This is a genomic window from Nocardioides marmoribigeumensis, from assembly GCF_031458325.1.
Lineage (GTDB): Bacteria > Actinomycetota > Actinomycetes > Propionibacteriales > Nocardioidaceae > Marmoricola_A > Marmoricola_A marmoribigeumensis.
Genome location: NZ_JAVDYG010000001.1, coordinates 843,629 through 901,299 on the forward strand (window position 1 = coordinate 843,629; position 57,671 = coordinate 901,299).

The following is a 57,671-nucleotide window of genomic DNA, read 5'->3' on the forward strand; positions in this document are numbered from 1 at the left end:
CGGCTCCTCGAGCTCGGGGTGGATCGGGGTGACGTCCTGCTTGCCGTTCTTGCGCAGGGCGTAGTTGATGTGGCTGTTCACGCCCATCGGGCCAGGGCGGTAGAGCGCCAGCACCGCGGAGATGTCCTCGAAGTTGTCGGGGCGCATCTGGCGCAGCAGCGAGCGCATCGGGCCGCCGTCGAGCTGGAACACGCCCAGGGTGTCGCCGCGCCCGAGCAGCTCGTAGGAGGCGGGGTCGTCGAGCGTGAGGTCCTCGAGCACCAGCTTCTCGCCGCGGTTGAGCTCGACGTTGCGCACGGCGTCGTCGAGGACGGTGAGGTTGCGCAGGCCCAGGAAGTCCATCTTGATCAGGCCGAGCGACTCGCACGTCGGGTAGTCGAACTGCGTGATGATCGCGCCGTCCTGCTCCCGCTTCATGATCGGGATGACGTCCTGCAGAGGCGCGCTCGACATGATGATGCCCGCGGCGTGCACGCCCCACTGGCGCTTGAGGCCCTCGATGCCGATGGCGGTGTCGACGACGTTCTTGACGTCGGGCTCGGCCTCGTAGAGGGCGCGGAACTCGCCGCCCTCGCCGTACCGGGGGTGCTGGGGGTCGAACAGCTGCTTGAGCGGGACGTCCTTGCCCATCACCGCCGGGGGCATCGCCTTGGTGATGCGGTCACCCATCGAGAACGGGAAGCCGAGGATGCGCGAGGAGTCCTTGACCGCCTGCTTGGCCTTGATCGTGCCGTAGGTGACGATCATCGAGACGCGGTCGGAGCCGTACTTGCGTGAGACGTAGTCGATCACCTCGGCGCGGCGACGGTCGTCGAAGTCGATGTCGAAGTCGGGCATCGAGACGCGGTCGGGGTTGAGGAACCGCTCGAAGATCAGGCCGTGCCGGAGCGGGTCGAGATCGGTGATGCGCAGCGCGTAGGCGCACATCGAGCCCGCGCCGGAGCCTCGGCCCGGGCCCACGCGGATGCCGTTGTCCTTGGCCCAGTTGATGAAGTCGGCGACGACGAGGAAGTAGCCCGGGAAGCCCATCTGCAGGATGACGCCGACCTCGAAGTCGGCCTGCTTCTGGACCTCCTCGGGGATGCCGTCGGGGTAGCGGAAGCGCAGCCCGGTCTGCACCTCCTCGCGGAACCAGGTGTCCTCGGTGTAGCCCTCGGGGACGTCGAACCGCGGCATGTAGTTGGCCTTGGTGTCGAACTCGACCTCGCACCGCTGGGCGATGAGGAGGGTGTTGTCGCAGGCCTCGGGCAGGTCGCGCCAGATCTGCCGCATCTCCTGCGGCGACTTGACGTAGTAGCCGTCGCCCTGGAAGGCGAACCGCTTGCCGCCCTTCTCGTAGGGCGGCTCGCTCATCACGCTGCCCGAGCTCACGCAGAGCAGGTGCTCGTGGGCGGGCGCGTCGCCGGGGTTGACGTAGTGGGAGTCGTTGGTCGCGATCGGCGGGATGCCGAGCTCCTTGGAGAGCGTGAGCAGGTCGTCGCGGACCCGGGTCTCGATGGACAGGCCGTGGTCCATCAGCTCGAGGAAGTAGTTGTCGCGCCCGAAGATGTCCTGGAACTCCCCGGCCGCGCGTCGTGCCTGGTCGTACTGCCCCAGGCGGAGGCGGGTCTGGACCTCGCCGGAGGGGCAGCCGGTGGTCGCGATGAGCCCCTTGGCGTGCTCGTTGAGCAGCTCGCGGTCGGCGCGGGGCTTGTAGAAGTAGCCCTCGAGCGACGAGCGCGAGGACAGCCGGAACAGGTTGTGCATGCCCTGCGTGGTCTCGGCCAGCAGGGTCATGTGGGTGTAGGCGCCGGAGCCGGAGACGTCGTCGCCCGCGCTGTCGCGGCTGCCGTCGCCCCAGCGGACCCGCTTGCGCTCGAAGCGGCTGGTGTCGGGGGTGACGTAGGCCTCGAGCCCGATGATCGGCTTGACGCCGTGCTTCTTGGCCTTGGACCAGAACTCGAAGGCGCCGAAGACGTTGCCGTGGTCGGTCATCGCGATCGCGTCCATGCCGAGCTCGGCGGTGCGCGCGAACATGTCGTCGAGCCGTGCCGCGCCGTCGAGCATGGAGTACTCGGTGTGGACGTGGAGGTGGGCGAAGCCCTCTCCTGGTCCTGACGACCCTGACGACATGGAGCCGACCATCTCCTCTCCCTCGCAACGAGGACAGCACGCAACGACCAGGCCGAGTGGGCTCGCCTGAGGACGTCTTGGGGAAGAGCGCTCAGCCTACGCGACGAAGGCTGCCCGACGGCACCGACACTTCCGTCAGGACGACCACCGCGGGTCGGTCCCGCGGGCCGGCCGCATGAGGCGGTCGAGGAAGGCCACGAGCACCGCCTCCCGCAGCCGCGGAGGGGCGGCGTCGAGCAGGGCGTTGACCTCGGCCATCCGCTCCGGGAGCGCGAGGTCGCCTCCCCCGCCGGCGAGGCCGGCGGCCGCCAGGAGCCCGTCGAAGTCCTCCTCGGAGAGGGTGGCGGGCTCGAGGGCCGCGACGAACGCCGCCACCTCGGGGTCGACCGCGACCGGTCCCGCCTCCCGCGCCCGGCGTACGGCGGCCGCGAGCGCCGCGAGCAGGTCCGGGACCCCCGGCGCGGTCGCCGCGCACAGGGTGAGGTGCAGGGTCGGCGGGCGCCCGGCGAAGCCCATCTGGGGCTGGACGTACCACCCGTGGCCGGCGAGCTCGTCGGCCAGTGTGAACACGTCGCACGACCCGTCGGTCTCCAGCGCCACCAGGGTCGAGTCGGGGGCCGCCACGACCCGCAGCCCGTCGATCCCCCCGACCCCGGCCACGAGCGCGTCGACGCCCTCGAGCGTTTGCCGCACCAGGTCGTCGTACCCCTGCGGCCCGATGGCGCGCACGACGGTCCAGGCCGCGGCGAGCGGGCCTCCGGAGCGCGTGGACTGCATCGTGGAGTTGAGCATGGTGTAGCCGGGCCAGTCGGCGGAGGCGAAGTACTGCGGGCGCCGCAGCGCCGGCGTGCGGTGCAGGAGCAGCGAGGCGCCCTTGGGCGTGTAGGCGTACTTGTGCAGGTCGACCGAGATGCTCGTGACCCCGTCGACGGCGAAGGTCCAGGGGGCGACCGGTCGCCCGAGCCGCGCGGCGAACGGCAGCACCCAGCCCCCGATGCAGGCGTCGACGTGGCAGCGGATCCCGCGCGCGGCGGCGAGCGCGGCGATCTCGGTGACCGGGTCCACCACCCCGTGGGCGTACGACGGTGCGGAGCAGACCACGAGGACCGTGCGGTCCGGCGCCTCGTCGACCGCGGCGGCCGTGGCGACGGGGTCGGCGCGGAAGTCCTCGCGGACCGGGGCCACGACGAGCTCGACCCCGAAGTAGTGGGCCGCCTTGCGGAACGCGGCGTGCACCGTGTCCGGGACGACGACCCGTGGGCGCTCGACGGACGGGTGGGCGTCGCGGGCGGCCTGCACCGCGAGCAGGCAGGACTCGGTCCCGCCGGAGGTGACCGTGCCCACGACCGTGGGCGGCGCGTCGAGGAGGTCCGCGGCGATGCCGACCAGGTCGTTCTCCATGCGTCTCAGGGAGGGGAAGGCGGTGGGGTCCAGGCCGTTGCTGTCGCAGTAGGCCCCGAGCGCCTGCCGGGCCAGCTCGTCGACGTCGGCGAGGCCGGAGTCGTAGACGTAGGCCAGCGTGCGGCCGCCCTTGGTCGGCACGTCGCCGGCACCCAGCTCCGCGAGCTGGGCGAGCAGGTCATCGGGCACGGGGTTCCTCCGAGGTCGCGGCGGCCACCTCGGCCGCGGTGAGGCGGTAGCCGCGCAGCCACCACAGGGACAGCAGCACCAGCGCGGCGGGGACGAGCGAGAAACCGAGGGTGATCGCGGTGACCGCGGAGGCGGGCTGGGTGACCCCACCGCCCTCGGAGGAGACGTAGCCCCCGGCCGCGAGCACCAGCGCGAAGAGGCCGGGACCCAGGGCGAGGCCGAGGGTCTCCCCCGCGGTCCAGACCCCGGTGTAGACGCCCGCGCGGTTCTCCCCCGTGCGGTGGGCGTCCACGGCCGCGGCGTCGGGGAGCATCGCGAGCGGGAAGACCTGCGCGCCGGCGTACCCCACCCCCACGAGCGCGGTGGCGAGGTAGACCACGGCGGGAGGCACGACCTGGGCCGTCACGAGCAGCAGCGCGCCGGCGGCCAGGCACAGCGAGGCGGCGGCGTAGCCGCGGCGCTTGCCGGCCCGCTCCCCCACCCGCGCCCAGACGGGGGTCAGCAGCAGCGCAGGCCCCACGAAGCAGACGAACAGCACCGTGGAGGCGCCCGCGCTGCCCAGCACCTCACGGGCGACGTAGTCGACCCCGGCGAGCATGGCGCCCACGGCCAGCGCCTGGACGACGAAGGTGGTGAGCAGGGCCCGGAAGTCGCGGGCGGCGGCCACCACGCGCACCTGGTCGGCCAGCGTGCCCGCCCCCGCCTCCACCGTGCCGACCGGCGCGTGCCGCGTGCCGGCGTACGACGCGACGACGCCGACCGCGATGACCACGGCCATGACCAGGCCCATCAGGCGGTAGCCGTCGCGCCCGCCGGCAGCGTCGCGGATCAGCGGCGCGGAGGCCCCGGTGAGCAGGATCGTCAGGGCCAGCAGGGCGACGCGCCAGGTCATCAGGCGGGTGCGCTCGTCGTAGTCGTCGGTGAGCTCGGCGGGCATCGCGACGAACGGCACCTGGAAGAAGGCGTACGCCGTCGCGCAGGCCAGGAACGCGACCAGCACCCAGGCGGTGTCGGCGGCCCGCGAGCCGAGGTCCGGCCCCGCGAAGAGGAGCGCGAAGCAGGCCGCGAGCCCCAGCCCGCCGCGCAGCAGCCACGGGCGGCGGGGGCCCCGCGGGTCGACGGTGCGGTCGGAGATGCGGCCCGCGAGCGGGTTGAGCACCACGTCCCACGCCTTGGGGAGCAGGACCACGAGACCCGCCGCCAGGGCACCGATCCCGAGGGTGTCGGTGAGGAACGGCAGGAGCATCAGGCCGGGGACCGTGCCGAAGGCGCCGGTCGCCACGGACCCGGCGCCATAACCGAGACGGACCGGTCGGGGCAGGTTCCCGACCGGTCCGTCCGCGGTGCTCACGCGGTCAATCTAGGGGTCCTCAGCGGACCACGGTGCTCCGACCCAGCGACAGGCCGAGACCGACCACGAGCAGCCACAGGGGGCCGAGCAGCGCGGGCACACCCGGGACGCCCATGCCGGCCACCATGAGGGTGGTCTGCAGGACCGGCAGCACCGAGACGACCCCGATCCAGCGCGACACCGTGCGCTCGCGGAACGCCATCCACGCGACGGCACCGGCCGAGACCACGACGCCGAGCCAGCCGATGTAGGCCCCGAAGTCGTTGAGCAGGTAGTAGACGTAGAGCCCCTGGTCGTCGTACATCCCGTGCTCGGGGCCGCCAGGCATGTAGTCGCCGAGCGCGCCCTTCCAGCCGTAGCCGTAGGTCAGCCCGGCGGCCGAGGCGAGCAGGCCGAGCGGCACCAGGTGGGCGGCGGTCGAGCCGGGCACCCGGTGCTCGACGTGGCGGCGCCAGTGCGCGGCGGTCACGAGCAGCAGGACGACAGCGAGGTAGCCCACGACCATCGAGGCGCGGTAGACCGTCGGGTCGAGGCTCTCGAAGAGCTGCGGAGCGAGCGAGACGTCGTCACCGACCGCGCTGCGGCCGTCGAGCACGAGCGTGGCAACGACGCCGCACAGGCCGGCAGCGGCGGCGGTGAGCGGCCACGCGCGACGGCCGGCCCCGGACGGCGCGTCCAGGCGGGTGGTGGTCCGGGTCTGCGTCATGGCGGTTCTCCTCGAGGTGGGTCCCGGCGCGTCCGGGGCGGTACGCCGAGCCTCGTGCGCCCGGCGACCCGCCGACGAGGGACACCGACCCCCTCCTTCCGGGACGTCGCGTCGGGCAGAGTTCTCGCCATGACCACCACGGAGGTGACGCCGCCGGACGAGATCGGGGCCCCGGCGTCGAGGTTCGCCACCTTCGCCGCCGTGGCGGCCGCGGTGTCCGTGGCGTGCTGCCTGGGCGCGTTCCCGCTCTCGGTCTACCTCGACGGCAACGACGTGGCACTGGGCTTCGCCGCCCCGGACCTCGTGCTCGGCATGACCTGGCCGGTCGCGGGCGCGCTGATCCTGCGCGTCCAGCCGCACAACAGCGTGGGCCGGCTGATGCTCGTCACGGCCGTCATCGGGCCCTACCACGTCGCCTCGGCAGTCGCCGCCCACACCGGCGGCGAGGGCGTGGTGGGCGCTGCCTGCGCGTGGTTCGCCGTGTGGGGCTTCGCCCCGCCGTACTTCTACACCGTGCCGGTGATCCCGCACCTCTTCCCGGACGGCCGGCCGCTGGGTCGACGCTGGGGCCACCTGGTCCGGTTCCTGCTGGTCCTGGCGACCCTGGCGGTCGTCGGGCGGATGTTCGCCGACGTCCCTCCCGACCTCGCGCCGGAGGTCGCCAACCCCCTCGGCATCCCGGGCGCCGACTGGCTGCGAGGCCTCGTCGTCGCGTGCGTCATGCCGCTGTTCTTCGTCGGGATCCCGACCGGCGTCCTGGTGATCGCGCTGCGCATGCGCCGGGCGCAGGACCGGGAGCGCACGCAGCTGCTGTGGCTGCTCCTCGGCGGCCTGGTCCTGCTCGTGGGGGTGGCCGTGGGCTTCATGCCCGGTGCCGCCGGCGAATGGGCGTTCTCGGCCTCCCTGGCCGGCGTGCCCACGGCGATGGCGATCGGGATCCTGCGTCACCAGCTCTTCGACATCGAGGTGACGCTGAGCCGCACGCTCGTCCTCGCGATCATCACCGCGATGGTCGTGGGCGTCTACGTCGTCCTGGTCTACGTCGCCGACGCGGTCGCGCCCGGCTCGAGCTGGGGCGTGCTCGTCGTCGCCCTGGCGGCCCTGGCCGCGGCGGCCGCTCGCGAGCGCGTCCAGCGGGTCGTGGACCGGCGCCTGTTCGGTCACCGGCACAACGCCTACGCCGTCGTCGCCGACGTCGGCAAGCGGGTCGCCGGGGCCTCCCAGCCCGTCGACGCCCTGCAGCGGCTCGTCGACGGGCTGCGGGAGTCGCTGCGGCTGCCCTACGCGGCGTACGTCAGCGACGACCTCACGCTCACCTCCGGTACGCCGGTCCACGGCAGCCAGGTGGTCAGGGTCGAGGCGCTCGGCGACCGGGTCGGCGAGCTGCACGTCGGGCTGCGCCGGCCGCACGAGCGGTGGACCCCGCAGCAGGAGAACGCCGTGGCCGAGATCGCCTCGCGTGCCGGCACGCTGGCCTACGCCGCACGCCTGGTCGGCGACGTGGCCCTGAGCCGTGGCCGCATCGTGGCCGCTCGCGAGGAGGAGCGGCGCCGGCTGCGCAAGGACCTGCACGACGGGGTCGCACCCGCCCTGGCGGGGACCGCGCTCCAGCTGGACTCGCTGGCGCGGCGGCTGCGGTCGCTCGACGCCTCGCTCGCCGAGCGCGCCGAGGCGCTGCGCGACGGGCTGCGTGCCGGGGTGGGCGAGCTGCGCGCCGTGGTGCACGGGCTGCGGCCGCCCGTGCTCGACCAGCTCGGACTCGCCGGTGCGGTCAGGCAGCTCGTGGCCGGGCACGACCAGCCCGCGACGCAGGTGACCGTCGCGCCCTTCGACCCGCCGACCGCTGCGGTCGAGGTGGCGGCGTACGCCATCGCCTCCGAGGCGTTCACCAACGCGCTGCGCCACAGCGTGGCGAGCCGGGTCGAGGTCGGGCTCGGGCAGGATGGGCGCCGACTGGTGGTCCGGGTCAGCGACAACGGGGTGGGGATGCCCGCCCGGGTGAAGGAGGGGGTCGGGGTGCGGAGCATGCGCGAGCGCGCGGCGGAGGTCGGCGGGACGTTGCGGGTCACCAGGACGCCGGGAGGCGGCACCACGGTCCGCGCCGAGCTCCCCCTGGACCCCGCATGAGCGTCAGCGTGCTGGTGGCCGACGACCACCCGATGTTCCGCGCCGGCATGGTGACCGTGCTGCAGGACCTCGACGACATCGAGGTGGTCGGGCAGGCCGCCAACGGCCGGGAGGCGGTCGAGCTGGTCGCGAGGATGGCCCCCGACGTGGTGCTGATGGACCTGCGCATGCCCGAGGTCGGCGGTCTCGAGGCGACCGCGCGGATCAAGGTCGAGCACCCCGACACCGCCGTGATCGTGCTGACGATGGACTCCGACGACGACTCGATCTTCGCCGCGCTGCGGGCCGGGGCCCGGGGCTACCTGCTCAAGGAGTCCGACGGTCTCGACATCGAGCGGGCGATCAACGGCGTGGCACGCGGCGAGGCGGTCTTCGGGGCCGGCATCGCCGAGCGCGTGCTCACCCTGTTCAGCCAGGGGCGCTCGTCGGCGGTCAGCCCGTTCCCCGAGCTGACCCCCCGCGAGCTGGAGATGCTCGAGCTCATCGCCGGTGGCCTCGACAACCCGACGATCGCGCGACGGCTGTTCCTCAGCGAGAAGACCGTGCGCAACCGGGTCAGCGCGATCCTCACCAAGCTGCACGCCCGCTCCCGCGCGGAGATGGTCGCCCTCGCCCGCGACGCCGGGCTCGGCGGTCCCGCGTCCTGAGGGTCCCGCCTGAAGGTCCCGCCCGGGGTTCCCGGGCAGTCGGGACGCCGACCCCTGCTGCCGGGGTCACCGGGCGGGCGAGAGTCAGGTCATCGGGCAACACCGCCCACTGACCAAGGAGTCGCCATGACCGCCACGCTCGACACCGCCGCCGCCACCACCGCCACCACCACCACCGCGCCCGCCGCCGAGTCCGGTCCGGGGGTCCGCCGCGCCGTGCAGCTCGCCCTCCCCGCCGTCGCCGGCGTCCTCCTCGCCGCTGCCACCCTCACCGACCCGGGCGCGGCCAACGAGGGCCGCGAGATGATCAAGGTCTACGCCGCCGAGGTCGACCAGCTGCAGTGGCACGCCACGCTGCTGCACCTCGCCTACGGCGTGTGGGGCGTCGTCCCGCTCGCCCTGGTCCCCCTGGTCCGCGGTCGCGGCCGCGGCCTGATGAACCTCGCCGCCGTGCTCGGCTTCCTGGTGATGGTGAGCATGCCGGCACTCATGATGAGCGACCTGTTCTTCGCCGCCATCACCAACGAGAGCGGGCTCGACGCCGCGTCGAGGATCTACGACGGCATGGGTGGCGAGCAGTGGGCGGTCAAGGCCTACCTGCTGCCCGGGCTGGTCTCGATGCTCCTCGTGCTCCCGGTGACCTTCGCCGCCCTGGCCCGCGCCCGTCGTACCCCCTGGTGGGCGGTCGTCCCGGCCCTCCTGGTGCTGCCGACCTTCGCCGTCTTCGGCGCCGCCGGCGTCGGGGTCGTGGTGCCGGCCGGGCTCCTGGCGGGCCTCTCGGTGGTCCTGGCCCGCGCCCCGCGGTGAGCCGCTGGGTGCAGTTTCACTAGGTACCTAGTGACTTTGTCACTCCCCGAGCGAAACTTCGCTCGGGGAGTGCCAGTTTTCCCGCACCCCAGTCGTACGACGGCCAGCCGGCCCGGGCGCGACCGCTCAGGCCCGGCGCTCGGCAGCGTCGAGGCTGGCCGTGATGACCGCCTCGAGGATCCGGGTCCACCCCTCGGTGCCGAGGGCCGGCGCCGTGGCCACGAGCCGCTCGACGATCTCGGCCTCGCGCGCCGGGTCGCGGCCCTCGTGGCCGGGCACCTCCTTGTGCTCCTGGATGCGCGCGGTCAGGGCCGCCCGCCGGGCGAGCACGCGGGCCAGGTCGTCGTCGGTCTCGTCGACCTGGGTCCGGAGGTAGGCCATCGGATCGGTCCCCTCCCAGGCCATCCGGAGGTCGGGGGCGCGCTCGTCGTTGCCGGACCCGTCGGTGCGCTCCAGCTCGACCAGCCCCCAGCGGCGGTAGAACCGTCGGGCCGGCTCGTTGCTCTCGAAGACCCACAGGGCGAAGCCGCCCGGCCGCAGCGTCTTGACCAGGTCGAGCAGGTTGCTGCCGATGCCCTGCCCGGCGAAGTCGGGGAGCACGTAGAGGTGGTCCAGCCACGCCCCGTCGACGAGCGCGTAGCCCACGACCCGGCCCTCGACCTCGGCCACCCACGTCTCGCCGGCCGCCATCCGCCCGCGCAGGTAGGGCGCGGCGTCGCGGTCGGGGTGGACCATCGGGGGCATCGCCGGGACCGCGGCCTTGCGCGAGGTCAGGTGCACCTCGACGACGGCGTCGAGGTCGTCGGGACCGGCCGGGCGCAGCAGCACCCCGGTCAGGTCGGGACCGTCAGTCGAGCCCACGGATCACGTCCAGGGCGTGGGCGAGGTCGTCGGGGTAGGGCGACTCGTACTCGACGTACTCTCCCGAGTCGGGGTGGTCGAAGCCGAGCCGCACGGCGTGCAGCCACTGCCGCCTCAGCCCGACCCGCTCGGCCAGGACCGGGTCGCCGCCGTAGAGCGGGTCGCCCACGCACGGGTGGTGCAGCGCCTGCATGTGCACACGGATCTGGTGCGTGCGACCGGTCTCCAGGTGCAGCTCCAGCAGGCTGGCGAACCGGTGGGCCTCGAGCGTCTCGTAGTGGGTGACGCTGTGCCGGCCACCGGAGATCACGGCGTACTTGTGGTCGAACTTGGGGTGCCGCGCGATCGGGGCCTCGATCGTGCCGCGGAACGGGTCGGGGTGGCCCTGCACCAGCGCGTGGTAGGTCTTGTCGACCGTGCGGTGCCGGAAGGCGTTCTTGAGGATGGAGTACGCCGACTCGGACTTGGCGATCACCATCACCCCCGACGTGCCGACGTCGAGCCGCTGCACGATCCCCTGCCGCTCGCTCGCCCCGCTCGTGGAGATGCGGAACCCGGCTGCGGCGAGGTGGCCGACGACGGTCGGGCCCGACCAGCCCGGGCTGGGGTGCACCGCGACGCCGACCGGCTTGTCGATGACCACGAGGGCGTCGTCGTCGTGGATGATCCCGATGCCCTCCACGATCTCGGGCTTGACCGCGACCGGTGCGAGGGCCGGGATCGTGGCCTCGAGCATCGACCCGGCGTGCACCCGCTCGGACTTGGCGACCTCCTGGCCGTCGACGTGGACGAGCCCCTGCCCCACGAGCTCGGCGGCCCGGCTGCGGGAGACGCCGAACATCCGCGCGAGGGCGGTGTCGACCCGCTCGCCCGCGAGACCCTCGGGGACCAGGACGGTGCGGTGGTCGCTCACGAGCCCGCACCCTCCCCGGTCTCCTCGGAGCCGTCGGTCTGGGGCCGTCGCCCGCGCAGCGGGACCCCGCGCCACGAGTGCCAGATGATCAGGGCCGCCGCGAGGTTGATGCAGATGTCCGCGACGTTGAACACCGGCCAGTGCGGCAGCTGGAGGAAGTCCACGACATGACCCCGCAACGGCGCGGGGTCGCGCAGCATGCGGTCGGTCAGGTTGCCCGACACCCCACCGAGCAGCAGGCCGAGCGCGACTGCCCAGCCGCGCGTGCCGACCCGGCGTGCCAGGACCAGGACGACCACCACGGCAGCGGCAGCCAGCAGGGTGAGCGCGACGGTGGACGACGTGCCGGTGCTGAACGCGGCGCCCGGGTTGCGCACCAACGTCAGCCGGAGCACGGGACCGATCAGCTCGACCGGCTCACGACCGTCCAGGTGACGCATCGCGAAGGTCTTGGTGACGACGTCGACGGAGTACGCCGCGAGGGCCACGAGCGCGAGGAGCAGGCGCAGGCGACGGCGGGACGGGGTGGTGACGGGGACTCCAGGGTCGCGGGCCTCGGGGCCGCTGTGACCACTCGGGGTCAGCGGCGTTCCTCTCGCTGCTTGCATGTCATGCACAGTGTCGCACGGGGAAAAGCCTGCAGCCGCATCTTGCCGATGGGCTGGCCGCACGACTCGCACACGCCGTAGGTGCCGTCGTCGATGCGTGCCATCGCCCGCTGGGTCTGCAGGAGCATCCCGCGCGCGTTGTTGGCCAGGCTCATCTCGTGGTCGCGCTCGAACGTCGCGGACCCCACGTCAGCCTGGTCGTTGCCAGCGCCGTCCCCGCCGTCGCGCATGAGCTCGTCGAGCTCGTGCTCCACGAGGTCGAGCTCGCCGCGGAGGCGGTCGACGTCGGTGGTCAGCTCGGCGCGGACCTCGTCGAGCTCGCCCTGGGTCCAGGGGTCCTCGTCGTCCTTGACCAGCAGAGCGGCGGCCGCAGCCTTCTTGGTCGGGGCCTTCGTGGCGGGCGCCTTGGTCGTCGACGTCTTCCTCGCGGTCGCCTTGGCAGGCGCCTTCGCGGTCTTCTTGGCCGCCGACCGGGTGGCCTCGGCCGAGGTCGCCTCGACGGGCGCCGTCTTCTTGGCGGGCGTCTTCTTGGCGGGCGTCTTCTTGGCGGGCGCCTTCTCGGCAGCGGCCTTCGCAGGCGCCTTCGCCGCTGGAGCCTTCGTCGCGGGGGCAGCCTTCTTCGTCGCGGCCTTGGCCGGCGCCTTCTTGGCGACCGACTTGGCCGGAGCCTTCTTCGCGGCCGACTTCGTGGCGGCGGCCTTGGCCGGCGCCTTCGTCGCGGCCGCCTTGGTGGCAGCCGCCTTCGCGGGCGCGGCCTTGGCCGGGGCCCTCTTCGCCGCCGACTTCGCCGGAGCCTTCGCCGCCGACTTCGCCGGCGCAGCATTGGCAGGCGCCTTCTTCGCAGGCGCCTTCTTCGCAGGGGCGGCCTTCGCAGGCGCCTTGGCCGCAGCCTTCGCAGGGGCCTTCGCAGGGGCCTTCGCCGGCGCCTTCGCCGCAGCCTTCGCAGGGGCCTTCGCCGGCGCCTTCGCCGCAGCCTTCGCAGGGGCCTTCGCAGGCGCCTTCTTCGCCGCCGCAGGTGCGGACGTCGACGTCGTGGCCGCGGAGGCCTTGGACTTGGTGGCGGCGCTGGACTTGCGGCCGACGCCCGTGACGCGTCGCGCGGCCGCAGCCGTCTTGGAGACGGTCTTGCTGGCCAGCTTGCCGGCGGTGGATCGAGCCATGCCGGGGACTCCTCGTCGTCGGGGCCGTCCGACGCCGGGGCGTTCGAACACCGAACCGAAACGCGCGCCCCTCCGGCGCGCGCGTGGCGAGGATATGCCGCCTGACCTGGCGTGACAACCAGCCACGCCCGGGCCGATCCACGCCCGGAGGGGTGTGTTCGGCACACGGGGCGAAACCTCGTGGAGCCGTTCGTGGGTGCTCTGGCAGACTTGGGGACGACCGCGAGGCGTGGACGGGACGAGTAGCTCCGAGCACAGCCGGCAGCGACCCGGGGACGGTGAGAGCCCGGGGGTGTTGTCCGGAGCGAAGATCACCCCCGAGCCGCCGGAAGAGCGCTGGACCCGGACCGACCACTCCGGACCCAGCAGGTAGACCCGGCTGCGGCGCGCCACGAGTGGGTGCAGCCCTCAAGGGCGGCACCAAGGAGGGTGGTACCGCGGGACCCGGTGGCGGGCCTCGTCCCTTCGTCCGGACCCGGCACGGGCCCGGTCCGACGAAGCGACCCGAGGAAGACCCGCGATGAGCACCTACCGTCCCGTCCCGCCCCAGGTGGACCTCCCCGCGATGGAGCGCGAGGTCCTCGATCTCTGGGCCGCCGAGGACACCTTCGCCGCCTCGATGGAGCAGCGCGAGGGCGCACCCCGCTGGACGTTCTACGAGGGGCCCCCGACGGCCAACGGCAAGCCCGGCACCCACCACGTCGAGGCGCGGGTCTTCAAGGACCTCTTCCCGCGCTACAAGACGATGCGCGGGATGCGGGTGGAGCGGAAGGCCGGCTGGGACTGCCACGGCCTGCCCGTCGAGCTCGCGGTCGAGAAGGAGCTCGGCTTCAGCGGCAAGGGCGACATCGAGGCCTACGGCATCGCCGAGTTCAACGACAGGTGCCGCGAGTCCGTCCTGCGCAACGTCGACCAGTTCGAGACGATGACCCGGCGGATGGGCTACTGGGTCGACCTGCACGACCCCTACCGCACGATGAGCCCCGACTACGTCCAGTCGGTCTGGTGGGCGCTCAAGCAGATCCACACCTCCGGGTTGCTGGTCGAGGACTACCGCGTCTCGCCGTACTGCCCCCGCTGCGGCACCGGCCTGTCCGACCACGAGCTCGCCCAGGGCTACGAGACGGTCGTCGACCCCAGCGTCTACGTGCGGTTCCCGCTCACCAGTGGCCCGTACGCCGGCCGCGCGCAGCTGCTCGTGTGGACCACGACCCCGTGGACGCTGGTCTCCAACACCGCGGTGGCGGTCAACCCGGACGTCACCTACGTCCTGGTGAGCAACGGCGAGGAGACGCTGGTCGTCGCCGAGCCGCTGGTGGACAAGGCGCTCGGTGAGGGCTGGACGGTCGGTGAGTCCGTGCAGGGCAAGGACATGGAGCGCTGGGAGTACGCCCGGCCGTTCGACCTGGTCGAGTTCCCCCCGACCGCCGACGGCGGACGCTCGCACTTCGTGGTGCTCGGCGACTACGTCACCACCGAGGACGGCACCGGCCTGGTCCACCAGTCCCCCGCGTTCGGCGAGGACGACCTCGCGGTCTGCCGTCGCTACGGCCTGCCGCTGGTCAACCCGGTCAAGGCCGACGGCCACTTCGAGGACGACGTGCCGCTGGTGGGCGGGCAGTTCTTCAAGCACGCCGACACCGCCCTCGTCGCCGACCTCGAGGCGCGCGGGCTGCTGTTCCGCCACGTCGCCTACGAGCACAGCTACCCGCACTGCTGGCGCTGCCACACCGCGCTGCTCTACTACGCCCAGCCGTCGTGGTACGTCCGCACGACCGCGCGCAAGGACGAGCTGCTGCGCGAGAACGAGGCCACCGCCTGGCACCCCGAGACGATCAAGTGGGGCCGCTACGGCGACTGGCTGCACAACAACATCGACTGGGCCCTGTCGCGTCGCCGCTACTGGGGCACCCCCCTGCCGATCTGGCGCTGCGAGAAGGACCACCAGGTCTGCGTCGGCTCGCTCGCCGAGCTGTCCGAGCTCACCGGCTCCGACCAGTCCGGGCTGGACCCGCACAAGCCGTTCGTCGACGACGTCACCTTCGACTGCCCGGTCTCGACAGGCTCGACCACCGGCGACGGCTCCGCCGTCACCACCGGGGACGGCTCCGCCGTCTGTGGGCGCGAGGCGCGGCGCGTGCCCGATGTGATCGACGCGTGGTTCGACTCCGGCTCGATGCCGTTCGCGCAGTGGGGCTACCCCCACGTCGAGGGGTCGGTCGAGAGGTTCGAGCAGGCCTTCCCCGCCGACTTCATCTGCGAGGCGATCGACCAGACCCGTGGCTGGTTCTACACGCTGATGGCGGTCAACACCCTCGTCTTCGACCGGTCGTCGTACAAGAACGTCGTCTGCCTGGGCCACATCCTGGCCGAGGACGGCCGCAAGATGTCCAAGCACCTGGGCAACATCCTCGAGCCGATCCCGCTGATGGAGGAGCACGGCGCCGACGCGGTCCGCTGGTTCATGGCCGCCTCCGGGTCGCCGTGGATGGCGCGGCGCGTGGGCCACGCGACGATCCAGGAGACCGTCCGCAAGGTGCTGCTGACCTACTGGAACGTCGTGTCCTTCCAGGCGCTCTACGCCCGCACCGCCGGGTGGGAGCCGGGCACGCCCGCGCCGTCGTACGCCGACCGCCCCGCGCTGGACCGCTGGGCGCTCAGCGAGGCGCACCGCACCGCCCAGGGCGTCACCGCGGCGATGGAGGGCTTCGACACCCAGCGGGTCGGGCAGCTGCTCGCGGCGTACGTCGACGACCTGTCCAACTGGTACGTCCGCCGCTCCCGCCGCCGGTTCTGGGACGGCGACCCGTCCGCCTTGGCGACCCTGCACGAGTGCCTGCGCGTCGTCACGCTGCTGATGGCGCCGCTGACCCCGTTCATCACCGAGCGGGTGTGGCAGGACCTGTTCCGCAGCACCGCGGACGACGCCCCGGCGTCGGTGCACCTCGCCTCGTGGCCCGAGGCCGACGCCTTCCTCGTCGACGACGAGCTGGCGCGGCAGGTCTCCCTCGTACGCCGGCTGGTCGAGCTCGGCCGCGCCGCGCGAGCAGACGCCAAGGTGCGCACGCGCCAGCCGCTGGGCCGCGCGCTGGTGCCCTCCTCGTCGTACGACCTGCTGGACGAGGCGCTGCGCGCCGAGGTGGCCGAGGAGCTCAACGTGCTCACGCTGGAGCCGCTGGCCTCAGCGGGCGACCTGGTCGACCACAGCGCCAAGGGCAACTTCCGCGCGCTGGGCAAGCGGTTCGCCAAGCAGACGCCCCACGTGGCCAACGCGATCGCGGCCGCCGACGCCGAGGCGCTGGCGCGCTCGCTGCGCGACTCGGGCCGGGCGACGGTCAGCGTCGACGGCGAGGACGTGGAGGTGCTGGCCGACGAGGTGATCGTGACCGAGCGGCCCCGCGAGGGCTGGTCGGTGGTCAACGAGCAGGGCGAGACCGTCGCGCTGGACCTGGAGATCACCGAGGAGCTGCGCCGCGCCGGGGTCGCCCGCGAGGTGGTCCGCATGGTGCAGGAGGCGCGCAAGGCCAGCGGGTTCGAGGTCTCCGACCGGATCACCCTGGTCTGGCAGGCCGACGAGGAGGAGACGGCCGAGGCGGTGCGGACGCACACCGAGCTGATCGGCACCGAGGTGCTGGCCACGTCGGTCACCGAGGCGGAGCCGACCGGTGACGTGCGCCGCGACGACGACCTCGGCATCAGCTTCAGCGTCACCCGCTGACCGCACGAGACCCGCTCCCCCGGGCGACCGGAGGGGCGGGTCTCGTCGTTGCTGAGGTGGTGCCGGCGGGTCAGGCCTGGGCGTCGGCGCCGCTCGTGCCGCTGCTGCTCTGCAAGGACCCCGGCTCGCCGCGACCCTCGAGGGCCTCCAGCTGCTGCTCGAAGTAGCCCTTGAGCTCGGAGCGGTAGGACTGCTCGAACTCCTTGAGCCGGTTGACCTCCGCGTCGAGCTCCTCCTTCTCGCGCTCGAGGTCGCCGAACAGCTGCGTGCGGCGCTGGTCGGTCTCGCTGTCGAGCTGCTCGGCGCGGCTGCGGGCCTCGTCCTCGACCCGCTGCGCCTCGGCCTTGGCCTGGCCGACGATCTGCTCGGCCTGCTCCTCGGCCTCGGCGACCAGGGCGTCGGCGTTCTGGCCGGCGAGCTCGAGCAGACGGGTGGCGGCCTTGGAGGCCTCGGCGGTGGTGCTGACCTGGATGGTCTCGACGACCCGCTCCTGCGGTGCCGCGGGAGCGGCGGGCTGCTCCGGCTCGGGGGCGGGCTCCGGCTCGGGCTCGGGCTCGGCCTGGGTCTCGGGCTCGGCCGGGGTCGCCTCGGGCTCGGGCTCGGGCTCCTTGGCCAGCTCGACGGGGGCCTTGCTCTCGGGCATCGGGGCGCCACTCTGGGCGGCCTCGAGCTTGGCGCGCAGCTCGTCGTTCTCGGTGACCAGGCGGGTGAGCTCGGCCTCGACCTCGTCGAGGAACTGGTCGACCTCGCCCATGTCGTAGCCCTCACGCAGGCGAACTGCGGTGAAGCGCTTGTTGCTCACGTCCTCGGGCGTCAGGGCCATGGTCCGTCCTTCAGGTCGCTGCGGAGCCGGTGTCGGTCGCGACGTGGGTCGCGGGGTTCACCGTAGCGGCTCGCGCTGCGGCACGGGCGGGGACGCTGAGACGCGGATCAGCGGTAGAAGATCGCGGCGTTGAGGTCCATCAGCAGGAAGACGCTGATCAGCACGATGATGAAGGCCAGGTCGAGCTGGATCGCCCCCAGCCGCAGGGGTGGGACGTAGCGCCGGATCAGCAGGATCGGCGGGTCGGTGATGCTGTAGACGACCTCGAGCAGCACCAGCAGCGCACCGCGAGGGTGCCAGTCGCGGGCGAAGACCTGCACCCAGTCGAAGACGAAGCGGACGAACAGCAGGATCAGGAAGAGCTGGAGGATGGTCCCGATGATCGAACCGACGACGTACACGCGCTCAGCCTAGGGATCGACGCCAACCGGACCGGTCGGGGGTCAGCTCTGGTTGAAGAAGCCGTTCTCCACCAGGGTCGCCTTCTCCTCCATGCCCACCTCGACGTTGGGCGGGCAGAGCAGGAAGACCTTGGCCGTCACGCGGTCGATCGAGCCGTGCACGGCGAAGATCAGGCCGGCGGCGAAGTCGACCAGACGCTTGGCGTCGGCGTCGTCCATCTCGGAGAGGTTCATGATCACCGGGACGCCCGCACGGAACGCCTCGCCCACGGCGCGGGCGTCGTTGTAGGTCGTGGGGTGCAGCGTGGTGATGCGGGCCAGCTCGGTCACCTGCGGGGTCGACACCGCGGCGACGGGCGAGGCGACCGGGCGGCGGCGGTCGGCGAGCTGGGCGACCTGGGCCTGACGGCTGCGGTCGTCGTGGTAGCCGTGCTGCGGCGGGACACCCTGGTCGGGTGCGCCGTAGTCGTAGTCGTCGTCGTAGCGCTCGGTGTCCTCGAGGAGTCCGAGGTAGACACCCATCTTGCGCATCGCGCCACCCATGACTGACCTCCGCTTGCCGTTCCGCTTGCCCGTTCGATGAAGCTCGCGTGACCGCCGAGGCCACGCGTTCCACGCTAACCGGTGGTGGGTCTGTTTCCGAGGACCGCAGAGCCGACACGCACGTGTGTCGCACCCCACCGCACGGCCTCCTCGAGGTCGCCGCTCATCCCGGCGCTCACCCAGGTCGCGGCGGGGTCGACCGACCGCACCTGGGCGGCGACCTCCGCGAGCCGCGCGAAGGCCCGCCCGGGGTCCTCGCCCCGCGGAGCGACCGCCATGACGCCGCGCAGCCGCAGGCCCTCGGCCTGCCTCACCGCCTCGACCAGGGCGGGCACGTCGCCCGGGTCGGCACCGGCACGACCGGCGGCCCCGGGCGGGTCGAGGCTGACCTGCACGCACACGTCGAGGACCCGGTCGCGCTCGTGCGCGGCCCGGCTCAGCCCCCGCAGCAGCTTGGCCCGGTCGACCGACTGGACGACGTCGGCCCAGGCCCCCACCGCGGCCGACTTGTTGGACTGCAGGCCGCCGATGAAGTGCCAGACCAGGTCGAGGTCGGCGCACGCGGCGTGCTTGGCCTCGGCCTCCTGGTGGCGGTTCTCGCCGACCTGACGCACCCCGAGCTCGGCCAGGGCCCGCACGTCGGACTCGGGGAAGAACTTGGTCACCACGACCAGCGTCACCTCGTCGGGGTCGCGGCCGGCCTCGTCGCAGGCGGTCGCGATGCGCCGGCGTACGACGTCCAGGCGCTCGGCCAGCTCGGCCGCGCGCGCGCTCACGGCTGCACCCAGACCAGGCCGGCGAGACGGCCGGACAGGGCGCCGTCGCGGCGGTAGGAGTAGAGGTCGGGGTCCTCGCGCGTGCAGCGCTCGACCAGGCGCACGTCGTCGACCCCCGCCTCGGCGAGCTGGGTGCGGACACCCCGCCCGACGTCGATCGAGGGCGTGCCCCAGGTGGTGTCGGCGTACGACGACGGGACGCGCTCGGCGACCTCGTCGCGCAGCGCGGCCGGCACCTCGTAGCAGCCGCCGCAGACGTGGGGCCCGACCCAGGCGGTGAGGCGGCCGGCCCCCAGCTCGTGGAGCCGCTCGACGGCCCGCGGCACGACCCCGAGCGCGAGGCCGTTGCGGCCGGCGTGGGCCGCGCCGACCAGCCCGGACGCGGGGTCGGCGAGGAGGACCGGCACGCAGTCGGCGACCTGGACGACCAGCACCAGCCCGCGCTCGGCGGTGACCAGCGCGTCGGCCTCGGGCGGCTCGGTCGTCGGCCCGGACACGGTGACCACCGTGTCGCCGTGCACCTGACGCATGAGGGCGACCGGCGTCTGCGGGGAGCCGGTCAGCGCCGCGACCGCACGGCGACGGTTCTCCGCGACCGCGGCGGGGTCGTCGTCGGTGCGGACCGCGAGGTTGAGCGAGGCGAACGGCCCGGTGGAGACGCCGCCGGCCCGGTCGGTGAAGGCTGCACCGACCGGGCCGAGGACGTCGTGGAACGCGAACACCTACTTGAGGAACTCCGGCACGTCGAGCTCCTCGACGCGCGGGGTGCTGCGGACGGTCGCCGGCGCCGGGGCGGCCGGCCGCGGGGTCTCCGCGGGACGGCTGCTGGGCGCGGACTGGGCCGGACGCGCCGGCGCGGGCCGGTCGAAGGTGTCCCGACGCAGCGAGGCGATCGCGGAGCGGGTGTCGGCCTGGGTCTGGGCCGGCACCGGCTCGCGGCGCGCCGCGCTCTGGTGGACCTCGTTGCGGCGCTTGGGCATGCCGCCGTCGAACCCGGCCGCGATGACGGTCACCCGGACCTCGTCACCCAGGGCGTCGTCGATGACGGCGCCGAAGATGATGTTGGCGTCGGCGTGGGCCGCCTGGGAGACCAGGGCCGCGGCCTCGTTGATCTCGAAGAGGCCGAGGTCGGAGCCGCCCGCGATGGACAGCAGCACGCCGTGGGCGCCCTCGATGGAGGCCTCGAGGAGCGGGCTGGACACCGCGGACTCCGCAGCGGCGACCGCGCGGTCCTCGCCACGGGCCGAGCCGATGCCCATGAGCGCCGAGCCGGCGTTCTGCATCACGGACTTGACGTCGGCGAAGTCGAGGTTGATCAGGCCGGGGGTGGTGATCAGGTCGGTGATGCCCGAGACGCCCTGGAGGAGCACCTGGTCGGCCTGCTTGAACGCGTCGAGCATCGAGACGCTGCGGTCGCTGATCGACAGCAGTCGGTCGTTGGGGATCACGATGAGGGTGTCGACCTCCTCGCGCAGGGCGTTGATGCCCTCCTCCGCCTGGTTGGCGCGACGCTTGCCCTCGAAGGCGAACGGACGGGTGACCACACCGATGGTCAGCGCGCCGAGCGAGCGCGCGATGCGCGCCACGACCGGGGCGCCGCCGGTGCCGGTGCCGCCGCCCTCGCCGGCGGTGACGAAGACCATGTCGGCCCCCTTGAGGACCTCCTCGATCTCGTCGGAGTGGTCCTCGGCGGCCTTGCCGCCCACGTCGGGGTTGGCGCCGGCGCCGAGGCCGCGGGTGAGCTCACGGCCGATGTCGAGCTTGACGTCGGCGTCGCTCATCAGGAGCGCCTGCGCGTCGGTGTTGATGGCGATGAACTCCACGCCCTTCAACCCGACCTCGATCATGCGGTTGACGGCGTTGACACCACCGCCGCCGATACCGACGACCTTGATCACGGCCAGGTAGTTCTGCGGTGCTGCCACGGCAGGGATCCCTCTCGCTTGATGTGTGCCGCCTCGGGGTGCCGGACGGCTGGTGTGGACTGTGCTGCTGTGCTCCGGGGAAGGGCTCCGGGTCTCATCCTTAACCTTCAGGTAGAGGGTTAATGTTATGTCAACCTGGCGCCTGCAGATGAAGGTAGGCCTTGAGGGTCGGTGCGCTGCGGCGACACGCAGGCGTGTCGACAAATCGGCGAGGTTTTCGCGGGGTGCAGTTTCACTAGGTACCTAGTGACCTTGGTGCTTCCCGAGCGAAACTTCGCTCGGGAAGCGGCAGCTTTGCCGCGGCCCGGCCCGGCGTACGACGGTCAGCCGGCCCCGGCGCGCGCGTGCACCGGGCCGCGCGCGGCCGTCGTACGGCGGCAGAACTGGCACTCCCCCAGCGAAACTTCGCTCGGGGAGCGACAACATCACTAGGTACCTAGTGAAACTGATCCCCTACGGCCGGATCGTCGGGCGGCCGGGGGCCGTGACGTCGTACGTCGAGCCCTTCTGCCGCAGGAGGACCGCGAGGACGCGGGCCTTGTCGCCGGACTGGTCGGCGCTGCCCCAGCTGACCCGGGCGCCGTTGCGCAGGTGGAGCACGATCGAGTCGATCGAGCGGACGTCGAGCGAGGTGGTGCGGCGCAGGATGTCGGCCGGGAGCGCGTTGACCACCGAGGCGGCCTCGGCGAGGGCGGCCGAGGAGGTGTCGGCCTGCATCTCGACGACGGGCAGGCCGGGCGGCTGGCGCCGGAAGTCCCGGAAGACCACGCCCTCGGAGTCCACGCCCTTCCAGGTGCCCTCCTTGTCGACCACGAGCACCGCGGTGCGCTCGATGACCCGGACCAGCACCTTGTCGGGCCACGAGCGGGACACGTCGGCGTCGAGGACGGGGGCGAGGTCCTCCACGCGGGCCTCGATCGCGTCCAGGTCGACGGTGGCCAGGGGCACGCCGGTCGGCACCTTCGCGGCTGCGGCGACCTGGCGCGTGGTGAGCACCGAGACGCCGTCGACGCGGATGCCCTTGACCGCGAGCACGGAGGAGAAGAACACCAGCCAGACCAGGGCCCCGGCGGTGCCGAGGACCACCAGGGCGAGCAGCACGCGGCGCAGGGCCCGCCAGCGGCGTGCGCGGCGGATGCGGGCGAAGCGGTCCTCGGCGCGCGCCTCGGTCGGATCGTGGCGGTGGAGCAGGTCGGTCACGGCTCAGCCCTCCTCGCCCGGGAGGGCGCTCAGCAGCCGGAGCACCTCGGGCCCCAGCTCGGTCACGTCGCCGGCCCCCAGGGTCAGCACGAGGTCCCCCGGCCGGGCGAGGGACACCAGCAGCGGCGGAACCGCGGAGCGGTCGGGGGCGACGTGGACCCGGTCGGGCGGTAGCGGCACGTGGCGCGCCACCAGCGCGCCGTCCACACCTGGCTCGGGGTCCTCGCGGGCGAGGTAGACGTCGAGCACGACCACCTCGTCGGCCGCCCCGAGCGCCTCGCCCATCTGGGCGCCGAACAGGCGGGTGCGGGAGACCAGGTGGGGCTGGTAGGCCACGACCAGGCGCCCCTCCCCCGCCAGCGCGCGCGCGGCCTGCAGGTCGCCGGCGATCTCCTTGGGGTGGTGGGCGTAGGAGTCGTAGACGCGTACGCCGGCCACCTCGCCCTTGCGCTCCATGCGTCGGCGCGTGCCGGTGTAGGACGACAGGCCGGCGGCCAGTTCGTCGAAGGCGAACCCGAGCTCGAGCCCCGCCGCCAGGGCGCACAGCGCGTCGAGCACGTAGTGGCGGCCGGGGATCTGGAGGGTCACCCGGCCCAGCGGACCGTCCGGACCCGCGACGTCGAAGGACGAGGTCGAGCCCTCGAAGACCAGCGACGAGGCGCGCAGGTCCGCCTCGGCGGACTCGCCCACGGTGAGCACGCGCAGTCCTCGCGAGCGCGCCTCGCCGGCGAGCGCGGCGGCCCCGAGGTCGTCGACGCAGGCGACCAGGAACCCGTCGGGGTCGAGGCGCGCGAGGAAGTCGCGGAACGCCTGGTGGTAGGCCTCCTCGGTGCCCCAGTTGTCGAGGTGGTCGGCCTCGACGTTGGTCACCACCGCGGCGTGGGGGGTGTAGACGAGGAAGGCGCCGTCGCTCTCGTCGGCCTCGGCGACGAAGAGGTCACCCGACCCGGCCGCGGCGTTGACGCCGGTCGCGGTGAGGTCGCCACCGATGGCGTACGACGGGTGGGCCCCGCAGGCGAGGAGCGCGACGGTCAGCAGCGAGGTCGTCGTGGTCTTGCCGTGGGTGCCGGCGACCGCGACGACGCGCCGGTCGGCCAGCACGGACTGGAGCGCGGCCGAGCGCGGCCAGACCCGCAGCCCCCGGGCCAGCGCCTCGACGACCTCGGGGTTGTCCTCGCGGACCGCGGTGGAGACCACGACCGTGTCGGCGTCGCCCACCTGCGAGGCGGCGTGGCCGACGTGGACCCGGGCACCGAGGGCGGCGAGCGCGTCGAGCGTCGCCGAGGCCTTGCCGTCGCTGCCGCTGACGGCCACGCCGCGGCCGAGCATCACCCGCGCGATGCCGGACAGGCCCGCGCCGCCGATGCCGACGAAGTGCACCCGGCCGAGCTCCTCGGCGGGCGGGATCGACTCGGGGATCGGGACCCTCACGCGGAGGCCGCCGTCCGGATCATCGCGGCCAGCCGCTCGTCGGCGTCGCGGCGGATCAGCCCGGCTGCGGCGGACCCCATGGCGGCCAGCCGCGCGGCGTCGTGCAGCAGCCCCGGCACGGTCGCGGCGACCCACTCCGGCGTCAGCGCGGCGTCGTCGACCAGCAGGCCGCCACCGGTCGCGACCACGCCGCGGGCGTTGAGCGCCTGCTCGCCGTTGCCGATCGGCAGCGGCACGAAGACCGCGGGCAGCCCGACGGCCGCCACCTCGGTCACGGTGTTGGCGCCGGAGCGGCACACCACCAGGTCGGCGGCGGCGTAGGCGAGGTCCATGCGGTCGACGTAGGGCACCACGGAGTACGCCGGCCGGCCGGGCTCGGTGGAGACGGCGACCGAGCCCTGGGGCCCGGAGACGTGGAGCACCTGCACGCCGGCGTCGCCGAGGGCCCGGTGGGCCGCGGACACCGCGTCGTTGAGCCGGCGGGCGCCCTGGGAACCGCCGGTCACGAGCAGGGTCGGCAGCGCCGGGTCGAGCCCGAAGAACGCGCGGGCCTCCTCCCGCAGCGCCGCCCGGTCGAGGGTGGAGATCATCCGGCGGATCGGCAGGCCGACGTAGGTCCCGTGGCGCAGCTCGGTCTCGGGGAAGGACGTCGCCACGAAGGGGGTGAACCGGGCGCCGAGCTTGTTGGCGATGCCCGGCAGGGCGTTGCCCTCGTGGACGACCAGGGGCAGGCGGCGCTTGCGGGCGGCGAGGTAGGCCGGGACCGAGACGTAGCCGCCGAAGCCCACGACCACGTCGGGGCGGACCCGGTCGACCACCTCCAACGCGGCCTCGCGCGCCGCGCGGAGCCGGCCGGGCACGCGCAGCAGGTCGGCCGAGGGGCGGCGCGGGAGCGGGACCGGCGGGACCAGCTCGAGGGGGTAGCCGGCCTCGGGCACGACCCGCACCTCGAGCCCGCGGGGGGTGCCGAGCGCGGTCACCTCGCAGTCGGGGTCGAAGCGACGCAGCGCGTCGGCGGTGGCCAGCAGCGGCGAGGTGTGTCCCGCCGTGCCGCCCCCGGCCATGAGCACCTTCACCGGCGCGCACCCCGGGGACGTGCGACCCGCGGCCGCGAGGCCTGGCGGGCGAGGCGTCCGCGGAACCCGCCGGCGACGACCGCGTCGCCGCGCCGGCGCCGGGCCAGGCGGGCCTCCTCGGCGCCGGGCTCGTGACGGGCGAACGAGACCAGCAACCCGAGCGCGACCAGCGACGGGAGGAGCGCCGAGCCGCCGTAGGAGACCAGCGGCAGGGGCAGGCCGATGACCGGCAGCAGGGCGAGCACCATGCCGATGTTGATCATCATCTGGCCGGTGATCCACACCGTGATGCCGGCGGCCATGTAGCGCGCGAACGGGTCGGCCGTGCGACGCGCGACCCGCAGGCCGGCGTAGGCCAGCGTGAGGAACAGGGCGAGGACCAGGAGGGTGCCGACGAGCCCGAGCTCCTCGCCGAGCACCGCGAAGATGAAGTCGGTGTGGGCGGCGGGCAGCGTGCCCCACTTCTGCTGGCTGGCGCCGATGCCCTTGCCGAACAGCCCGCCGGACGACAACGCGAAGATGCCGTGGGCGGCCTGCCAGCCCGAGCCGTCGAAGGACTGGAAGGGGTCGGAGAAGGTGAGCAGCCGGCTCATCCGCTCCTTGGAGGTGGCGGCCAGCGTGAGCGCCAGGACGCCGGCGACCAGCAGCGAGCCGACGAACATCTTGCCCGGGGCGCCGACCACCCACAGCAGGCCGAGCACGATCGCCATCAGCACCAGGGCGGTGCCGAGGTCGTGGCCCAGCACGACCAGCCCGACGACCAGTCCCATCACCGGCACGACCGGGACCAGCGTGTGCTTCCAGTTGTCGAGCAGGCGCTCCTTGGTGGCGAAGATGTGCGCGCACCACAGGATCGCGGCGAGCTTGGCCAGCTCGGCGGGCTGGATCTGGACCGGGCCGAGGGCCAGCCAGTTCTTGTTGCCCTGGACGGTCACGCCCATCGCGGTCTGGGTGAGGGCGAGCAGCACCAGCGAGACGGCGAGCGCCGGCCAGGCGAAGCGCCGCAGCACGCGGTGCGGGATGCGCACCGCGACGAGCACGAACGGCACCGCCAGGAAGACCCAGGTCAGCTGCTTGAGGAACACGGCGTAGCTGTTGCCGTCGAAGACCCGGTAGGACCACACGCTCGAGGAGCTGAGCACCATGATCAGGCCGATGGTGAGCAGCAGGCCGACCGAGCCCAGCAGGAGGTAGTAGGAGGTCAGCGGGCGGTCGAAGGACTCCCGCAGCGCGGCCACCCGGGCGGCGAGGACCTCACGCAGCGGCGCGGCCTCGGCGGGTCCGCGCCCTGCTCGGGGGGGTCGTTCCGCGGTGGTCGTCACGTGGGCCTTCCCCGCCCCCGCGGGTCAGCCTCCGGCCAGACGGAGCACCGACTCGGCGAAGGCATCTCCGCGAGCGCCGTAGTTCGCGAACATGTCCATGGATGCGCAGCCCGGGGCGAGGAGCACGGTGTCGCCCGGTTGGGCCAGGGACGCCGCCGCCCGGACCACGAGGTCCATCGCCCCAGTGTCCTGCGCGGGCACGTCGATCACCGGGACATCGGGGGCGTGTCGCTCGAGCGCGGCGGCGATCACCGCACGGTCGCGGCCCAGGAGCACCACGCCCCGCAGACGGCCGCGCACCTGCTCGACCAGCGTGTCGAAGGACGCGCCCTTGGCGAGCCCGCCGGCGACCCAGACGACGTGCTCGTAGGCCTGCAGCGAGGAGGCGGCCGCGTGCGGGTTGGTGGCCTTGGAGTCGTCGACCCAGTCGACCTCCCCGACCGTGGCGACGTGGGCGATCCGGTGCCCGTCGGGGCGGAAGGAGCGCAGGCCGTCGCGCACCGCGACGGGGGGTACGCCGTGGGCGCGCGCGAGCGCGGCGGCCGCGAGGGCGTTGGCCACGAAGTGGGGGGCCGGCGAGGCGAGGTCGGCGAGCGTGCCGAGCTCGGCGGCGTTGTGGTGGCGCTGCTCGATGAAGGCCCGGTCGGCGAGTACGTCGTCGACGACCCCGAGCATGCCGACCGCCGGCACGCCGAGGGTGAAGCCGATCGCGCGGGCGCCCTCGACCACCTCGGCCTCCCGGACCAGGTCCTCGGTCACGGGGTCGGCCACGTTGTAGACGCAGGCCCGGGAGACGTGGTGGTAGATCCGCCCCTTGTCGGCGGCGTAGTCGGCCACGGCGGTGGGGCCGTCGTACCAGTCGAGGTGGTCCTCGGCCACGTTGAGCACGACCGCGGACTCGCAGGCCAGGGAGTGCGTGTAGTGCAGCTGGAACGACGAGAGCTCGACGGCCAGGACGTCGTACTCCTCGGGGTCCATGACCGCCTCGACCAGCGGCAGCCCGACGTTGCCGGCCGCGACGGACCGCAGTCCCCCGGCCCGCAGCATCGCGTCGAGCATCTGCACGGTCGTGGTCTTGCCGTTGGTGCCGGTGACGCCGAGCCATGGCACCTGCTCGGCCTCGGGGATGCCCTGGTGGGACAGGCGCCACGCCAGCTCGACCTCGCCCCACACGGTCACCCCTTGCGAGGCGGCCTGGGCGAGCAGGGGGGCGTCGGGACGCCAGCCGGGCGAGGTGACGACCAGGTCGACGTCGTCGGGCAGGGTCGCGGTGCTCCCCGGGCCGAGGCGCACCGTGGCCCCCAGGATCTCGAGCAGCTGACCCTTGTCGCCGCGGTCCCCGGCCTCGGAGTCGTCCAGGACGGTGACGCTCGCGCCGAGGTGGGTCAGGTTGTCGGCGGCGGCGAAACCGGAGACCCCCATGCCGGCGACGACCGCCCGGACGCCCTCCCAGGAGTCGCGCTTGCCGAGGGTGGAGAGGTCACGCACCGGCGACCCACTCGGCGTAGAAGATCCCCATGCCCGCGGCCACGCAGGTGCCGCAGATGATCCAGAACCGGATCACCACGGTGATCTCGTCCCAGCCCTTCAGCTCGAAGTGGTGGTGCAGCGGCGCCATGCGGAACATCCGCTTGCCGCCGGTGAGCTTGAAGTAGCCGACCTGCAGCATCACCGACAGGGTCTGGGTGACGAACAGCCCGCCGAGCACGACCAGCAGCAGCTCGGTGCGGGTGAGGATCGCGAAGCCGGCCAGGGCCCCACCGAGCGCCAGCGAGCCGGTGTCGCCCATGAAGATCTTGGCCGGGGAGGCGTTCCACCACAGGAAGCCGAAGCAGGCGCCGGTGATCGCCGAGGCCAGCACGGCCAGGTCGAGCGGGTCGCGGACCTCGTAGCAGGCGTTGCCCGGGTTGATCTTGCACGACTGGTTCTGCTGCCAGATGTTCATGATCGTGTAGGCGCCGAACACCATCGTCGAGCAGCCCGTGGCCAGTCCGTCGAGGCCGTCGGTGAGGTTCACCGCGTTGGAGGTGCCGGCGATCATCACCAGGATCAGCACGACCACCACCACCGCGGGCAGCGTGAACCGCTCCCAGTCGCGGGTGAAGGAGATGAACCGCGAGGCGGGCGTCTGGCCGCGGTCGTCGGGGAAGTTGAGCGCGAGGATGCTGAACACGATCGCGACCAGGAACTGGCCGGCCATCTTGGCCTTGCTGCGCAGCCCGAGCGAGCGCTGCTTGGCGATCTTGATGTAGTCGTCGAGGAAGCCGACCAGCCCCAGCCCGCCGAAGAGCAGGACCAGCAGCAGCGCGGAGACCGACGGCGTGCGGCCGGTGGCGAAGGTCGCCAGGAAGTACGCCGACACCGACGACAGGATGATCACCGTGCCACCCATCGTCGGGGTGCCGCGCTTGGTGTGGTGGGTCGTGGGGCCGTCGTCGCGGATCAGCTGGCCGTACTCCCGGGCGACCAGCAGGCGGATCGCCCACACGGTGCCGAGCAGCGTGAAGACCAGGGACAGCCCGCCCGACAGCAGGATCGCTCTCACGCCTCCACCGCCTTCGCTCCGCTCGGCGGCGGAGCCAGGCGTGAGCTCTTGGTTCGCTCGCTGCGCTCTCTCACGCGTCGACCTCCAGCAGCGCCGAGGCGACCTCGTCGAGCCGGGCGCCGCGGGAGGCCTTGACCAGCACCACGTCACCCGCCCCCGTGTGCTCCTGCAGCCACGCGACCGCGGCGGCGTTGTCCTGCACCTGCACCGGCTCCTCCTCGGAGGTCTCGCTGGCCCCCTCGACGATCGCCGCCGCCGCCGGGCCGACCCCCACGACCCTGGCGACACCGAGCTCGCCGGCCAGTCTGCCGACCGCGCGGTGCTCCTCGGCGCTGGACTCGCCCAGCTCGAGCATCTCGCCGAGCACGGCGACCGACCGGCCACCGCGTCCGCGCGCCAGGGCGACCAGCGCCCGCAGCGCGGCGGCCATCGAGTCGGGGTTGGCGTTGTAGGCGTCGTTGAGCACGCACGACCCGTCGGGCCGCTCGTGCAGCTCCATCCGCCAGCGCGAGAGCGCGGTGACCTCCCCCAGCTGCTCGGCGACCACGTCGAGGTCCATCCCGAGCCCGAGGGCGACGGCCGCCGCCGCGGTGGCGTTGTCGGCCATGTGCTCGCCCAGCAGGCGCAGGCGCACCCGGGCCGAGCGGCCGTCGTACGCGAGGGTGAAGGTGGGCCGCCCGTCGGGACCGACCTCGAGCTCCGAGAGGCGTACGGCGGCGCCCGCGCCGCGCCCGAAGCCCAGCACGCGGGCCGAGGTCCGGGCCGCCATCGCGGAGACCAGCGGGTCGTCGGCGTTGAGCACGGCGAGCCCCGCCTCGGGAAGGGCCTCGACGAGCTCGCCCTTGGCGGTGGCGATGTCCTGCTGGGTGCCGAACTCGCCGAGGTGGGCCTTGCCGACGTTGAGCACGAGCGAGACCGAGGGGCGGGCGATCCGGCACAGCTCGGCGATGTGGCCGATGCCGCGCGCGCCCATCTCGAGCACGAGGAACCGGGTGCCGGCATCGGCGCGCAGCACGGTCAGCGGGAGGCCGAGCTCGTTGTTGAAGGAGCCGGCGGTGGCGATCGTGGCGCCCGCCGCGGGCAGGACCCCGGCGAGGAGGTCCTTGGTCGAGGTCTTGCCCTGCGAACCGGTGAGCCCGACGACCCGCAGCCCGGGCAGACGGTCGAGGACGTGGTGGGCCAGGCGCTGGAGCGCGTCGCGGACGTCGGCGACGACGACGGCAGGCACGCCCACCGGTCGCGACCCGAGCACCGCGGCGGCGCCGGAGGACACCGCCCCCTCGGCGAACCGGTGCCCGTCGGCCTTCTCCCCGGCGAACGCCGCGAACAGCCCACCCGGGACGACCTCGCGGGAGTCGAGGAAGGCGGGGCCGGTCACCACGACCGACGCGGCGCCGGGGACGTCGTCGGCGACGGTGCCCCCGACCACCTCGGCGACCTCGGCCAGGCTCATCGGGATCACGCGACGACCTCCCGCAGCGCCGCCCGCAGCTCGTCGCGGTCGTCGAAGGGGTGCTTGCGGCCGTCGACCTCCTGGCCGGTCTCGTGGCCCTTGCCGGCCACGACCAGGCAGTCGCCGGGCCGCGCCAAGGAGACCGCGAGCCGGATGGCCTCGCGCCGGTCGCCGACCTCGTGGACCTCGGCCTGCCCCTCACGTGCGCCGGCGAGCACCTCGGCACGGATCGCGGCCGGATCCTCCGAGCGCGGGTTGTCGTCGGTGACCACCACCACGTCGGCGAGCCGCGCGGCGATCTGGCCCATCACCGGCCGCTTGCCGCGGTCGCGGTCGCCGCCGGCACCGATCACGATGACCAGCCGTCCGCTGCAGCCCCCGCGCAGGGAGGTCAGCACCGCCTCGACGGCGTCGGGCTTGTGGGCGTAGTCGACGACGGCGGTGAAGCCCTGCCCCTCGTCGACCGGCTCCATGCGGCCCGGGACCCCGGCCGCGCGGCCGAGCCCGTCGGCCACGGCCGCGAGGTCGAAGCCCAGCTCGGCGAGCCCGGCGATCGCGCAGACCGCGTTGGCCACGTTGAAGTCGCCCGGCAGCGGCACGTGCACGCGCACCGTCTGGTCGGGGCCGCCGGGGCCGCCGGGACCGCCGGGGCCGCGCAGGGTGAAGTCGGAGCCGGCGCCGCCGGCGACCACGTCGGTGGCGATCCAGTCCGCCTCGGACGCGCGGCCGAAGGAGCGCATCGGGATCGCGCCGCGCTCGAGCAGCCGCCGGCCGTAGGGGTCGTCGGCGTTGACCAGCCCGAGGCGTGCCCGCTCGGGGGTGAACAGCTGGGCCTTGGCCTCGAAGTACTCATCCATGTCGGCGTGGAAGTCGAGGTGGTCGCGCCCCAGGTTGGTGAAGGCGGCGACGTCGAAGACCACGCCGTCGACCCGGCCCATCACGATCGCGTGGCTGGAGACCTCCATCGCGCAGCCCTCGACGCCCTGCTCGCGCATGACCGCGAAGAGCGCGTGCAGGGCCGGCGCCTCGGGCGTGGTGAGCGCCGACGGCACGTCCTCCCCCGCGATGCGGGTGCCGACCGTGCCGACGACGGCCGCGGTCGAGCCGGAAGCCGCGAGCGCGGCCTCGGCGAGCCGGGTGGTCGTGGTCTTGCCCTGCGTGCCGGTCACGCCGAGCAGCCGCAGGTCGGCCGCTGGGTCGCCCAGCAGGAACGCGGACAGGTCGCCGAGCACCGCGCGCGGGGAGGGGACGACGAGGACGGGCAGGCCCACGCGGTCCTGCTCCACCAGGCGCGCACCCTCCTCGTCGGTGAGCACCGCCACCGCCCCCGACCTGGCCGCCTGGCTGGCGAAGCGCGCCCCGTGGGTCGTGGCCCCCGCGGGCGCGACGTAGAGGTCGCCCGGCTGGACCGCGCGGCTGTCGACGGTGATGCCCGTCAGGTCCACCCGGCGCCCGGACTCCAGCGGGACCCCGAGCCGCTTCGCCACAGCGCCGAGCGCAGTGTGCGCCGGCTGCGCCGGCCTCGTCCGGACCACGCTGGAACGCTAGCGCAGCCCGAGGCCGGCGGCGGCGCCGCCTGCGGGCCCGTCCTCGTCGCCGAAGCGCTCCTCGAGGGCGGCCCGCTCCTGGTCGCCCTGGGGGCCGGAGCCGGGCACCCACTCCACCGGGGTGCGCAGGGGCGCGGAGCCGCTCGGCGGCACGGCGTACTTCTGCAGGAGGTAGCCCATCACCTTGCGGAAGACCGGACCGCCGGTCGCGCCGCCGCCACCGCCGTTGCGCGGCTTGTGCACCACGACGTAGACGGTGAAGCGCGGGTCGTCGGCCGGGGCGAAGCCGGCGAAGGAGACGGTGAAGTCGCGCCCGTAGCAGCCGCACTTGGGGTCGATGCGCTGGGCCGTGCCCGTCTTGCCGGCCACGCGGTAGCCCGGGATCGCCGCCATGCCGGCGGTGCCCTCGACCGGGTCGGTGACCATCTCCATCATCTGGGCGGTCTCGCGCGCGGCCCTCGGGCTGACCACGCGGCGCGTCTGCGCGACGGCGCTGCCGGTCACGCGGCCCTGCGTGTCGACCACGCGCCCACGCACCAGGCTCGGCTGGATGTACACCCCGCCGTGGGCCACGGTGTTGACCGCGGCGGCCATCTGGACCGCGGAGACCGCGACACCCTGGCCGAAGGCGATGTTGTCGCGCTCGACCTGGATCCAGTCGCCCCACGGCGACAGCAGGCCGGGACCGCCACCGAGGCCCTCGATGCCGACCCGCTCCCCCTCGCCGAAGCCGTGGAGGTAGCGGTAGAGCTGACGGGCCGGCATCTGCCGCGCGGCCAGCGCGGTGCCGATGTTGGAGGACTTGGCGATGACGCCGGTCATCGTCAGGCGCAGCGTGCCGTGGTCGAAGTAGTCGCCGATCACGCGGTCGGAGGACTTGAGCTTCTCCGGGACGGTGATGCGGGTCAGCGGGTTGACGTAGCCGGCGTCGACCAACGAGGCGGCGGTCAGCACCTTCTGCACCGAGCCCGGCTCGTAGACGTCGCGGAACGCCGCCGCCCCGAGGTGGTCGCTCTTGTCGAAGTAGTCCCCGTTGGCGTCGTACGACGGGTAGTCGGCGACCGCGACCAGCTCACCGGAGCGGGAGTCCATCACCACGACCGAGCCCGACGCGGCGCGGGCCGACTGGACCGCCTGGCGCAGCACGCGCTGGGTGTAGAACTGCACGTCGCGGTCGATGGTGAGGTGCAGGTCCTTGCCGTCCTGCGGCTCGACGCGGCTGTTGTCGCCCAGCGGGATGCGGTTGCCACCGCCCACGTCGTAGACCGCGTGACCGTCCTTGCCGGCCAGCAGCGAGTTGTAGATCATCTCGAGCCCGCCGCCGGCGTCGCCGTTGCGGTTCATGAAGCCGAGCAGGTTGGCGCCGACGTCCTTGCCGGGGTAGCTGCGGACCGGGTCCCAGCGGGTGTCGATGCCCTTGTAGCCCAGGTCGTCGAGCTCCTTGACCGCCGCGCGCGCCTTCTCCGAGGGGATGCGGCGGGCGACGTAGCCGAAGTGGTTCTCCGTGCCGTCCGGGCGCTTGGCGTCGGTGAGCACGTCGACCGTCTGGATGTAGTCCAGCCCCAGCCGGTCGGAGAGCAGCTGGGCGATCTTGGGGGCGTCCTTCTCGGTCCTCGTCGGGTCGGCGACGATCATCAGCCCGTCGAGGGACTCGGCCATCGGGACGCCGTTGCGGTCGAGGATCGCGCCGCGCGTGGCCGGCAGCTCCTCGGTCACCGCGCCGAGCGAGCGGGCCTTGGCGGCGTAGGCCGCGGCGTCGACCCCCTGCAGCTGCAGCAGCCGCGCGGCGAAGATCGAGACCACCATCGCGATGAGGATGAACCCCACCCGCAGCCGTCGCAGCGAGGTGAGCCGGACACCTTCCAGGCGCGAGGTCCGGGGTCGCCGCGTGGGTGGCTGGGGCACGGGTGGGTCTCCTGGAGCCGGGTCGAAGGGGTCAGGGGGAGGTCAGCGGTCTGCCCGCTCCCCCGAGCGTGCCTGGTGCCGGCCGGGAAGCAGCCCAGGCGCGCCGGTGCCCTCGCTCTCGGCCTGCGTCTGGCCGTCCTCGACCGGGGCGTAGACCACGTCGGGCTTGGGCTTGAAGGAGTCGGGCATCTGCTGCGGCAGCGGCCGGATCCGGAAACGGCTCTCCCCGGTGGCCGGCTGCGGCACGCCCAGGACGGTCCCGTCGGACAGCTTGAGGAAGGCCGGGGTCACCATCGGCACCATGCCCAGGCGGGCCGCCTCCTCGCTCACCCGCTGCGGGTCGCGCAGGTTGTCTAGCTCCATGCGCAGCTGCTGCTCCTTGGCGTTGAGCAGGGTCGCCTGCTGCTCGAGGCGAGTGGCCTTGAAGCTGGCCTGCTGCATCGAGGTGTTGAACATCAGCAGCAGCACCACCCCGCCGAGCAGCACGACCGCGACGAGGATGACGAACGGGGTGCGCGGGGCCACCGGACGCTGCCGGGGCACGACGGTCAGCCGCGCCCGCTCCACCGCGCTCTCGGCCAGCCGGGCGAACCTGACCCGCTGTCGCGCCGCGTTCCCCGTGTGGATGCTCATCGATGTCCCCTCGTCGTCGTCCTGCTGCCTGTGCTGCCTGTGCTGCCTGTGCTGCCTGCGCTGCGTCTGCTGCCTGTGCCGTGCTGCTGCCTGCTGCCCCGCGGCCTGACCCGCTCCGCCGCGCGCACGCGCACCGACTGCGCGCGGGGGTTGTCCTCGACCTCGGCGGCGTCGGCCTGCTCCGCTCCCCGGGTGACCAGCCGCAGCTCGGGCTGCAGCTCCTCGGGGACCACCGGCAGGTCCGGGGGCACGTCGAGCCGGGTCGCCTCGGCCAGGACCTGCTTGGTCATCCGGTCCTCCAGCGAGTGGTAGGACATGACGACCAGCCGCCCGCCCACGCGCAGCGAGTCGACCGCCGCGGGCAGCGCCCGGCGCAGCCCGCCGAGCTCGTCGTTGACCTCGATGCGCAGCGCCTGGAAGGTGCGCTTGGCTGGGTGGCCGCCGGTGCGGCGGGCCGCGGCGGGGATCGCGTCGCGGAGCAGCTCGACCAGGCGCGCGCTGGTCGTGAACGGCTCCCGTTCGCGCTCCCGCACGACGCGGGAGGCGATGCGGCTGGCGAAGCGCTCCTCGCCGTACTCCCGGAGGATGCGGGTCAGGTCGCCGGCGGAGTAGGTGTTGAGCACCTCGGCGGCGGTCGTCCCGCCGGTCGGGTCCATGCGCATGTCGAGCGGCGCGTCCTCGGCGTAGGCGAAGCCGCGCTCGCGCAGGTCCAGCTGCATGCTCGAGACGCCGAGGTCGAAGAGGATCCCGTCGGCCCCGTCGAGGCCGAGGTCCCGCAGGACCTGCGGCAGCTCGTCGTACAACGCGTGGACCAGGTCGGTGCGGTCGGCGAACCGCTCCAGGCGGGCGCCGGCGCGCTCGAGGGCCTCGGTGTCGCGGTCGATGCCGACCAGGTGGACGTCGGGGAAGCGCTCGAGCAGGGCCTCGCTGTGGCCGCCGAGCCCGAGCGTGCAGTCGACCACGACCGCGCCCGGCCGGGACACCGCAGGCTCCAGGAGCGCGACGACCCGGTCGAGGAGGACCGGGACGTGGCGGGGGGCGGTCATCGTGGGCACCGCTCAGCCGATCCGCGAGAGCGCGAAGGTGAGCAGCAGGGTCAAGGAGGTGGACGCGGCGGCCGAGAACGCCGCGACCGCGACCCCGTCGCGGACCTCGTAGCGGACGCGTCGACTGCAGCGCCGGTTCTCCAGCGCCGCCTGGCGCAGGGCGTCCATCGCTGCCGCGTCGAGGCGACGTGACCCCGGCGCCCCCGGCAGCGAATGACTCATCTCGACCCTCGACCCGTCGGGCGGGCCCGCGGCGATCGCGGGGCCAGGTCCCCGTCCGCTCTCCCTGGGAGGTGGTCCTCTGTCACCGGGGAAGGTGTGACAGATGACCGGGGAGCGGACGTGAGCCTCGTCCCGCGAGACCGTGGTCCCGCTGGTGTGCTGCTGGCTGCTGTGCTCGGTGCTGCGGTCCTGCTGGGTGCTGCTGGTGCTCTGGTGCTGATCGGTGGTGGTGCTGGGTGGTGCAGGGTGGAGCGTCTGGTGGGGCAGGGACTCAGATCCCGGGGAAGACCTCGTCCGAGAGCTCGGCGAAGGACTCCTCCTGCTGGGCCGAGTAGGCCGTCCAGGCCGCCTCGTCCCAGATCTCGAGCCGTGTCATCGCGCCGATCACGACCACGTCCTTGCTGAGCGAGGCCCACTCGCGCAGCAGGGGCGGCACCGTGATGCGGCCCTGCTTGTCCGGGGTCTCCTCCGAGGAGCCCGAGGAGAACATGCGGATGTAGTCCCGGGCGGCCTTGTTGGAGACCGGTGCTTCTCGCAGCCGTTCCGTGATGCGGGCGATCTCTGCCTGCGGCCACACGTAGAGGCAGTGCTCCTGCCCTCGCGTGACCATCAGCCCGTCCGCCAGCTGGTCCCGGAACTTCGCGGGAAGGAAGAGGCGCCCCTTGTCGTCCAGCTTGGGCGTGTAGGTGCCGAAGAACATCCGACACCTCCTGCCCGCAGGCCCACTGAAGGCTCCCTTTCCTCCACTGCGCTCCACTCTACTCCACTTCGCACCACCGTCAACGACATTCGCCCCACTTCCCCTCCCTTCGTCCTCCATCGGCGCAGGTCACGAGGCGGTCACGTCCGTGGAGTACGTCGCGGCGAGGCGTTCCGTCGGCTGGTCCCGCCTGAGAGAGTGGAGCGCGTCAGACACATCGAGCCGCTGGGAGGACGCGTGACGTCGACGACCGCGCAGGGCGGAGCCGCCGAGACGCTGGACGAGGTGGTCGAGGTGGCCGGGCGCATCCGCGCCAACGTCGAGCGCGTCATCGAGGGCAAGGGCGACGTCGTGCGCACCGCGCTCGTGGTGCTGCTCGCCGAGGGTCACCTGCTCATCGAGGACGTCCCCGGGGTCGGCAAGACCGTCCTGAGCAAGGCGCTGGCCCGCTCGCTGGACTGCACGGTCCGCCGCATCCAGTTCACCCCCGACCTGCTCCCCAGCGACGTGACCGGGGTGTCGGTGTTCAACCAGGACACCCGCGAGTTCGAGTTCCGGCCCGGGGGCGTGTTCGCCAACATCGTGGTCGGCGACGAGATCAACCGCGCCTCCCCCAAGACCCAGTCGGCGCTCCTGGAGTGCATGGAGGAGCGCCAGGTCACCGTCGACAACACGACCTACCACCTCGAGTCGCCGTTCCTGGTCGTCGCGACCCAGAACCCGATCGAGATGGAGGGCACCTACGCCCTCCCCGAGGCCCAGCGCGACCGGTTCATGGCCCGGGTCTCCATGGGCTACCCCGTCGAGTCCGCCGAGATCGCGATGCTCGACAACCGCGCCACCGCCAACCCGCTCGACGAGCTCACCGCGGTGACCGACGCCGAGACGGTGCGGCGTCTGGTCCGCTCCGTCGCGACCGTGCACGTCTCCCCAGCGGTCCAGCGCTACGTCGTCGCGATCGCCACCGCGACCCGCCAGTCCCCCGACCTCTCCCTCGGCGCCTCGCCCCGCGCGAGCCTCCACCTCGTCCGCGCCGCCCGCGCCTGGGCGGCCCTCGAGGGTCGCGACTACGTCGTCCCCGACGACGTCGACACCCTCACCGTCCCGGTGCTCGCCCACCGCCTCCTGCCGACCGTCGAGTCGGCGATGGGCGGACGGTCGGTCGAGCGCACCCTCCGCACGCTGGTCGGCGCGGTGCCCGCGCCGGCACCTGCTGCGCGCTGACGAAGGAGGGTCGCCCGATGACCCTGCGCCGGGTCCGCACCGCCGTCACCGACGGCTGGGACGCCCTCACCCCGCGAGGCCGCGGGTTCGTCTCGGGCGGCCTCAGCGCCCTGGCCGCAGCCCTCGCGCTGGGGCTCGACGACCTCGCCCGGGTCGGAGTGCTGCTGCTCGCCCTCCCCGTGGTCTCGACCAGCCTGCTGACCCGCCGCCCGCCACGGCTCGGGCTGTCCCGCACGGTCTCCCCGCGCACCCTGACCGTGGGCCAGCCGGCGCACGTCGATCTCCGCCTGAGCAACGAGGAGGGCCGCCCCGGCGGGGTGCTGCTCCTGGAGGAGCGCGTGCCCTACGCCCTCGGGTCGCGCCAGCGCTTCGTCATCGACCGGGCGCGGGGCCAGTGGGAGCGGACCGTCCGCTACACCGTCCGGTCCGAGGTGCGGGGACGCCACGTGCTCGGCCCGATGTCCGTCCGGTCCGCCGACCCGTTCGGCCTGGTCGAGCGTCGCCGCACGTTCGTGTCCACCACCCCGATCGTCGTGACGCCCCGGGTGGAGGCCCTCCCCGTGATCGGACTCTCCGGGTCGTGGACCGGCAGCGGCGACAACCGTCCCCGCGCCTTCTCCGGCGGCTCGGCCGAGGACGTCACCATCCGCGAGTACCGCCGCGGCGACGACCTGCGCCGCGTCCACTGGCGCTCCACCGCCCGCACCGGCGAACTGATGGTCCGGCGCGAGGAGCAGCCCTGGCAGTCGCGCGCGACCGTGTTCGTCGACAACCGCCACAGCTCCCACGCCGGCACCGGACCCTCCTCGTCCTTCGAGCGCGCGGTGTCCGTCGCCGCCTCGGTCGTGGTCCACCTGACCGCGCGCGGCTACCGGGTGCGGCTGGTCACGGCCGAGGGCACCCAGGACGCCAGCGCGTGGCACGAGCACGGCGTCGTGCGCAGCGAGGCGGGGCCCTTGCTCGAGGCGCTCGCCGTGCTCGAGTCCGTCGACCGGCTGCGGCTCGAGGCACCCTGGGCCCAGGGCCAGCAGAGCGGTGGCCTCCTCGTCGCCGTCCTCGGGGAGGGCCGGCCCTCCGACGCCGGCGTGCTGCGCCGCATGCGGCACAGCGCGGGCCTCGCCCTCGCCGTACGCCTCGACACCACGGCGTGGGAGCGCCGCCCGCAGAGCGCCGAGGAGGACCGCGGCGACCGGCCGACCGTCGCGTGGCTGCGCACGCAGGGCTGGCAGGCCACGGGCCTCGGTCCGCGCGACTCCCTGCCCGAGCAGTGGACCCAGCTCTCCGGGCGGCGCACCGCGGCCCGGCTCGCCGAGTCGAGCGCCGCGCAGGAGATGGCCCGATGAGCCGGCCCGAGGCCGCCCCGACCGCACGACGGATGCTCGTACGCCGCGGCGGCGGCACGCTCCTGCTGACCTCGCTCGCCGCGCTGGCGGCCTACTTCACCCTCACCGGCTGGTCCGACCTGGTCGCCGACCCCACCGGCTTCCTCGACCCTGTCGGGCGGATCACGATCGTCTACGCGGCGGTCTCGGTCCTGCTGCGGGCGACCGTGCTCCCGCGGTGGACCGTCATCGTGCTCCAGGCCTACCTGCTGTGGGTGCTGCTCAACCTCGACAGCCTCGGCCTCGAACTGCGCGACGCCCTGCTGCCCCTGCCCACCACGTTCGCCGACCACGTGGAGGCGATCAGCGACGGCGTCGCGGCCGCCCAGCGCTACACCTCCCCCGTCCCCGCGTCGGTCAGCTCCATCGACCCGCTGCTCGTGCTCGGCGGCGTCGGCATCGTGGCGCTGGTCGACCTGGTCGCGGTCACCCTGCGCCGGGTCCCGCTCGCCGGGCTGCCGCTGCTCGCGGCCTTCACCGTGCCGGTCGCGATCCTCGACGGCTTCCCGTGGCTGACCTTCGCGGTGGCCGGCACCTTCTTCGTGCTGCTCCTCGCCGCCGAGCACCTCAGCCGGCTCAGCCAGTGGGGACGCACCTTCGTCTCCCGGCGCCCCGGCGAGGAGCCCGCCGCGCTCGGGGCCGGCGAGGCGCTGCAGCGCAACGGGACGCTGACCCTGCAGATCGGCGGGGTCGCGCTGGTGGCGGCGGTGCTCGCGCCGCTCGCGCTGCCGACGTACGACGGGCTGTTCGACGGCAAGGGCCCCGGCCCCGGCGGCAAGGGCCGCACGGTCTCGCTGGAGAACCCGATCACCAACATGCAGCGCGACCTCGACCGCGGCGAGGACGTCCCCCTGCTCTACGTCACGACCGACGACCCCGACCCGTCCTACCTCCGCGTGACGGCACTGGACCGCTTCGACCGCGACACCTGGCGCCCCGGCCGGCGTGAGCTCCCGGCCGACCAGAAGGTCGCGGGCACCCTCCCGCCGCCGGTCGGGGCCGGACCGGCCTACCGCGGGCGGACCTACAACTACCAGCTGCAGGCCACCGACGAGCTCCGCTCGACCTGGCTGCCGCTGCCGTTCCCCGCCCTCTCCGCGACCGTCTCCGGCGACTGGCGCTACGACCTCGGCACCCGCGACGTGCGCGCCATCCAGGACGAGGTCACCACCGCCGGGCTGAGCTACCAGGCGTCGGGTGACGTCGTCGAGCCCGTCGCGCGGCAGCTGGTCACCTCCCGCCCCGCGCCCGCCTCGGTCGCGCGTGCCGGCACCGAGCTGCCGTGGCGGACCACCCCGAGCTGGCTCCAGGACGTCGTCGACGGCATCACGCGCGAGGCCGACTCGGACTTCGGTGCCGCCGTCGCGATGCAGCGGTGGTTCCGCAGCGACGGCCGGTTCCGCTACTCCACCGACAACGCCGACGGCAGCGGGCTCGACGCCCTGCGCTCGTTCCTCACCGTCGACCGCGTGGGCTACTGCGAGCAGTTCGCCACGGCCATGTCGCTGATGGCCCGGGTCTACGGCATCCCCGCACGGGTCGCGGTCGGGTTCCTCAAGCCCGACCCGATCGGCCAGGGCCAGTGGGTCTACAGCACCCACGACCTGCACGCGTGGCCCGAGCTGTTCTTCGAGGGCGTGGGCTGGGTGCGGTTCGAGCCGACCCCGGGCGCCCGGCTCGGGGCGGCCCCGCCGGTCTACACCCGCGGCACCGTGCCCCGGCTCACCCCCGACGACCCGGCGTCGTCGCTGAGCGCCGCACCGTCGGCCAGGCCGACCCGTCCCACCCGGCAGGACACCACCGCGGCGGGCGGCGCCTCCGGCGAGGGCGGCGGCCCCTCACCGTGGTGGCCGGTCGGTGCCGTGGCGGTCCTGTGCGTGCTGCTCGCCCCGCGCGGCGTGCGCGAGGCTGCTCGCCGTCGCCGCGTCGCCGGCGAGGACGGCGCCGCGCTGGTCGAGGGGGCCTGGGCCGAGCTGCGGGCGACCGCCCTCGACCTCGGGCTGGGCTGGGACGACCGGGTGACGGTCCGCGTCCGCGCAGCCGCGCTGGCCCAGGTGCTGCGGCGCGGCGCGGTCGGTGGCCGGCGCACCTCGGCCGACGCGGTGGTCGCCGAGCCCGTGGCTCGCGAGTCGCTGGACGCGCTCGTCGAGCTGGTCGAGCGCAGTCGCTTCGCCGCACGCCCGGCCACCTCCGAGCAGGGCCACGAGGCCGTCGTCGCCGGCGGTGTCGTGGCCGAGGCGCTGCGGCAGCGGGTCCCCGAGCGCACCCGGCTCCAGGCCACCTGGCTGCCGCGGTCGGTCACCGCACCGGCCCGGCCCGGCGTGGTGTCGGTGGCCGCGCAGGCCCGCGCCGCAGCCGCCCGCGGGGACGAGGAGCGCGACAGCGTGCGCCTGTGAACCGACGACACCCCCGGCAGGGCCAGGGGTGTCGGGGTCGTCGGGGTCGTCGGGGTCGTCGGGGTCCTCGAGGTGCGAGGTCGTCCGGGCCGGTGCGTCGGCCGAGGTTCAGAAGCCGTTGCCGCCCTCGCGACGGCGACGCCAGCGCTCCTCGAAGCGCTCCATCATCGAGCCGTGGCTGGTGCCGCGCTTGGGCGCGCGAGCCGCGCGGCCTCGGTGGGCCTTGCCGCCGCGGATCACGCGGAGCGGGCCCGGGTCCTCGGGCGCCGACGGCGCGGCCGCCGCGGCGTCGCGGGCACGCCACGAGCTGAGCGCGAGGTAGGCGGATCCGAGCATCAGCAGGAAGCCGACGATGCCGACCGCGACCATCGGCAGCACGACGCCGGCCATGAGGGCGCCGAGACCGAGGACGAACCCCACGGCTCCGATGACGACCTGGCGGCGTGCGCGCTGGCGCAGGCGGGTGCCTCGGAGCGTGGAGGCGAGCTTGGGGTCCTCCGCGACGAGAGCGCGCTCCATCTGCTCGAGCAGTCGGAGCTCCTCTTCCGAGAGCGGCATCGGTTGCCTCCCGTTGACGTGTGTGACTCGATTCTAGGCGGCCGTTCCACACGGTGGTAGCGCCGATCAGAAAATGCCCCCCTCGCCGCGGATCATGCCCACCCTCGGGGTGGGACGCGACCTCACGGTCGCCCCGGTCCGAGCAGCGAGGCGGGCCGGACCGCCGCGTCACCGAAGCGCGTCGCGGCCCGGTCCACGGCCCGGTCGGCCTCGGCCCAGCCCTGCGGACGCTCGCCCAGGACGAGCTGCCGGGTCACGCCTCGACGGGGCTGGAGGTTCTCCACGCGGACCCCGACGAGCCGGACCCGGGCCCGCTGGAGGCCCAGCCCGGCGAAGACCTGGCGGACGGTGTCGTAGACCTCGTGGGTCACGTCGGTCGGCTCGGACCGGGTGCGCGTGCGGGTGATCGTGGTGAAGTCGGCGAACCGCACCTTGACCGTCACCGTGCGCCCGACGACCTCTGCGGCCCGCATGCGGGCGGTCACCTTGGCGGTCAGCCGCAGGAGCTCGCGCAGCAGCACCTGGGGGTCGTCGGTGTCGCGGCCGAAGGTCTCGTCGGCCCCGACGCTCCGGTCGGGGCCCGGGTCGGACCCGAGCACGCCGGCCGGGAGCGGGAACCCGCGCTGCGAGGCCCGCGGGCCACCACCGCCGGCCACCAGCCGGTCGTCGATCCCCCAGGCCAGGTCGTGCACCTGGGCGCCGAAGGCGCGACCGAGCGCACGCTGCACGGTGGACCGCGGGGTGTGGGCGACGTCGCCGACCGTGCGCAGGCCGAGCCGCTCGAGCTGGGCGACCGTCTTGTCCCCCACGCCCCAGAGCTCGCCGACCGGCAGGGGGTGCAGGAACCCCACCACGTCCGCGGCCGGGACGACCAGCTGCCCGTCGGGTTTGGCCCGCTTGCTGGCGACCTTGGCCACCCCGATGGTGTCGGCCGCCCCCACCGAGCAGGTGATCCCCTGCTCGTCGTGCACGCGGGCCCGCACCAGCGCCCCGATCTCGGCAGGTCCTCCGAGCAGCCGCACGGAGCCCTGGACGTCGAGGAACGCCTCGTCCAGCGACAGCGGCTGCACCACCGGGGTGACCTGACCGAAGATCTCGAGCACCGAGCGGGACACCGCGGAGTAGAGCGCGTAGTCGGGACGCAGCACCTCGGCCTCGGGGCACAGCCGCCTGGCCCTGGTCATCGGGATGCCGGAGCGGACGCCGCTGCGCCGCGCCTCGTAGCTGGCCGACAGCACCACGCCACGGTGGCCCCCGCCCACGATCACCGGCACGCCCTGCAGCGACGGGTCGTCGCGCGTCGCCACGGCGGCGTAGAAGGCGTCCATGTCGACGTGGAGCACCGTGGTGGGGACGCGGTCAGGAGGCGGGGCCGGGCCACCGGCGGTCGGCGCGCTCACGCCGTCGCTCGCCGGGCGGCGGGAGGACGCCGGTCAGGTGCGGAGGGTGAGGGCGTGCACCTGGGTGGCCAGGGTGAGGTACTCGGGTCGCTGGGCCACGGCCTCCTCGAGCAGCGCCAGCGCCGCCGCGGCCCCGGGCTCGAGGTCGACCAGCGAGCTGGGCACCAGGTCGCTGAACACCCGGACCGCGTGCAGCGCGGGCTGCGCGAAGCCCGCCGCCAGGAGCAGGTCGGCCAGTTCGTCGGCGGTGAACCGGTGGGGAGTGCCCACTGGCCCGTCGGCCGCGGGGTCGAGGGTCGCGAGGGCCTGCTCGAAGTGGCCGGCCATCGCCCGCGCGAGCACGGCGGCGTGGCGCTGGGCGCACAGCAGGCTGAGCAGCCCGCCCGGGCGCAGCACGTCGCGGAGCACGGCGAGGGCGGCCGCCGGGTCGTCGACGATCTCCAGGACGCCGTGGCACAGGACCGCGTCGAGGCCCTCGACCCCCTCCTCGCGGAGCGCGTCCAGGCTCGACAGGTCGCCCTGCAGCCCGGTGACCCGGTCGTCCACGCCGGTCTCGCGCGACCGCCGGTCGAGGATCGCCAGGGCGTCGGGGCTGGGGTCGACCACGGTGACCCGGTGCCCGAGCTCGGCGACCCGGACCGCGAAGCCACCCGTGCCGCCGCCGATGTCGAGGACGTGGAGGGGTGCTGCCCCGGGTCCGTCGGGTCCGTCGTGGGGAGCGAGCCGTCCGAGGCCCTCGGACAGCGCCGACCAGACCACGGCCGTGCGGGTGCGGGACCGCGTCTGGCTGTGACTCTCCCGGGCTCCGACCATGGGCCCCACCCTAGGAGACGACCGCCCGACCCGGCGCCGGACACGGCCCTGCTCGTCCTCATCGTCCGCTGCTCCCCGGCGAGGAGTGCCACAGCTTGCGTGGCGCCTGTCCGCCCGCGGCACCGCTCGCCGGCTCGGCCGTTGGGTCGAGGAGCGCGTGCACGGCAGCCGTGCCGCCGGCGCGCCAGGCCTCGAACAGGGTGGTGAGGTCCCAGCAGCCCGTGGCCCGCAACGAGACCCCTCGACGCCCCGTGCGCCGCAGCTCCCCGCGGGCGACGAGCAGCCAGGAGTGGAAGACGGTGGTGGCGCACGGACCCAGCGCGTCCTCGAAGAAGGTGAGGTCGACCGGGCCCGTGGAGTCGTCGAGGGTGAGGAAGACGACCCGTCGCCCGGAGCGGATCGGCGGGGTCTGGGTGGCGACCTTGACCCCGGCGACCAGCATCGGCCGGTCGGTGCGACGAGGGCGCAGCAGGTCGCGGGAGCGGACGACGCCCAGCTCGTCGAGGAACGCGTCGTAGAGCTCGACCACGTGACGACTGGTGTCGAGCCCGAGCACCTCGAGCTCGGCGTGCACCCGCTCGGCGGCGTCCATCTCGGGAAGGCCGCTGGTCTCGCCCTCGTGGAGCAGGTCGACCGGCCCGTCGCCGAGGTCGAGGGCCAGCTGGACCGAGTCGACCGGGGCGGGCGGCGGCGTGGCGAGGGACTGCGCCGCCGCCCGGCCCCACACGCCGCTGCGCCCGGGCCCGCTCCCGCCGGCGGAGTTGCGGTCGACGGCCTGCTCCAGACGCGAGGCCGCGGCCGGGGCGCGACGCCGCCCGGAGACGCCCCGGGCGGACCCGGCCCGCTGGAGAACCCGGGTGTGACGGTCGAGGTCGGCGACCAGCAGCAGCAGGTCGCGCCGGGTGACGGTGCCGCGGCGGGTCTGTCCTCCCCGTGGCTCGCCTGGCGAGCCGCCCACGTCGCGGATGCGGTGGATCCGGTCGAAGCCACCGGCGACCACGAGGTGCTCCACCACCGGTCGGGAGACCCCCGCGCGCTGCCAGAAGTCGGTGAGGGAGGTGTAGGGGCGCGCCGCGACGATGCGCGCGACCTCGGCCTCGGTGATGCCCTTGACCTCGGCCAGCGGCACCCGGATGCCGTCACCGTCGTCGAGTCGGACGACGGTGTAGGTGGCCTCGCTGTGGTCGACGTCGACCCCGAGCACGGCGATGCCGAAGTGGCGGGCGTCGTCGAGCAGGAGACGTTTGGGGTACATGCCGGGGTCGTGGGTGAGCACCCCAGCGAGGAACGCCGCGGTGTGGTGGGTCTTGAGCCAGGCCGACTGGTAGGTCGGCAGCGCGAACGCGGCGGCGTGGGCCTTGCAGAACCCGAAGGACGCGAAGGCCGCGATGACCCTCCAGACCTGCTCCACCACGGTCAGGGCGTAGCCGCGTCCGAGGGCCCGGGGGAAGAACCAGGTCCGGACCTCGGCCATGCCCTCGACGCTGCCGAGCGCCCGGCGCGCCTCGTCGGCCTCGGCGTAGCCGCAGCCGGTGAGCTGGGCGACGATCTCGATCACCTGCTCGTGGTAGACCACGACCCCGCGGGTCTCCCGCAGGATCGGGCGCAGGTCGTCGTGGAGGTAGGTCGGCAGGCGGTAGCCGTGCTTGGCCTCGAGGTAGGGCGTGATCATGTCGCTCTTGACCGGGCCGGGCCGGAACAGCGAGATGTCGGCGATGATCTCGCCGAAGGTCTCCAGGCCCGACTTGCCCACGAGCTCGCGCTGGCCGGGCGACTCGATCTGGAAGATGCCGAGCGTGCGGGCGGTGCCGATCAGCTCGAAGGTCGCCGGGTCGTCGAAGGGCACCTGGGCCGGGTCGTCCAGGTCGATCTCGACGCCCTCGACGCGGCGCACCTCGGCGACCGCGTGGGCCATCGCCGACTGCATCCGGATGCCGAGCACGTCGAGCTTGAGCAGGCCGAGGTCCTCCACGTCGTCCTTGTCGAACTGGCTCATCGGGAAGCCGGCGAAGCTGGCCTCGACGGGCGTGCGGTCCAGCAGGGTGTGGTCGGACAGCAGGACGCCGCACGGGTGCATGGCGATGTGGCGGGGCAGGCCGTCGAGACGCTCGGCAAGCGAGAACAGCAGCCCCAGCCGCTGCTCGCCGAGCCCGGCGGCGCGCAGCTCGGGCAGGTCACGCAGGGCCGCGCGGGCGTCGCGCGCCCGGACGCGCGGGAACGCCTTGGCGATGGCATCGAGCTCGCCGCCGGGCAGGCCGAGCGCCGCCCCGACGTCACGGATCGCGTGACGGACGCGGTAGGTCTCGCGCATCGACACGCTCACGCAGCGCTCGCCGCCGTAGCGGTCGAGGACCGCCTCGTAGATCTCCAGGCGTCGGGCCGACTCGACGTCGAGGTCGATGTCGGGCAGGTCGCGCCGCAGCGGTGAGAGGAAGCGCTCCATGAGCAGGCCGTGCCGGATCGGGTCGACGCCGGAGACCCCGAGGAGGTAGTTGACCAGGCTCCCCGCCCCCGACCCGCGGGCGGCGGACCGGATGCCGCGCTCGCGGACCAGGTCGCAGACGTCGGCGACGGTGAGGAAGTAGGAGGCGTAGCCGAGCGAGGCGATCAGCTGCAGCTCGTCGTCGAGGCGCTTCCAGATGCGTTGGCGGGGCGCGTCGCCGTAGCGGCGGCCCACCGCGCCCTCGCACCTGGCGCGCAGGACGTGGTCGGCCGAGACCAGCCCGCCCCGGGTCACCTCGGGGGCGAGCTCGGGGAAGTGGACCTCCCCGAGGCCGAGGTCGCGCCGGGGGTCGAGCGCGCACCGGTCGGCGAGCACCCGTGTGCGGGCGGTCAGCGCGCGGCACTCCCGGCCGTCCAGGCCACCGAACCGGCCGACCTCCTCGACGGCGACCGCCATCTCCTTGCCGGACTTGAGGTAGCCCTCGGCGTTGCGCCGGTCGAGGTGGCGCAGGTCGAGCGGCACCAGCCGACGGGCGGCGTCGAGCACGTCGGTCACGACCGCGTCGCGGCGGTCGGCGTGACGGACCAGGTTGCTCACCACCGCGGGCAGCCCCTCGGCGCGCGCGGCCCGCGCCATCCAGGCGGCATGGAGCGCGGCACCGGCACCGGACCCGCCGACGCGGTGGTTGACCACCTCGACGGCCAGGTCGGCGGGGTCGAACAGGTCGCGCCAGCGTCGCAGCACCGCTCGGGCGTGGTCGCCGCGGCGAGCGGTGGCGGCGAGCCCGACCTCGGACGCGGGACCGAGCAGCGCCACCACGTCGCGGCCGGCGGCGTGCTCGGCCACCAGGTCGAGGCTGCACACCGGGTCGCCGCGGTCACCGAGGAGGTGGGTGGCCGAGACCAGCCGGCAGATCGCCGCCCACCCCTGCTTGCTGCCCGCCAGGAAGGTGACTCGCGGGAGCCGGCGGTCTCGGGTCGCGCCACCCCGGGCCGGGGTGCGGGGACGCGGGGCCGGCCGGTCCCCGTCGTGGCGACCGTCCCGACCCGACCCCCTGCCCGGGCCGTTCGCCGGCCGGAGGAGTCCCGAGGGGGCGAGGGCCAGGTCGACGCCCAGGACCGGCCGGAGGCCCGCCCGCTGGCAGGCCTTGACGAAGCGGACTGCGCCGTAGACGCCGTCACGGTCGGTCAGTGCGAGCGTGTCCATCTCGTGCTCCGCGGCGCGACCGACCAGCACGTCGGGCAGCGAGGCCCCGTGCTGGAGGGAGTAGCCGGACGCGACGTGGAGGTGGACGAACGGGTCGCCCACCGCGCTAGCCGAGCCGGGCGAGCCGGTCGACGCAGGGCCGGTGGGGGGCCAGGCCCAGCGACTCCTCCACGATCGCGAGGAACCGGTCGGCCTCCCGCACCAGGTCGTCGGCCTCGCGCTCGGTCACCGCGCCACGGGCCCCCGAGGCCGCCGCGGCCCGCTTGGCCGCGCCCTGGGAGAAGAACGCCGCCCACTCGGCGAGCTCGGGGGCCACCTCGGCCAGCAGGACCCAGGCGTTGCGCTGCGGGCGGCGCCGCCGGGGCTGCACGTCGGGACGGGCACGGGCCGCCAGCATCGCCGCGGTCGCCCGCAGGGCTGCCATGTGGGCGTGGGCGTAGCGCAGTCCCACGTCACCCACGGTGATCGCCTCGCTCAGCGCCCGGGCGGAGCGCTCGAGGTAGGCGAAGCTGGCCGCCGGCACCGCGAACGGGTCGGTCGGGCCCGGCGGGAGCACGGTGGGACCGGTCGGCGCAGTCGTCGACCTCGTCGTCGTCGTCATCGGGCGGGCCTCAGTCCACGCACCGGGCGAGCAGCCAGGTGCCGTCGGCCCAGTCGAAGACCAGGTCGAAGACACCGCGGCCCTCGCGGGTGGCGTTGCGTCCGGCGGCCGCCTCGACCCGCCAGACCTCGCGCTCGGCGAGCGGGTCGGTGGCCGGGTCAGGGGCCGGGATGACCGTGGTGGCCTCGCCGGCCCGGCGGCCCTCGTCCGTGCCGCGGGCGGCGTCGGCCTCCGCGGACTGCCACCACGGCCCGGTCTCCACCCAGCGGGAGAGCACGTCGGCGACCTTCCACAGCCGGCCCCGCCACAGGAACTGCTCAGGGCCCTCCACGGGTCCCTGGGCTCCCCTCACCATGCCCCGGCGGACCTCCACCGGGTCGTCGTACCTGCGCATCCCCAACCTCCACGGATCGTGCGTGCCCTCCGGACACCGGCGGGCTCGCCGCGTGTCCCTGCCTGTTGTCCTCGACCCGTCCGACCCCGACTGCTGCGCACGCTCCCCTCGCTCACCTGAGCGTGAGAGGGTGCGTGGCGGGGGTGGGGGTCGAGGTCACCCCCGCCAGGTGTTCGAACAAGTGTTCGAACGATCGTCAAGGTAGTCGCCGCTCTCACGTGGCGTCAACCCCGAGTCGAGAGCTGTGGAGGACCGTGAACCCGTCGAACCCCTCGAGCCCCGGCCCCTCCACGTCCCCCACTCCACCGGGGACCACCGACAGTTCTGCCGAGGACGGCGCCGGCGCCCGCGAGCACGCCTCGATCACCGCGTTCCGCGCCGCGCTCGCCGAGGCCGGCGGGACCGGACGCGTCGTCGTGCTGCCCTCCTCGGTCCACACCGCCGCGCTGGCCGCGGAAGCGCTGGGCTGCGAGGTCGGCGCCATCGCCAACAGCCTGCTGTTCGACGCCGCCGGGTCCCCCGTCCTGGTCCTCACCAGCGGTCGCCACCGCGTCGACACCGCCAAGGTCGCCGCCGAGCAGGGCCTCCCGCCCCTGAAGCGCGCCACCCCCGAGTTCGTCCGTGAGCACACCGGCCAGGTGATCGGTGGCGTCTCCCCCCTGGCCCACCCCTCACCGGTGCCGACCTACCTCGACCGGGCCCTGCGCGACTACCCCGAGCTCTGGGCCGCCGCCGGGCACCCGGCCGCCGTCTTCAGCACGACGTACGACGAGCTGCTCGCGCTCACCGGCGCGCGCGAGATCGAGGTGGGCTGAGGTGGCACGCGTCGCCGTCGTCGGCGGTGGGCTCGGCGGCTGCGCCAGCGCCGCCCGGCTGGCCAAGCTCGGGCACGAGGTGACGCTCGTCGAGGCGCTCCCGAGCCTCGGCGGGGCGATCGGGGTGACGCGCCAGGACGGCTTCGAGTGGGACACCGGCCCGGCCACGACCGCGCTCCCGGCCGTGCTGCGCGACCTGTTCCGCAAGTCCGGCCGGCCGCTGGAGCGCGAGCTCGACCTCGTGCCGGTGCAGCCGATGCGCGAGCACCGGTTCGTCGACGGCACCCGGGTCGTCCTGCCCTCGGGCAGCCGCAGCGAGCAGATCCAGGCGATCGACGAGGGCCTGGGGGCCGGCACCGGCCGCCAGTGGGCCGACTACGTCCACAGCCAGGCCGAGCGCTGGGACCTGCTCCGACGCGACTACCTCGAGCGCCCCTGGTCCCCCACCGGCGCGTCGAGGGAGACCCAGGACCTGCTCCGCAGCCGGCTGATGATGCACAAGGCGGTCACCCGCGCCTTCAAGGACAAGCGGCTGCAGACCCTGGCCTGGCACCACGCCGTGCAGGGCGGTCACGACCCGCGCAACGTGCCGGCGTGGTTCGGGATCCTCGACTACGTCGAGCAGACCTTCGGCACCTGGACGTTCCCCGGCGGCTTCGGCCGCCTCGCCGAGCTGCTGACCAAGCGGCTCGGGGAGCGCGGCGTCGCGGTGATGACCGGCACGACCGCCAAGGACCTCGCGATGGGTCCGCAGGGCCCGCAGGCCGTCGAGACCACGAGCGGCACGGTCGACTGCGACAAGGTCGTGGTCGCCGTCGACCCCCGCCGCCTGCCCGCGCTGCGCGAGCACGTGGACCGCTCGATGCCCGCCCTCCCCCCGGCGGTCTGCCACGTCGGGCTCGCCCAGGAGGTGCCCGACATGCCGCACGAGATCGTCGTCCACGACGAGTACGTCATCAGCGTGCGCACCGACGGCCGCGCCCCGGCCGGCAAGTCGGCCTGGACCCTGATCGGTCGCGGCAAGCTCTCGGAGGACCTGGTCATGGCCCTGGCCCGCAAGCGCATCGACCTGCGCGACCTGGTCGAGACACGGGTGGACCTGTCCCCCCGCCAGCTCGTCGAGCAGTGGTCCGGCTCGCCCGCGGGCGTCCTGTGGCAGGGCCGGGCGACCGTCACCGACCGGCTCTCGGTCGAGACCCCGCTGCCCGGGGTCTACGCCGCCGGGGCCCACACCGGGGGCGGCGGCTGGGTCCCGTTCGTCGGGCTCACCGCAGCCGTGGTCGCCGACGCGATCGGGCCCGCCTGAGGCTCGCGCGAGACGTCCTGCCTAGCCCACGGGGAGGCGGAGGTTGGCGTAGATCTCGCTGGTCGCCTTGGACTTGTTGAGCGTGTAGAAGTGCAGCCCCGGCGCCCCGTCGGAGAGCAGCGACTCGCACAGCTCGGAGGCGACCGCGATGCCGGCGCGGCGCACCGCCTCGGCGTCGCCCTCCTGCTCGGCGATCCGGCTGACCACCGAGGCGGGCACCTCGCGCCCGGAGAGCTCGGCCATGCGGGTCACCTGGCGCAGGCTGGTGATCGGCATGATGCCCGGGACGATCGGGATCGTCACGCCGGCGGCGTGGGCGCGCTCCACGAGGGAGGCGTAGTCCGAGGCCTGGAAGAACATCTCCGTGATCGCGAACTCGGCGCCGGCGGACTGCTTGGCCAGCAGCACCGCGACGTCGTCGTCGAGCGTGGCGGCCTCCCGGTGGCCCAGCGGGAACGCGGCGACGCCGACGGAGAAGTCACCGAGCCGGCGCACCAGCGCGACCAGCTGGCTGGCGTAGGTCAGGCCGCCGGGCGCGGTGACCCAGGGTGTGCCGGGTCCGGCCTCGGGGTCGCCGCGCAGCGCCAGGACGTTGCGGATGCCGGCGCCGGCGAGGTCGCGCACGACCTGCGTCATCTCCTCGCGCGTGTGGCCGACGCAGGTCAGGTGCGCCATCGGCACCATCGTCGTCTCGACGGCGATCTTGCGCGTGATGCCGATCGTGCGGTCACGCGTGGAGCCGCCGGCGCCGTACGTCACCGACACGAACGTCGGCTGCAGCCGCTCCAGCGAGCGCAGGGTCTCCCACAGCGCGACCGTCCCAGCCTCGTCGCGGGGAGGGAAGAACTCGAAGGAGAACGACAGTCCCTGGGCGAGCAGCTCGGGCACCCGGGGGCCCGGCTTGACGGCCGCACGGGCCGGGGCGGCCGGGTCGCGAGGGTCGGTCTCCATGTCGGTAGACGTTACGGGGCAGGGATACGCTCGCGCGGTGACCGCCGAACCCTGGGACGACGCCCGCTTCCGCGCCGACGTGCAGGACGTGCTCGACACCTTCGTCTCCGCCCAGGCCGAGGCCCTGGTGGACCTCGGCCCGGACGCCCGCCGGCTGACCGACGCGGCCTCGGCCGCGGTCCACGGCGGCAAGCGCTTCCGGGCGATGTTCTGCCACTGGGGCTTCCGCGCGGTGCGCCCGCCGGCCGACGACGCCGAGACCCGCGGGCTGCTCCGCGCGACCGCGTCGCTGGAGCTGCTGCATGCCTCCGCCCTGGTCCACGACGACTTCATGGACGCCTCCGACACCCGCCGCGGCCACCCGGCGGCGCACAAGGCGTTCGAGGCCGAGGCGCGTGAGGCGGGGTGGCCCGGCCAGCCGGAGCAGTACGGCGCCGCGGCCGCGATCCTGCTCGGCGACCTGCTCCTGTCCTGGGCCGACGAGCTGCTGCGCGGCTGCGGGCTCGAGGGCGCGCGCGTGCTCGACGCCCTGCGGGTCTTCGACCTGACCCGCACCGAGGTGGTCACCGGCCAGTTCCTCGACGTCTCGGTGCAGGCGCGGGGCGAGTCCGACGTCGACCAGGCGATGCGGGTCCTGCGCTACAAGTCGGCGAAGTACTCCGTCGAGCGACCGCTGCACGTGGGCGCGGCCCTCGCCGGCGGCGACGAGGCGGTCCACACCGCCCTCACGGCGTACGGCGTCCCGTTGGGTGAGGCGTTCCAGCTGCGGGACGACCTGCTGGGCGTCTTCGGCGACCCCGAGGAGACGGGCAAGCCGGCCGGCGACGACCTGGCCGAGGGCAAGCGCACCGTGCTCGTGGCGCTCGCGCTCGAGGGCGCCGACCCCGAGGACGCGCGGCGGCTCGACGACGCGCTCGGCCGGCCGCTGGCCGACGAGGAGGTCACGCGGCTCCAACGGCTCATCGAGCGCACCGGGGCGCCCGCCCAGGTGGAGAAGCGCATCGAGGGGCTGACCGCCGACGCGCTGCGCGCCCTGGCCGACGGACCGTTCACCGACGAGGCCCGCGGGCGCCTGACCGACCTGGCCAGGGCCGCGACCCAGCGCGCGGTCTGACCGGCCCCGCCGACGGACGGTGGAGCCCCCGGGTCAGTGCTTGACCGGGAGCTCCTCGAGGTCGAGCGGGGGGCCCTCTCCGCGCAGGACCACCGCGAACGCGCCGCCCTCCCCCTGCGTGCGCCGGCTCAGGATGCCGAGCGCCTCCTGGAAGCACGGCTCGTCGTGCCGGGCCAGGGGGCTCCAGCCGTCCCACAGCAGGACGGTGCCGTTGCCTCCCCCGCTCTCCAGCGAGATCTGGTCGAGGGAGTCGGCGTCCGGGGACTCGACGGCCGCGCACAGCGCCTTGGTGAAGGCGTCGCGGTCCTCGAGGGTCCAGCCGTCGAGGTGGCGGAAGGTCCAGCCGGCGTGCTCGACGGCGTGCTGCACGTCCTCGACGTGGGCCGCGTTGTGCCACTGGTAGACGTCGGGGGGTGTGTGACCTGCCAGGAGGGCGGCCAGTCCGCTCATGCTCGTCTCCTCGTTCGCCTCACTCGGCGCCCGGGGGCGGACCCCACGGGCCTGTGCCCCGACCATAGACCCGGGGCGAGGCGCGTGAAAGGCCGTGCGAGGGGTCAGAAGCCCATGGACTGGGCCCGCCGCTTGACCTCCGACCCGCGGTTCTCCCGCAGCGCGTCGATCGGGCGCCCGGGCAGCGTGGGGTCGGCGGTGAAGACCCACTCGATGATCTCGTGGTCGGTGAACCCCGCGTCGTGCAGCACGGTCAGCAGCCCGGGCACGCCCTTGACGATCTCGCGACCGTCGAGGAACGCCGCGGGGATCTTCTGGCCGGCGCCCGGCTCGGGCACGAGCGCGGCGAGCTGGCCCTCCTTGATCAGCTGGCGGACCTTGCTGACCGAGAGCCCCATCGCCTCGGCGGCCTCGGACCAGGAGAGCCAGTCCCCGACGAGCGACCCCACGTCGCGCGTGCGCTGGTCCTGCGGGTCCGGCTGGTTCGCGAACGGCTCGGCGTCGGGCTTCGCGAGGAGGCTGTCGTCACTCATGCCTCCAAGGTTGCCAGCACCCCCGTGCCGCGAAACGTCAGGCCTGTCTCATCGCTGGAGGCGCTCCCCGAAGAACCCCATGACGGCGTCGACGAACTCCTGCTTGCAGTGGGTGGTCACGGTCGAGTGCTCCCGGCCGGGCAGCTCGACGGCGAGGAAGTTCGGCCCCAGCTCGCGGCGCAGGGTGTCGAAGCGCTTGCCGACCATCGGGTCGCCCTCGAACCGCAGCCCCAGCACCTGGCACCCTGCCGCCGCCCGCTCCTTGACCCGCGCGAGGTCCTCGGGCGACAGGTTGAGGTCGGCGGCACGACCGGGGAGCCCGATGAACGGCGCCGAGGGCTGGGCCACGACGGGCGCGGCGATCGCGTCGTCGACCATCATCGCCAGGGCGAACCCGCCGGTGAAGCACATGCCGATCGCCCCGACGCCCGGCCCGCCGAGCTCGGCGTGCAGCTCGCGCGCCAGCGACCGCAACCACCCGGCGACCGGGGTGGTCTCGCGCAGCGCGAGCTTGGTGAACTCCCGGCTCACGCAGACCTGCCGCATCGCCGAGGCCACCGACCCCAGCGAGATCGACCGGCCAGGCGTGCCGAACAGGTGCGGCATCACCACGGTGTAGCCGGCCTCGACCAGCTCCTCGGCGAAGCGCTTCACCTGGGGCGTGATGCCGGGGATCTCGTGGATCACCACGACGCCCGGCCCGCTGCCCCGGCGGTACGTCGGGTGCGTCGTGCCGGCGTACGTGTGCTGCCCGCGGGTCCAGCCCGCGAGCTCGACGTCGCCCACCCTCAGTCCTGGGGCTCGAGCAGGAAGACCGGGATGAGCCGGTCGGTCTTCTCCTGGTAGTCGGCGTAGGTGCCCCAGGTCTGCACGGAGTACTGCCACCACTCGTCGCGCTCCGGCCCGTCCTCCAGCTCGCGCACGGTGTAGGACTTCTTGACCGGCCCGTCCTGGAGGTCCACCTCGGGGTGGTGGCGGAAGTTGTCGGCCCAGGTCGGGTCGTCGGGGGCGCCGCCCTTGCTGGCGATCGCGACGTACTTCCCGTCGCGCTCGACCCGCATGACGGGGTTCTTGCGCAGCTTGCCGCTGCCGTGCCCGACCGAGGTGATCACGACGATCGGGTAGCCGGTGTCGCGCAGGGTGTTGGCCTCCTTGCCGTCGGAGGCCTCGTAGGCCGCGACCTGGTCGCGGACCCACTGCTGGCTGCTGGGGGCGTACTCACCGTGGAGGGTCATGGCGCCAGCATGCCGCGCCGGTGGTCGTCGTACGACGGACCGCGGCCGCGCCACGCCGGGGCACGCCTGAGGACGGCCCTGCGGACGCACCGACCTAGAATCGAAAGGACCCCTCCCGCCCCAGCGAAGGACGCCGCCCGTGCCTCGAGACGCCGACCCGCTCCTCGGGCGTCTCCTGGACGGCAGATACCGCATCGTCGCCCCGATCGACCGCGGCGGCATGGCGACGGTCTACGAGGCCCACGACCTGCGGCTCGAGCGCGACGTGGCCGTCAAGGTCATGCACGACACGCTCGGCGACGACCCGGCCTTCGCGCAGCGGTTCGTGCGCGAGGCGCGGTCCGCGGCGCGCATCTCGCACCCCAACGTGGTCTCGGTCACCGACCAGGGCGACAGCGACGGCCGGCTGTTCATCGTGATGGAGCAGGTGCGCGGCACCACGCTGCGCCAGGTGGTGCGCGACGAGTCGCCGATGCGTCCCGAGCGGGCGCTCGCCCTGCTCGAGCAGGTGCTGATGGCGCTGGAGGCCGCGCACGCGCAGGGCATCATGCACCGCGACATCAAGCCCGAGAACGTCCTGATCTCCTCCTCCGGCCAGGTCAAGGTCGCCGACTTCGGCCTGGCCCGGGCGTTCGGCGCCGACACCCAGCACACCCGCACCGGCGGCCTGGTGATCGGCTCGGTCTCCTACCTCGCGCCCGAGGCGATCCAGCAGAAGCACGTCGACCCGCGCGCCGACGTCTACGCCGCCGGCATCGTGCTCTTCGAGCTGCTGACCGGCCGCAAGCCCCACGAGGGCGACGGCGCGATCCAGGTCGCGTGGAAGCACGTCCACGAGGACATCCCGCCGCCCTCGGAGCACACCGCCCAGCGCATCCCCGACTTCGTCGACGCGCTGGTCCTCTCCTCCACCGCGCGCGACCCCGACCGGCGCCCGCGCGACGCCCGCGTCTTCCTGCTGTTCGTGCGCCGTGCCCGCGCGGCCCTCGACGCCGGGGTCCGGCACGACCCCGAGCTGGCCGCCGACTTCCTGCCCCGCGCGCTGGGCGTGGACACCTCGAGCATCGACTACGTCGACGACACCCCGACGGTGGTGACCCCGCTCGACGAGGAGCACACCACGGTCATCGACCACGACGCCGCGCTCGCCGCGGTCGCCGCCGGTGCGGAGCACCGCAGCACGGCCGCCGCCGTCACGGCCGCGGCGGCGCGCCCGCCCGGCCCCGCGCCGTACACCCCGCCGGGCGCGACCGGCAGCGTCCCCGGCCCCCGCACTCCCCCGCCCGGCCCGCCCGGCGACGGCCCGAGGCGCCGGCCCCGCCCGCGCCGCAACCGTCGCGGCCTGGTGCTGTTCGTCGGCGTGCTCGCCCTCGTGGTCCTCGTCGCCGTCGCGGGCTGGTGGCTCGGCATGGGCCGCTTCACCAGCACCCCCGGCGTCCTCAACCTCCCCGAGGCCCGCGCGGCCGCCAAGGTCCGCGACGCCGGGCTGGAGTGGAAGGTCTCCTCGCGGGCGTTCTCCGAGACGGTCACGGCGGGCTCGGTGATCAGCACCGACCCGGGCGGCGGGCACCGCATCGTCCAGGGCGGCACCGTGGAGGCCGTGGTCTCCAAGGGGCCCGAGCGCTACACCGTCCCACGCCTGCACGGCAAGACGCTCGAGAAGGCCACGCAGCTGCTGCAGGACAGCAACCTCACCCTCGGCGACGTCACCCAGGTGTTCAACGAGACCGTGCCCGAGGGCCTGGTCGTGCGCGCGTCCCCCGGCTTCGGCGTCGAGCAGCCGCCCGGCGCGGCCGTGTCGGTGACCGTCAGCAAGGGCCCCAAGCCGATCCGCATCCCCGACTTCACCGGCAAGGACGCCGAGCGCGCGCAGTCCGTGCTCGGCGAGAAGGGCTTCAAGGTCGACGTCTCCGACGAGAACAGCGACACCGTGCCCGAGGGACGCGTCATCGCCCAGACCCCCAGCTCCGGCAAGGGCTTCCGTGACGACGTCATCCGGCTCGTGGTCAGCAAGGGTCCGGTGATGGTCGAGGTCCCGCGCCTGGCCACCCAGTCCGTCGAGGACGCCACCAAGACGCTCCAGGACCTCGGCTTCCAGGTCAAGGTGGTCAAGACCGACCTCTACATCGGCTGGGACCGCGTCGTCCGCCAGAGCCCCGGCGGCGGCGACAGCGCACCCAAGGGCAGCACCGTCACCCTCCACATCGTCTGATGGGCGGCGCCCCCGAGCGCCGCGACTCCCTCACCGCGACGCTGCTCCTCCTCGCCGTGACGGCCGTCTGGGGGTCGACGTTCGCGATGACCAAGGACGTCGTCGCCGAGGTGCCGGTGATGGACTTCCTCGGGGTCCGGTTCCTGCTCGCCGCGGTCGTGGTGGCCGTGCTGTTCCCCCGGTCGCTGCGCGGCCTCACCGGCGCCACGCTCCGCCGCGGGGTCGTGCTCGGCCTGCTCTACGGCGTGGCGCAGGTCGCCCAGACCGTGGGGCTCCAGCACACCGCGGCCAGCGTGTCCGGGTTCGTCACCGGGATGTACGTCGTGTGCACCCCCCTGCTGGCCGCCCTGCTGCTGCGCGAGCGGCTCCCGGCCGTCACCTGGGCCGCCGTACCCCTGGCCGCGGTGGGGATCGCCGTCCTCAGCCTCCGCGGCGTCGCGCTCGGGTTCGGGGAGGGCATCACGCTCGTGGGGGCCGTGCTCTACGCCCT

At 73.9% G+C, this 57,671-nt stretch carries 50 protein-coding genes (2 of these 50 running past the window's edge); 12 read left to right on the top strand and 38 right to left on the bottom strand.

Translation table 11 applies throughout. The features are described 5' to 3' along the window. The 4 genes from dnaE to J2S63_RS04115 all read right to left on the bottom strand — a co-directional run. Positions 1-2,112, bottom strand: the 5' portion of a protein-coding gene (gene dnaE / locus J2S63_RS04100; RefSeq protein WP_310298964.1) for a DNA polymerase III subunit alpha. The gene continues 1,473 nt to the left of window position 1, outside the view; only the first 2,112 of its 3,585 coding nucleotides appear in the window; its start codon is at positions 2,110-2,112; its stop codon lies off the left edge, out of view. Between the two features lie 135 nt (positions 2,113-2,247). Continuing rightward, positions 2,248-3,702, bottom strand: a complete 1,455-nt coding sequence (locus J2S63_RS04105; RefSeq protein WP_310298966.1) for a pyridoxal phosphate-dependent decarboxylase family protein — start codon at positions 3,700-3,702, stop codon at positions 2,248-2,250. Further along, a complete protein-coding gene (locus J2S63_RS04110) occupies positions 3,692-5,053 on the bottom strand; it encodes an MFS transporter (RefSeq protein ID WP_310298970.1) in 1,362 nt (453 codons plus the stop codon). Before J2S63_RS04110 ends, J2S63_RS04105 begins: the two co-directional genes overlap by 11 nt. A gap of 19 nt (positions 5,054-5,072) precedes the next feature. Then, positions 5,073-5,759: a hypothetical protein gene (locus J2S63_RS04115; protein WP_310298972.1), complete on the bottom strand. Its 687-nt coding sequence runs from the start codon at positions 5,757-5,759 to the stop codon at positions 5,073-5,075. Positions 5,760-5,888: 129 nt separating this feature from the next. Between J2S63_RS04115 and J2S63_RS04120 the strand changes: the two genes are divergently transcribed. The 3 genes from J2S63_RS04120 to J2S63_RS04130 all read left to right on the top strand — a co-directional run bounded on the left by J2S63_RS04120 (position 5,889) and on the right by J2S63_RS04130 (position 9,340). Then, entirely contained in the window at positions 5,889-7,886 is a 1,998-nt protein-coding gene (locus J2S63_RS04120; protein WP_310298975.1) for a sensor histidine kinase, read from the top strand. Then, positions 7,883-8,533 (top strand): response regulator, encoded by a 651-nt coding sequence (locus tag J2S63_RS04125; protein ID WP_310298978.1) that lies wholly within the window; start codon positions 7,883-7,885, stop codon positions 8,531-8,533. Before J2S63_RS04120 ends, J2S63_RS04125 begins: the two co-directional genes overlap by 4 nt. Positions 8,534-8,659: 126 nt before the next feature. Beyond that, positions 8,660-9,340 (top strand): hypothetical protein, encoded by a 681-nt coding sequence (locus tag J2S63_RS04130; RefSeq protein ID WP_310298980.1) that lies wholly within the window; start codon positions 8,660-8,662, stop codon positions 9,338-9,340. A 126-nt stretch (positions 9,341-9,466) separates the two neighbouring features. Here J2S63_RS04130 and J2S63_RS04135 read toward each other — a convergent pair whose 3' ends face one another. Genes J2S63_RS04135 through J2S63_RS04150 form a run of 4 tightly spaced genes read right to left on the bottom strand, consistent with a single transcriptional unit; the run spans position 9,467 to position 12,882 of the window. Beyond that, positions 9,467-10,201: a GNAT family N-acetyltransferase gene (locus J2S63_RS04135; RefSeq protein ID WP_310298983.1), complete on the bottom strand. Its 735-nt coding sequence runs from the start codon at positions 10,199-10,201 to the stop codon at positions 9,467-9,469. Then, positions 10,188-11,114 carry an RluA family pseudouridine synthase gene (locus J2S63_RS04140; protein ID WP_310298985.1) on the bottom strand — a complete coding sequence of 309 codons (927 nt, stop codon included), beginning with the start codon at positions 11,112-11,114 and terminating at the stop codon, positions 10,188-10,190. Before J2S63_RS04140 ends, J2S63_RS04135 begins: the two co-directional genes overlap by 14 nt. Next, positions 11,111-11,722 (bottom strand): signal peptidase II, encoded by a 612-nt coding sequence (gene lspA / locus J2S63_RS04145; protein WP_310298989.1) that lies wholly within the window; start codon positions 11,720-11,722, stop codon positions 11,111-11,113. Before lspA ends, J2S63_RS04140 begins: the two co-directional genes overlap by 4 nt. Next, on the bottom strand, positions 11,695-12,882 hold the full coding sequence (locus tag J2S63_RS04150; protein WP_310298992.1) for a TraR/DksA family transcriptional regulator: 1,188 nt from the start codon (positions 12,880-12,882) through the stop codon (positions 11,695-11,697). The genes lspA and J2S63_RS04150 overlap by 28 nt, the downstream gene beginning before the upstream one ends. Positions 12,883-13,402: 520 nt before the next feature. On the opposite strand from J2S63_RS04150, the gene ileS reads away from it, so the two are divergent. Continuing rightward, positions 13,403-16,600: an isoleucine--tRNA ligase gene (gene ileS / locus J2S63_RS04155; protein ID WP_310298995.1), complete on the top strand. Its 3,198-nt coding sequence runs from the start codon at positions 13,403-13,405 to the stop codon at positions 16,598-16,600. Positions 16,601-16,670: 70 nt separating this feature from the next. On the opposite strand, the gene J2S63_RS04160 is transcribed toward ileS, so the two are convergent. From J2S63_RS04160 to mraZ, 19 genes are all read right to left on the bottom strand, one after another. Continuing rightward, the gene (locus tag J2S63_RS04160; protein WP_310298997.1) at positions 16,671-17,423 is read right to left on the bottom strand and encodes a DivIVA domain-containing protein; all 753 of its coding nucleotides are present in this window, start codon (positions 17,421-17,423) and stop codon (positions 16,671-16,673) included. A 107-nt stretch (positions 17,424-17,530) separates the two neighbouring features. Then, a complete protein-coding gene (locus J2S63_RS04165) occupies positions 17,531-17,824 on the bottom strand; it encodes a YggT family protein (protein ID WP_310298999.1) in 294 nt (97 codons plus the stop codon). Between the two features lie 42 nt (positions 17,825-17,866). Then, positions 17,867-18,367, bottom strand: a complete 501-nt coding sequence (locus J2S63_RS04170; RefSeq protein ID WP_310299002.1) for a cell division protein SepF — start codon at positions 18,365-18,367, stop codon at positions 17,867-17,869. A 74-nt stretch (positions 18,368-18,441) separates the two neighbouring features. After that, entirely contained in the window at positions 18,442-19,143 is a 702-nt protein-coding gene (locus J2S63_RS04175) for a YggS family pyridoxal phosphate-dependent enzyme (RefSeq protein WP_310299004.1), read from the bottom strand. After that, positions 19,140-19,865 (bottom strand): peptidoglycan editing factor PgeF, encoded by a 726-nt coding sequence (gene pgeF, locus J2S63_RS04180; RefSeq protein ID WP_310299007.1) that lies wholly within the window; start codon positions 19,863-19,865, stop codon positions 19,140-19,142. Before pgeF ends, J2S63_RS04175 begins: the two co-directional genes overlap by 4 nt. Continuing rightward, positions 19,866-21,068, bottom strand: coding sequence for a cell division protein FtsZ (gene ftsZ, locus J2S63_RS04185; RefSeq protein ID WP_310299010.1), 1,203 nt, complete (start codon positions 21,066-21,068; stop codon positions 19,866-19,868). A 453-nt stretch (positions 21,069-21,521) separates the two neighbouring features. Next, a complete protein-coding gene (locus J2S63_RS04190; RefSeq protein WP_310299012.1) occupies positions 21,522-22,268 on the bottom strand; it encodes a cell division protein FtsQ/DivIB in 747 nt (248 codons plus the stop codon). 3 nt (positions 22,269-22,271) lie between these two features. After that, the gene (gene murC, locus J2S63_RS04195; RefSeq protein WP_310299015.1) at positions 22,272-23,699 is read right to left on the bottom strand and encodes a UDP-N-acetylmuramate--L-alanine ligase; all 1,428 of its coding nucleotides are present in this window, start codon (positions 23,697-23,699) and stop codon (positions 22,272-22,274) included. Beyond that, complete coding sequence (gene murG, locus J2S63_RS04200) at positions 23,696-24,775, bottom strand: undecaprenyldiphospho-muramoylpentapeptide beta-N-acetylglucosaminyltransferase (RefSeq protein WP_310299017.1); 1,080 nt, start codon at positions 24,773-24,775, stop codon at positions 23,696-23,698. The genes murC and murG overlap by 4 nt, the downstream gene beginning before the upstream one ends. Further along, the gene (gene ftsW / locus J2S63_RS04205; protein WP_310299020.1) at positions 24,772-26,097 is read right to left on the bottom strand and encodes a putative lipid II flippase FtsW; all 1,326 of its coding nucleotides are present in this window, start codon (positions 26,095-26,097) and stop codon (positions 24,772-24,774) included. The genes murG and ftsW overlap by 4 nt, the downstream gene beginning before the upstream one ends. A 24-nt stretch (positions 26,098-26,121) precedes the next feature. After that, positions 26,122-27,585 (bottom strand): UDP-N-acetylmuramoyl-L-alanine--D-glutamate ligase, encoded by a 1,464-nt coding sequence (gene murD, locus J2S63_RS04210; RefSeq protein ID WP_310299022.1) that lies wholly within the window; start codon positions 27,583-27,585, stop codon positions 26,122-26,124. Continuing rightward, positions 27,578-28,642 (bottom strand): phospho-N-acetylmuramoyl-pentapeptide-transferase, encoded by a 1,065-nt coding sequence (gene mraY / locus J2S63_RS04215; RefSeq protein ID WP_310299024.1) that lies wholly within the window; start codon positions 28,640-28,642, stop codon positions 27,578-27,580. The genes murD and mraY overlap by 8 nt, the downstream gene beginning before the upstream one ends. A 70-nt stretch (positions 28,643-28,712) precedes the next feature. After that, a complete protein-coding gene (locus J2S63_RS04220) occupies positions 28,713-30,095 on the bottom strand; it encodes a UDP-N-acetylmuramoyl-tripeptide--D-alanyl-D-alanine ligase (protein ID WP_310306584.1) in 1,383 nt (460 codons plus the stop codon). A gap of 5 nt (positions 30,096-30,100) precedes the next feature. Then, complete coding sequence (locus tag J2S63_RS04225) at positions 30,101-31,630, bottom strand: UDP-N-acetylmuramoyl-L-alanyl-D-glutamate--2,6-diaminopimelate ligase (RefSeq protein ID WP_445376098.1); 1,530 nt, start codon at positions 31,628-31,630, stop codon at positions 30,101-30,103. Between the two features lie 9 nt (positions 31,631-31,639). After that, positions 31,640-33,547 carry a peptidoglycan D,D-transpeptidase FtsI family protein gene (locus J2S63_RS04230; protein WP_310299028.1) on the bottom strand — a complete coding sequence of 636 codons (1,908 nt, stop codon included), beginning with the start codon at positions 33,545-33,547 and terminating at the stop codon, positions 31,640-31,642. A gap of 42 nt (positions 33,548-33,589) precedes the next feature. After that, positions 33,590-34,180: a cell division protein FtsL gene (ftsL, locus tag J2S63_RS04235; RefSeq protein ID WP_310299031.1), complete on the bottom strand. Its 591-nt coding sequence runs from the start codon at positions 34,178-34,180 to the stop codon at positions 33,590-33,592. Next, complete coding sequence (gene rsmH, locus J2S63_RS04240; protein ID WP_310299034.1) at positions 34,177-35,226, bottom strand: 16S rRNA (cytosine(1402)-N(4))-methyltransferase RsmH; 1,050 nt, start codon at positions 35,224-35,226, stop codon at positions 34,177-34,179. Before rsmH ends, ftsL begins: the two co-directional genes overlap by 4 nt. A 12-nt stretch (positions 35,227-35,238) precedes the next feature. Beyond that, a complete protein-coding gene (locus tag J2S63_RS04245) occupies positions 35,239-35,448 on the bottom strand; it encodes a hypothetical protein (protein WP_310299037.1) in 210 nt (69 codons plus the stop codon). Between the two features lie 271 nt (positions 35,449-35,719). Then, on the bottom strand, positions 35,720-36,148 hold the full coding sequence (gene mraZ / locus J2S63_RS04250; protein ID WP_310299040.1) for a division/cell wall cluster transcriptional repressor MraZ: 429 nt from the start codon (positions 36,146-36,148) through the stop codon (positions 35,720-35,722). 237 nt (positions 36,149-36,385) lie between these two features. Between mraZ and J2S63_RS04255 the strand changes: the two genes are divergently transcribed. The 3 genes from J2S63_RS04255 to J2S63_RS04265 are packed head-to-tail and all read left to right on the top strand — an operon-like array spanning position 36,386 to position 41,150. Beyond that, complete coding sequence (locus J2S63_RS04255; RefSeq protein WP_310299043.1) at positions 36,386-37,372, top strand: AAA family ATPase; 987 nt, start codon at positions 36,386-36,388, stop codon at positions 37,370-37,372. Positions 37,373-37,389: 17 nt separating this feature from the next. Further along, entirely contained in the window at positions 37,390-38,715 is a 1,326-nt protein-coding gene (locus tag J2S63_RS04260) for a DUF58 domain-containing protein (RefSeq protein ID WP_310299048.1), read from the top strand. Then, complete coding sequence (locus J2S63_RS04265; protein ID WP_310299051.1) at positions 38,712-41,150, top strand: transglutaminase TgpA family protein; 2,439 nt, start codon at positions 38,712-38,714, stop codon at positions 41,148-41,150. Before J2S63_RS04260 ends, J2S63_RS04265 begins: the two co-directional genes overlap by 4 nt. Before the next feature lie 108 nt (positions 41,151-41,258). On the opposite strand, the gene J2S63_RS04270 is transcribed toward J2S63_RS04265, so the two are convergent. The 6 genes from J2S63_RS04270 to J2S63_RS04295 all read right to left on the bottom strand — a co-directional run bounded on the left by J2S63_RS04270 (position 41,259) and on the right by J2S63_RS04295 (position 48,565). Continuing rightward, on the bottom strand, positions 41,259-41,708 hold the full coding sequence (locus tag J2S63_RS04270) for an SCO2097 family morphological protein (protein ID WP_310299054.1): 450 nt from the start codon (positions 41,706-41,708) through the stop codon (positions 41,259-41,261). A 122-nt stretch (positions 41,709-41,830) separates the two neighbouring features. Then, the gene (locus J2S63_RS04275; RefSeq protein ID WP_310299057.1) at positions 41,831-43,108 is read right to left on the bottom strand and encodes a DNA polymerase Y family protein; all 1,278 of its coding nucleotides are present in this window, start codon (positions 43,106-43,108) and stop codon (positions 41,831-41,833) included. Positions 43,109-43,141: 33 nt separating this feature from the next. After that, entirely contained in the window at positions 43,142-43,921 is a 780-nt protein-coding gene (locus tag J2S63_RS04280) for a methyltransferase (protein ID WP_310299059.1), read from the bottom strand. A 58-nt stretch (positions 43,922-43,979) separates the two neighbouring features. Continuing rightward, on the bottom strand, positions 43,980-47,672 hold the full coding sequence (locus tag J2S63_RS04285; protein ID WP_310299062.1) for a DNA polymerase III subunit alpha: 3,693 nt from the start codon (positions 47,670-47,672) through the stop codon (positions 43,980-43,982). 4 nt (positions 47,673-47,676) lie between these two features. After that, positions 47,677-48,171 carry an SAV_6107 family HEPN domain-containing protein gene (locus J2S63_RS04290; RefSeq protein ID WP_310299065.1) on the bottom strand — a complete coding sequence of 165 codons (495 nt, stop codon included), beginning with the start codon at positions 48,169-48,171 and terminating at the stop codon, positions 47,677-47,679. A gap of 10 nt (positions 48,172-48,181) precedes the next feature. Then, positions 48,182-48,565, bottom strand: a complete 384-nt coding sequence (locus J2S63_RS04295) for a DUF6504 family protein (RefSeq protein WP_310299067.1) — start codon at positions 48,563-48,565, stop codon at positions 48,182-48,184. 254 nt (positions 48,566-48,819) lie between these two features. On the opposite strand from J2S63_RS04295, the gene J2S63_RS04300 reads away from it, so the two are divergent. Together J2S63_RS04300 and J2S63_RS04305 are read left to right on the top strand one after the other, a co-directional pair. Next, positions 48,820-49,380 carry a YbaK/EbsC family protein gene (locus J2S63_RS04300; RefSeq protein WP_310299070.1) on the top strand — a complete coding sequence of 187 codons (561 nt, stop codon included), beginning with the start codon at positions 48,820-48,822 and terminating at the stop codon, positions 49,378-49,380. Between the two features lies 1 nt (position 49,381). Then, entirely contained in the window at positions 49,382-50,686 is a 1,305-nt protein-coding gene (locus J2S63_RS04305) for a phytoene desaturase family protein (RefSeq protein ID WP_310299072.1), read from the top strand. Positions 50,687-50,707: 21 nt separating this feature from the next. Here J2S63_RS04305 and metF read toward each other — a convergent pair whose 3' ends face one another. Continuing rightward, the gene (gene metF, locus J2S63_RS04310; RefSeq protein WP_310299074.1) at positions 50,708-51,637 is read right to left on the bottom strand and encodes a methylenetetrahydrofolate reductase [NAD(P)H]; all 930 of its coding nucleotides are present in this window, start codon (positions 51,635-51,637) and stop codon (positions 50,708-50,710) included. Between the two features lie 37 nt (positions 51,638-51,674). Here metF and J2S63_RS04315 point away from each other — a divergent pair, with 37 nt between their 5' ends. Then, on the top strand, positions 51,675-52,751 hold the full coding sequence (locus J2S63_RS04315; RefSeq protein ID WP_310299075.1) for a polyprenyl synthetase family protein: 1,077 nt from the start codon (positions 51,675-51,677) through the stop codon (positions 52,749-52,751). A gap of 33 nt (positions 52,752-52,784) precedes the next feature. On the opposite strand, the gene J2S63_RS04320 is transcribed toward J2S63_RS04315, so the two are convergent. The 4 genes from J2S63_RS04320 to J2S63_RS04335 form a co-directional block, all read right to left on the bottom strand. After that, positions 52,785-53,201: a hypothetical protein gene (locus tag J2S63_RS04320; RefSeq protein WP_310299077.1), complete on the bottom strand. Its 417-nt coding sequence runs from the start codon at positions 53,199-53,201 to the stop codon at positions 52,785-52,787. A 104-nt stretch (positions 53,202-53,305) separates the two neighbouring features. Next, complete coding sequence (locus J2S63_RS04325; RefSeq protein ID WP_310299079.1) at positions 53,306-53,734, bottom strand: Rv2175c family DNA-binding protein; 429 nt, start codon at positions 53,732-53,734, stop codon at positions 53,306-53,308. 48 nt (positions 53,735-53,782) lie between these two features. Further along, positions 53,783-54,520: a dienelactone hydrolase family protein gene (locus J2S63_RS04330; RefSeq protein ID WP_310299082.1), complete on the bottom strand. Its 738-nt coding sequence runs from the start codon at positions 54,518-54,520 to the stop codon at positions 53,783-53,785. A 2-nt stretch (positions 54,521-54,522) separates the two neighbouring features. Next, positions 54,523-54,969: a nitroreductase family deazaflavin-dependent oxidoreductase gene (locus J2S63_RS04335; protein WP_310299084.1), complete on the bottom strand. Its 447-nt coding sequence runs from the start codon at positions 54,967-54,969 to the stop codon at positions 54,523-54,525. A 139-nt stretch (positions 54,970-55,108) separates the two neighbouring features. Here J2S63_RS04335 and pknB point away from each other — a divergent pair, with 139 nt between their 5' ends. Together pknB and J2S63_RS04345 are read left to right on the top strand one after the other, a co-directional pair. Further along, entirely contained in the window at positions 55,109-57,181 is a 2,073-nt protein-coding gene (gene pknB, locus J2S63_RS04340) for a Stk1 family PASTA domain-containing Ser/Thr kinase (RefSeq protein WP_310299087.1), read from the top strand. Beyond that, on the top strand, positions 57,181-57,671 hold the 5' portion of the coding sequence (locus tag J2S63_RS04345; RefSeq protein WP_310299090.1) for a DMT family transporter. The gene runs 409 nt beyond the window's last position; 491 of the gene's 900 nt are visible here — the first part of the coding sequence; the start codon lies at positions 57,181-57,183; its stop codon lies beyond the right edge, outside the window. The genes pknB and J2S63_RS04345 overlap by 1 nt, the downstream gene beginning before the upstream one ends.

Coding starts and splice junctions, on each gene's coding strand:
- J2S63_RS04115 (WP_310298972.1), bottom strand. CDS start 5,759: ATGACGCAGACCCGGACCACCACCCGCCTGGACGCGCCGTCCGGGGCC.
- J2S63_RS04120 (WP_310298975.1), top strand. CDS start 5,889: ATGACCACCACGGAGGTGACGCCGCCGGACGAGATCGGGGCCCCGGCG.
- J2S63_RS04125 (WP_310298978.1), top strand. CDS start 7,883: ATGAGCGTCAGCGTGCTGGTGGCCGACGACCACCCGATGTTCCGCGCC.
- J2S63_RS04130 (WP_310298980.1), top strand. CDS start 8,660: ATGACCGCCACGCTCGACACCGCCGCCGCCACCACCGCCACCACCACC.
- lspA (WP_310298989.1), bottom strand. CDS start 11,722: ATGCAAGCAGCGAGAGGAACGCCGCTGACCCCGAGTGGTCACAGCGGC.
- J2S63_RS04150 (WP_310298992.1), bottom strand. CDS start 12,882: ATGGCTCGATCCACCGCCGGCAAGCTGGCCAGCAAGACCGTCTCCAAG.
- ileS (WP_310298995.1), top strand. CDS start 13,403: ATGAGCACCTACCGTCCCGTCCCGCCCCAGGTGGACCTCCCCGCGATG.
- J2S63_RS04160 (WP_310298997.1), bottom strand. CDS start 17,423: ATGGCCCTGACGCCCGAGGACGTGAGCAACAAGCGCTTCACCGCAGTT.
- J2S63_RS04170 (WP_310299002.1), bottom strand. CDS start 18,367: ATGGGTGGCGCGATGCGCAAGATGGGTGTCTACCTCGGACTCCTCGAG.
- J2S63_RS04220 (WP_310306584.1), bottom strand. CDS start 30,095: ATGAGCCTGGCCGAGGTCGCCGAGGTGGTCGGGGGCACCGTCGCCGAC.
- ftsL (WP_310299031.1), bottom strand. CDS start 34,180: ATGAGCATCCACACGGGGAACGCGGCGCGACAGCGGGTCAGGTTCGCC.
- rsmH (WP_310299034.1), bottom strand. CDS start 35,226: ATGACCGCCCCCCGCCACGTCCCGGTCCTCCTCGACCGGGTCGTCGCG.
- J2S63_RS04245 (WP_310299037.1), bottom strand. CDS start 35,448: ATGAGTCATTCGCTGCCGGGGGCGCCGGGGTCACGTCGCCTCGACGCG.
- mraZ (WP_310299040.1), bottom strand. CDS start 36,148: ATGTTCTTCGGCACCTACACGCCCAAGCTGGACGACAAGGGGCGCCTC.
- J2S63_RS04260 (WP_310299048.1), top strand. CDS start 37,390: ATGACCCTGCGCCGGGTCCGCACCGCCGTCACCGACGGCTGGGACGCC.
- J2S63_RS04265 (WP_310299051.1), top strand. CDS start 38,712: ATGAGCCGGCCCGAGGCCGCCCCGACCGCACGACGGATGCTCGTACGC.
- J2S63_RS04270 (WP_310299054.1), bottom strand. CDS start 41,708: ATGCCGCTCTCGGAAGAGGAGCTCCGACTGCTCGAGCAGATGGAGCGC.
- J2S63_RS04280 (WP_310299059.1), bottom strand. CDS start 43,921: ATGGTCGGAGCCCGGGAGAGTCACAGCCAGACGCGGTCCCGCACCCGC.
- J2S63_RS04290 (WP_310299065.1), bottom strand. CDS start 48,171: ATGACGACGACGACGAGGTCGACGACTGCGCCGACCGGTCCCACCGTG.
- J2S63_RS04295 (WP_310299067.1), bottom strand. CDS start 48,565: ATGCGCAGGTACGACGACCCGGTGGAGGTCCGCCGGGGCATGGTGAGG.
- metF (WP_310299074.1), bottom strand. CDS start 51,637: ATGGAGACCGACCCTCGCGACCCGGCCGCCCCGGCCCGTGCGGCCGTC.
- J2S63_RS04320 (WP_310299077.1), bottom strand. CDS start 53,201: ATGAGCGGACTGGCCGCCCTCCTGGCAGGTCACACACCCCCCGACGTC.
- J2S63_RS04325 (WP_310299079.1), bottom strand. CDS start 53,734: ATGAGTGACGACAGCCTCCTCGCGAAGCCCGACGCCGAGCCGTTCGCG.
- J2S63_RS04335 (WP_310299084.1), bottom strand. CDS start 54,969: ATGACCCTCCACGGTGAGTACGCCCCCAGCAGCCAGCAGTGGGTCCGC.